Annotated in this window: 29 protein-coding genes; 22 read left to right on the top strand and 7 right to left on the bottom strand. The window is 38.6% G+C overall.

Going from position 1 to position 57,671, the window contains the following annotated elements:
- The first annotated feature begins 22 nt into the window (after positions 1-22).
- The 3 genes from GXX20_06440 to GXX20_06430 are packed head-to-tail and all read left to right on the top strand — an operon-like array spanning position 23 to position 4,051.
- On the top strand, positions 23-532 hold the full coding sequence (locus GXX20_06440; GenBank protein HHW31298.1) for a hypothetical protein: 510 nt from the start codon (positions 23-25) through the stop codon (positions 530-532).
- An 18-nt stretch (positions 533-550) separates the two neighbouring features.
- On the top strand, positions 551-1,585 hold the full coding sequence (locus GXX20_06435) for a protein arginine kinase (GenBank protein ID HHW31297.1): 1,035 nt from the start codon (positions 551-553) through the stop codon (positions 1,583-1,585).
- Positions 1,586-1,591: 6 nt separating this feature from the next.
- Positions 1,592-4,051: an ATP-dependent Clp protease ATP-binding subunit gene (locus GXX20_06430; protein ID HHW31296.1), complete on the top strand. Its 2,460-nt coding sequence runs from the start codon at positions 1,592-1,594 to the stop codon at positions 4,049-4,051.
- 106 nt (positions 4,052-4,157) lie between these two features.
- On the opposite strand, the gene GXX20_06425 is transcribed toward GXX20_06430, so the two are convergent.
- Positions 4,158-5,417, bottom strand: coding sequence for a glycosyltransferase family 2 protein (locus tag GXX20_06425; protein HHW31295.1), 1,260 nt, complete (start codon positions 5,415-5,417; stop codon positions 4,158-4,160).
- Positions 5,418-5,622: 205 nt separating this feature from the next.
- Here GXX20_06425 and GXX20_06420 point away from each other — a divergent pair, with 205 nt between their 5' ends.
- Both GXX20_06420 and radA read left to right on the top strand, forming a co-directional pair.
- On the top strand, positions 5,623-7,569 hold the full coding sequence (locus GXX20_06420) for a glycoside hydrolase (protein HHW31294.1): 1,947 nt from the start codon (positions 5,623-5,625) through the stop codon (positions 7,567-7,569).
- Positions 7,557-8,921 carry a DNA repair protein RadA gene (gene radA, locus GXX20_06415; protein HHW31293.1) on the top strand — a complete coding sequence of 455 codons (1,365 nt, stop codon included), beginning with the start codon at positions 7,557-7,559 and terminating at the stop codon, positions 8,919-8,921. Before GXX20_06420 ends, radA begins: the two co-directional genes overlap by 13 nt.
- Here radA and GXX20_06410 read toward each other — a convergent pair.
- The gene (locus GXX20_06410) at positions 8,913-9,308 is read right to left on the bottom strand and encodes a DUF1573 domain-containing protein (GenBank protein ID HHW31292.1); all 396 of its coding nucleotides are present in this window, start codon (positions 9,306-9,308) and stop codon (positions 8,913-8,915) included. The genes radA and GXX20_06410 overlap by 9 nt on opposite strands.
- Positions 9,309-9,623: 315 nt before the next feature.
- Here GXX20_06410 and GXX20_06405 point away from each other — a divergent pair, with 315 nt between their 5' ends.
- From GXX20_06405 to ispD, 3 genes are all read left to right on the top strand, one after another.
- On the top strand, positions 9,624-10,103 hold the full coding sequence (locus GXX20_06405; protein HHW31291.1) for a CarD family transcriptional regulator: 480 nt from the start codon (positions 9,624-9,626) through the stop codon (positions 10,101-10,103).
- A gap of 108 nt (positions 10,104-10,211) precedes the next feature.
- Positions 10,212-11,285 (top strand): TRAM domain-containing protein, encoded by a 1,074-nt coding sequence (locus tag GXX20_06400; GenBank protein HHW31290.1) that lies wholly within the window; start codon positions 10,212-10,214, stop codon positions 11,283-11,285.
- Positions 11,286-11,293: 8 nt separating this feature from the next.
- Positions 11,294-12,016 (top strand): 2-C-methyl-D-erythritol 4-phosphate cytidylyltransferase, encoded by a 723-nt coding sequence (gene ispD, locus GXX20_06395; protein HHW31289.1) that lies wholly within the window; start codon positions 11,294-11,296, stop codon positions 12,014-12,016.
- 6 nt (positions 12,017-12,022) lie between these two features.
- Here ispD and GXX20_06390 read toward each other — a convergent pair whose 3' ends face one another.
- Complete coding sequence (locus GXX20_06390; protein HHW31288.1) at positions 12,023-12,493, bottom strand: 2-C-methyl-D-erythritol 2,4-cyclodiphosphate synthase; 471 nt, start codon at positions 12,491-12,493, stop codon at positions 12,023-12,025.
- Positions 12,494-12,842: 349 nt separating this feature from the next.
- Here GXX20_06390 and GXX20_06385 point away from each other — a divergent pair, with 349 nt between their 5' ends.
- The 7 genes from GXX20_06385 to tsaD all read left to right on the top strand — a co-directional run bounded on the left by GXX20_06385 (position 12,843) and on the right by tsaD (position 21,815).
- Positions 12,843-14,279: a proline--tRNA ligase gene (locus GXX20_06385; protein ID HHW31287.1), complete on the top strand. Its 1,437-nt coding sequence runs from the start codon at positions 12,843-12,845 to the stop codon at positions 14,277-14,279.
- Between the two features lie 25 nt (positions 14,280-14,304).
- Positions 14,305-15,009 (top strand): serine/threonine protein phosphatase, encoded by a 705-nt coding sequence (locus GXX20_06380; protein HHW31286.1) that lies wholly within the window; start codon positions 14,305-14,307, stop codon positions 15,007-15,009.
- Positions 15,010-15,243: 234 nt separating this feature from the next.
- Positions 15,244-16,530 (top strand): trigger factor, encoded by a 1,287-nt coding sequence (locus GXX20_06375; GenBank protein ID HHW31285.1) that lies wholly within the window; start codon positions 15,244-15,246, stop codon positions 16,528-16,530.
- Between the two features lie 93 nt (positions 16,531-16,623).
- A complete protein-coding gene (gene clpP, locus GXX20_06370) occupies positions 16,624-17,208 on the top strand; it encodes an ATP-dependent Clp endopeptidase proteolytic subunit ClpP (GenBank protein HHW31284.1) in 585 nt (194 codons plus the stop codon).
- 13 nt (positions 17,209-17,221) lie between these two features.
- Complete coding sequence (clpX, locus tag GXX20_06365) at positions 17,222-18,517, top strand: ATP-dependent Clp protease ATP-binding subunit ClpX (GenBank protein HHW31283.1); 1,296 nt, start codon at positions 17,222-17,224, stop codon at positions 18,515-18,517.
- Positions 18,518-18,770: 253 nt separating this feature from the next.
- Positions 18,771-20,447: an ATP-dependent protease LonB gene (lonB, locus tag GXX20_06360; protein ID HHW31282.1), complete on the top strand. Its 1,677-nt coding sequence runs from the start codon at positions 18,771-18,773 to the stop codon at positions 20,445-20,447.
- 348 nt (positions 20,448-20,795) lie between these two features.
- A complete protein-coding gene (tsaD, locus tag GXX20_06355) occupies positions 20,796-21,815 on the top strand; it encodes a tRNA (adenosine(37)-N6)-threonylcarbamoyltransferase complex transferase subunit TsaD (protein HHW31281.1) in 1,020 nt (339 codons plus the stop codon).
- A 249-nt stretch (positions 21,816-22,064) separates the two neighbouring features.
- On the opposite strand, the gene GXX20_06350 is transcribed toward tsaD, so the two are convergent.
- A complete protein-coding gene (locus tag GXX20_06350) occupies positions 22,065-22,721 on the bottom strand; it encodes a lytic transglycosylase domain-containing protein (protein HHW31280.1) in 657 nt (218 codons plus the stop codon).
- Positions 22,722-22,761: 40 nt separating this feature from the next.
- Positions 22,762-23,130 (bottom strand): hypothetical protein, encoded by a 369-nt coding sequence (locus GXX20_06345; protein HHW31279.1) that lies wholly within the window; start codon positions 23,128-23,130, stop codon positions 22,762-22,764.
- 339 nt (positions 23,131-23,469) lie between these two features.
- Between GXX20_06345 and GXX20_06340 the strand changes: the two genes are divergently transcribed.
- Complete coding sequence (locus tag GXX20_06340; protein ID HHW31278.1) at positions 23,470-24,306, top strand: PHP domain-containing protein; 837 nt, start codon at positions 23,470-23,472, stop codon at positions 24,304-24,306.
- Between the two features lie 132 nt (positions 24,307-24,438).
- A complete protein-coding gene (locus GXX20_06335; GenBank protein ID HHW31277.1) occupies positions 24,439-25,053 on the top strand; it encodes a zinc-ribbon domain-containing protein in 615 nt (204 codons plus the stop codon).
- Between the two features lie 71 nt (positions 25,054-25,124).
- Here GXX20_06335 and GXX20_06330 read toward each other — a convergent pair whose 3' ends face one another.
- Positions 25,125-26,015, bottom strand: a complete 891-nt coding sequence (locus tag GXX20_06330) for a helix-turn-helix transcriptional regulator (GenBank protein ID HHW31276.1) — start codon at positions 26,013-26,015, stop codon at positions 25,125-25,127.
- 409 nt (positions 26,016-26,424) lie between these two features.
- On the opposite strand from GXX20_06330, the gene GXX20_06325 reads away from it, so the two are divergent.
- The 5 genes from GXX20_06325 (at position 26,425) to GXX20_06305 (ending at position 56,832) form a co-directional block, all read left to right on the top strand.
- Positions 26,425-53,652 carry a PKD domain-containing protein gene (locus tag GXX20_06325; protein ID HHW31275.1) on the top strand — a complete coding sequence of 9,076 codons (27,228 nt, stop codon included), beginning with the start codon at positions 26,425-26,427 and terminating at the stop codon, positions 53,650-53,652.
- A gap of 204 nt (positions 53,653-53,856) precedes the next feature.
- Complete coding sequence (locus tag GXX20_06320) at positions 53,857-54,069, top strand: hypothetical protein (protein ID HHW31274.1); 213 nt, start codon at positions 53,857-53,859, stop codon at positions 54,067-54,069.
- Positions 54,070-54,085: 16 nt separating this feature from the next.
- Positions 54,086-54,730, top strand: a complete 645-nt coding sequence (locus tag GXX20_06315) for a hypothetical protein (protein HHW31273.1) — start codon at positions 54,086-54,088, stop codon at positions 54,728-54,730.
- 137 nt (positions 54,731-54,867) lie between these two features.
- Complete coding sequence (locus GXX20_06310) at positions 54,868-55,782, top strand: hypothetical protein (protein ID HHW31272.1); 915 nt, start codon at positions 54,868-54,870, stop codon at positions 55,780-55,782.
- Between the two features lie 150 nt (positions 55,783-55,932).
- Positions 55,933-56,832, top strand: a complete 900-nt coding sequence (locus GXX20_06305; GenBank protein HHW31271.1) for a LysM peptidoglycan-binding domain-containing protein — start codon at positions 55,933-55,935, stop codon at positions 56,830-56,832.
- 32 nt (positions 56,833-56,864) lie between these two features.
- On the opposite strand, the gene GXX20_06300 is transcribed toward GXX20_06305, so the two are convergent.
- A complete protein-coding gene (locus GXX20_06300; GenBank protein HHW31270.1) occupies positions 56,865-57,416 on the bottom strand; it encodes a prolyl-tRNA synthetase associated domain-containing protein in 552 nt (183 codons plus the stop codon).
- Positions 57,417-57,671 lie beyond the last annotated feature (255 nt).

Raw genomic sequence — 57,671 nt, 5'->3', positions numbered from 1 at the left:
TATATGAAAGGGTGAGGAATCGGTGCTTTGCCAGAATTGCCAAAAAAGGGCAGCCACGGTACATTTTACAAAGATTATTAATAATACAAAAGTAGAAGCTTTTTTATGTGAACAATGTGCGAAGGAAAAAGGCCAGGTTAATTTTGGTTTCAGCATAAATCCATTTAATATAGGTGAGTTTTTTGCGGGGCTTTTAGGATATCATAACAATGCCCCATTTACTTCTACCATGCCAATGGATGCAGTCTGTGAGAGGTGTGGTTTGAGTTTTCAGCAATTCCAAAAAACAGGCAAGTTTGGATGCAGTAATTGTTACAAGGCATTTGAAGATAATCTGAGACCATTGATGAACAGGCTTCACGGTAATGTCAAGCATAATGGGAAGGTACCTAAGAAATTTGCGAAAGGTATCGAGAAAACTAAAGAAATAGAAAAGCTAAGAGAACAACTGTCAATTGCAATTCAGAATGAGGAATATGAAAAAGCTGCCAGCATCAGGGACAGGATAAAATTTCTGGAGAGCAGCATGTAATACTGAGGAGGCGGGAATATGAGAAGCTGGTATCTTGAAAAAGGACCTGAAAATGATGTAGTAATAAGTAGCAGAGTCAGGCTGGCACGAAATATTAAGGATTACCCTTTCCCGGTAAAAATAACAGCTGAACAAAGCAGGGAAGTTATTGAAAAAGTAAAAAATGCTTTATTATATAATAAATTGTTTGCTGATAAAGGCCTGAAATTTTATGACATGCAACAATTAAATTCTATAGAAAGACAGACTTTGGTGGAAAAACATCTGATAAGTCCTGAAATGGCAGAAAAGCAGGCAGTTTGCGGTGCAATAATAAGCAAAGATGAAATTATAAGTGTAATGATTAATGAAGAGGACCACCTCAGGATTCAAAGTTTGCTTCCGGGTATGCAGATAAATGAGGCAAAAGAAACATGTATGATGATAGATTCAGCCCTTGAGGAAAAAATAGATTTTGCTTTCAATGACAGGTATGGGTACTTAACATGTTGTCCTACAAACATTGGTACCGGAATGAGAGCATCATTTATGCTGCATCTTCCGGCTCTTACCATTTCAGGATATATCAGAAATGTGCTTGAAGCCTGCGGAAAACTTGGAATGGCGGTTAGAGGTTTGTATGGAGAGCACTCGGAGGCTACCGGAAACATATTTCAAATATCAAATCAGGCTACTTTAGGTCTGACTGAAGATGATATAATAGCCGGAATTTCAAATATTATCACTCAGATTATTGAGCAGGAAAGAAACGTGAGAAATGAACTTTATAAACAAAATCCTCTTAAAACAGAAGACAGGGTATTCCGTTCTTTAGGTATTTTAACAAATGCACGGGTAATTTCAGCAGAAGAAAGTCTGAAACTTCTTTCTGATGTTAGACTGGGTGTGAGTTTGGGAATAATTAAAAATATCGATATAAAAACATTAAATGAGGTAATGGTAATAATTCAGCCGGCTATTCTGCAGAAAGGTGTTGGAAGTGCGCTAGGCCCTGATGAAAGAGATGTTAAGCGGGCAGAAATAATTAGAAATAAACTGGCAGGATTGGAGTGATGAATAATGTACGGAAGATTTACAGAGAAGGCCGAAAGGGCTATTAATATTTCGCAGGAAAGTGCAGCAGCATTAGGCCATAATTATGTAGGAACAGAACATTTATTACTAGGGCTTGTAAAAGAAGGTACGGGAATAGCAGCAAGAGTATTAGCAAGTCAAGGAGTAAATGAAGAAAAAATAATAAAAGAAATTGAAGAATTGATTGGAAGAGGGACAGAGAAAGTTGAACAGCCCCTTGGTTTTACACCAAGAACAAAAAGGGTGCTGGAATTAAGTCTCCTTGAAGCCAGGAGATTAGGGCATAGTTTTATCGGAACAGAACATCTTCTCATTGGAATAATGAGAGAAGGAGAAAGTGTTGCAGTAAGAATTCTGATGGATCTGGGAGTAGACCCTCAGAAACTGATAAATGAGATAATGAAGCTGTTAAATAATAGCTTTGGTCCTTCTGCATCAGAGGGATTATCAAGACAATATAAGGGAAGTTCAAGCACACCCACTCTTATGCAGTTTGGCAGAGATTTAACTGAAATGGCCAGGGATGGCAAATTTGATCCGATTATCGGGCGTGATAAAGAAATAGAGAGAGTTATTCAGATATTGAGCAGAAGAACAAAGAATAACCCGTGTCTCATAGGAGAGCCAGGTGTAGGAAAAACCGCAATAGTAGAAGGCTTGGCCCAAAAAATTATTGAAGGTAATGTGCCTGAAACTATAAAAGACAAGAGAGTGGTAACTCTTGACCTTTCCGCAATGGTGGCAGGTGCCAAATACAGGGGAGAGTTTGAAGAACGGCTTAAAAAAGCTATGGATGAGATAAGAAAAGCAGGAAATGTAATATTATTTATAGACGAAATGCATACTATCATAGGAGCGGGAGCAGCTGAAGGAGCTATAGATGCAGCAAATATATTAAAACCCGCGCTTGCCAGGGGAGAGATTCAGGTTATAGGTGCAACTACTCTGGATGAATACAGAAAGCATGTGGAAAAAGATGCTGCCCTGGAAAGAAGGTTCCAGCCCATTACAGTAGGCGAACCTACAAAGGAAGAAACTATTGAGATACTCAAAGGAATCAGAGATAAATATGAAGCTCACCACAGAGTAAAAATATCCGATAGTGCTATTGAAGCTGCTGTTAGGCTTTCAGACAGATATATAACAGACAGGTTTCTCCCTGATAAAGCTATTGACTTAATTGATGAAGCAGCTTCAAGGTTAAGGCTTAAATCTTTTACAGCTCCTCCGGATTTAAAAGACCTGGAAGAGAGGGTTGAAAAATGCAGCAAGGAAAAAGAAGAAGCAGTAAGATGTCAGGAGTTTGAAAAGGCTGCCAGATTAAGAGATCAGGAGAAGGCTCTAAGAGAGGAACTTGAAAGAAAGAGGAATAGCTGGAGTCAGAGAAACCAGACCACAACAAACACTGTAACTGAGGAAGAAATAGCTGAAGTGGTATCAAGTTGGACGGGTATTCCCGTAAAGAAACTGGCACAGGAAGAAGCTGAGCGCCTTGTAAACATGGAGGAAGTTCTTCATAAAAGAGTGGTAGGCCAGGACGAGGCGGTTAAAGCTGTAGCAAGAGCAATAAGAAGAGGACGGGTAGGATTAAAAGATCCTAAGCGCCCGGTTGGATCTTTTATTTTCCTTGGGCCTACAGGGGTAGGAAAGACAGAATTAAGCAAAGCACTGGCAGAAGCCATGTTTGGCGACGAAAAAGCCATGATAAGAATTGATATGTCTGAGTATATGGAAAAGCATACCGTTTCAAGGCTTATAGGATCACCACCGGGATATGTAGGATATGAAGAAGGAGGCCAGCTTACTGAGAAAGTAAGAAGAAAGCCTTATTCTGTAGTGCTGTTTGATGAAATAGAGAAAGCCCATCCGGATGTATTCAATATTCTACTTCAGATATTGGAAGACGGAAGACTAACAGATTCTCAAGGAAGAACGGTGGACTTTAGGAATACCATATTAATAATGACTTCCAATGTGGGTGCCAGATTGATTACTGAGCCCAAACGCCTCGGTTTTTCTCCTGTAGGAGATACAAGAGCGAAAGACTATGAGGAAATGAAAGCAAATGTAACAAGTGAACTGAAAAAAACTTTTAGACCTGAGTTTCTTAACAGAGTTGATGAAATAATTGTATTCCATCCGCTTGAAGAAGAACATGTCAGAAAAATAGCAGATATTATGATTGACAACCTGATTAAGAGACTTCAGCAAAACGCTATTTCTCTTGAAGTTACAGAAAAAGCAAAATTATTTGTCGCTTCCAAAGGTTTCGATCAAATATATGGTGCAAGGCCTTTGAGACGTGCAATTCAAACAATGATAGAGGACCGGCTTGCAGAAGAAATGCTCGAAGGTAAAATCAAGACCGGAGACCATGCAGTAATTGATTTACAGGATGATAATTTGGTAGTAAAAAAGAAGGAAACTGCTGTAAAAAGGTTTTAAGGTATGGTGACACCCCTCGGAAGCACAGGGACGGTTCTTTTGCTTCCAAAGGCTTGCCTTGGAAGCAAAAGAACCGTCCCTGTGCTTCCCCTGTGCTTCCTTTTCCTCACCTTGCTTCCTCCAGCTCACTTATCCTGATTGTTCTGGTATGCATGGTATGAGTCCATATTTTATTGTCCTTGCTTAAAAAGCCTTGTATGGTGATGGGTAACCAAGTAAGGCAATAAAAAGGATATATGATAAACCCGATCATTGTTTCCATTTTAAATTTCTTTTCTAAAAGAATAATAAAAGGGCCATAAAAAAATTGCAGAATAACATATATTTGCCATATAAAATCAGGGAAAAAGCTTTTTATATTAAAGAAGGGAGAATTAACATATATTGTTTGAACCCACATCATAACAGTCATAATTCCGATCAGCAGGAACCTTATAGGCTGAAATAAGTATAACGCGCAATCAAAGGAAGTAAGATCTCCTTTTGTAAAAGCTCTTTTTAAAAGAGGAGCTACAAAGCGAATGGCACAATCTGCGTGTCCCTGCATCCAGCGTTTTCTTTGTTTCCATGACTGTTTAAGAGTTAAAGGTTTTTCATCATAAACAACAGCATTATGTGCCCAGGCTATTTTAATTCCACTTAATGCAAGCTTCATAGTAAATTCTAAATCTTCTGTCAGGCAGGTGGAACCCCAACCTATCTTTCGAAGAACTTCTGTGTCCACACAAAAACCCGTTCCGCATAAACTGCAGCTAAGACCAAGATTATACCTGGGAAGCTGGAATATTCGATTTGACAGCCAGAAAGCTATGGAATAGGAAATTGTTATCCAGGAGTCGTATGGATTCTTGCTGTCAAGATAACCTTGTATAACTTTATGGCCTTCACATAACAGATTGTTCATTTCAGCAAGAAAATTAGAGGAAACCAGATTATCGGCATCGAAAACGCATATGGCATCGTATTTATTTTCCATAGAAAGCAATTTGCTGAACATCCATTCTAAAGCATAACCTTTTCCTCTTTCCTGGTTATTTATCCTTGTAAAAACTAATGCTCCATGATTCCTGGCAATATTTGCGGTATTGTCAGTACAATTGTCTGCTACTACATATATATCATATAAATTACGAGGATAGTTTTGTCTCAGTAAACTTTCGATGATATGGGCTATAACTAATTCCTCGTTATGTGCTGCAATAACGAGAGCAAACTTTTTTGTTGGTTTGTGTTGAGTTATGCTGTTTTCCCTGTCCATGATTAATCCAAATATAGATATACTAAAAAAATAACAACCTCCTACAAATACAAGAACCTGTATCACTTGAGATATGCTATAAACAGTATTTTCAAATTCCGAAAGCATTTTAATCCTCCGAACATAAAAAGTCTAAAAAAGTCTTATATTATTGTGTGCTTAATACTTAAAAATATTAGCAACCTGGAAATAATGTAACCTTTTTTCTTAAATTCACTTCAAAGTTTTATGATTGAATAATAAATATAAGGAATATGGTATAATATCCTTAATAATTATTCCTTAACTATTAAGGACACAGGAGTAATGTTTAATGGCGAAATCCTATCTTAATAACGCTATAATTGGCAATTCACGGTTATTGGCATGTTTGACAGACAAGGGTGAATTAATAAGATTTTTTTGGCCTAATATTGATTATCAACAGCATATAGAAAATATGTATACCGGGATTTTTTTTATTGACCGGCAAAGTACCACATGGCTTCACGAAACAAACTGGGATCACAGCCAGAGCTATGTGGAAGACACTAATATTGTACGTACTTTGCATAAGGACGGCCGGAATAATCTCAAAGTGCTTCAATATGACTATGCACTAATTAACAGAGATATTATAATCAGAGAATATGAGATAGAAAATACCGGAATACATGAAGTCAATCTGGCGTTTATCCTTTATTCTTCTGCCACAAGCACTGTTTATGACTTGAGGAGTACACTGTTTGATTTTGATTGCGATGCTCTGATTCATTATAATCATGGACATTATATATCTATTTCTGCAGATCGGATTGTCTGGCAATTCCAATTAGGGAATAATGCTTATGAAAATGCCGGGAATGGGGTGCTGAAAGGTTATGACAGCATAGGAATGGTGCCGGAAGGAGCCATGATGTGGGAACTTGGTAAATTTAAACCAAGAGAAAAAAAGAAGATTATTATTTTTATATGTGCTGCAAGCACACTTAAAAGTGTTAAAACTATTACAAGACATATAAAAAGTTCCAATATAAATCATGAATATAATGATACTGTAAGATACTGGCATGACTATCTGAAAAGTGCAAGGCAAATCTGTACCGGTATAGAAAGTATAGACCGGTTATATAAACGATCTCTTCTGGTTTTCAGGCTTATGGCTGACAGCAGGACAGGTGGAATTTTAGCTTCTGCAGAAATTGATGAGCATTTTACCAAATGTGGGAGGTATGCATACTGTTGGGGAAGAGATGCAGGCTTTATCGCCAGCGCCCTGGATAAATGCGGATTAAAAGAAATGGTGGACAAATTCTATGAATGGACTGCAAATACACAGGAAGATGACGGATCATGGAGCCAAAGGTATTTTATGGATGGTAATCTGGCACCCTCATGGGGATTGCAAATAGATGAAACAGGCACTATTATTTGGGGCATATTACAGCATTATTTACAGACTGGTGACGCAGCTTTTCTAACAAATATGTGGAATAACGTAAAAAAAGGTGTTGAATTCTTAATTAAATTTTTAGATAAAAGCACAGGTCTTCCAGGACCCAGCTATGATCTGTGGGAAGAAAGGTTTGGTGTCCACGCATACTCTTCTGCGGCAGTATATGCAGGTATTTGTGCAGGGGCTGAGGTTGCAGAGATTCTTAGTATCCCGGGAAATAATATAGAAAAATGGAAAAAGGCGGCTGAAGAGTTAAGGAATTCTATTGATAAAAATCTATGGAGCGAAGATAAAGGTATATTTCTAAGAAGTATATTAACAAAGCTAAATCCCTGGGGATATGAGCCCGGAAACGAAACAAAGGTGATTCAGGTTAATCAAAAAGGATATAAAAGAGATGTAACCCTGACGGATAACAAAGCTGATATAAGCCTCATTGGGTTGGCAGTACCTTTTGGGGTATATGATGTAAATGATCTCAAAATTAAGAGCACTGTCAGGAGAATAGAAGAGAGACTTACTTCGTATCCCACAAAAGGAATCAAAAGATATGAAGAAGACAATTATATTGGAGGAAATCCATGGGTAATTGCAACTTTATGGATTGCTCTTTATTATGCAAAAATAAAACAATACAAAAAGGCGAAGTACTACTTCGATTGGGCGGTGAAATCCTGTACTGAAATGGGCTTTCTGCCTGAGCAGGTTGACAGGGAAAGTGGAAGGCCTTCCTGGGTTATTCCGCTGACATGGTCTCATGCTATGTTTATACTGGTGCTTATGGAACTTATAGATGGAGAGGAGTTAAAGTTGTGGCAAAGTTAAAATCTGTTTATGTCTGCCATGAGTGTGGATATGAGACATCCGGGTGGCTTGGGAAATGTCCTTCTTGTAACCAATGGAATACTTTGATTGAGGAGGTCAGGTCAGATGCTGCAAAAAGCTTGCAGACATTTGTCAGTGATGCAAAACCTGTCAGAATAAATGATGTCCGGATAGTCAATGAAGAACGTTTTTCCACAGGAATAAAAGAAATGGACCGGGTACTGGGCGGAGGTATTGTGAAAGGTTCTCTGATACTTGTGGGAGGAGATCCGGGAATAGGGAAATCCACTCTTATGCTCCAGATTTGCCAAAGCATAGACTTTGATAAAGATATTATATATATTTCTGGTGAAGAATCTATCAAACAGATAAAAATCAGAGCTGACAGATTGGGTATCAATAGATCTCAACTTCTGCTTATTTCAGAAACAGGATTCCATTCTATAGAAAAGTTGGTAGAAAGTCATAAGCCCGGACTTGTAATAATAGATTCAATTCAAACAATATACAATGAACAGCTTACCTCGGCTCCTGGGAGCATAAGCCAGGTAAGAGAAGCAACCTCAGGTCTCATGAGACTTGCCAAAAGCACCGGAACTACTATTATTATTATAGGTCATGTGACTAAGGAAGGAGCGATAGCCGGCCCCAGGGTACTTGAGCATATGGTGGATACAGTTCTGTACTTTGAAGGTGAGAGGCATATGAGTTATAGGCTGCTTAGAGCTGTAAAAAACAGATTTGGCTCTACCAATGAAATCGGCCTGTTTGAAATGAGAGATTCTGGCCTGGCAGAGATAGAAAACCCTTCATTGGCTATGCTTTCCGGAAAACAGGAAGATGTTCCGGGATCTGTTGTTGTATCAAGCCTTGAAGGCACAAGACCTATGCTTATAGAGATTCAGGCACTTGTATGTGAAAGCAATTTCGGAATGCCCAGAAGAATGGCTACCGGCCTTGATCAGAACAGAATAAATATGTTAATGGCGGTTCTTGAAAAAAGAGTAGGATTTCAGTTATATAATCATGATGCCTACGTAAATGTGGTAGGAGGAATAAGACTGGACGAGCCTGCCTGTGATCTCGGAATAATATGTGCTATTGCTTCCAGTTTCAGAAATGTGTCGGTTGAAAGTTCTACTGTAATAATGGGTGAAGTAGGACTAACTGGTGAAGTACGCGCAATAAGCCAGATAGATAAAAGAATTCTTGAGGCTCTTCGTTTAGGGTTTAGGAACTGCGTTGTTCCCTTGGGGAACTTTAACTCTGCAAATCAAATCAAGAAAGAGCCCGGCACTAATATTTATTACGTAAAAAATGTCCAGGAAGCTCTGGAACTGGTTTTACCTTAGATTGTACTTACCAAGCAGTTTTAGGTTTTCATGTTCTTTTATAAGAATATCATACAGATTAAGATCAAGAGTATTGCATATGGAAGCAAGATAAAACATGCTTCTCCCAATTTCTTTTTCTATAAAATCACGGCAGTTTTCGCAAAGACTACCTTCAAGGTGGGTAGATAAAAGGTTTTTCATTTCTTCAAGACTGGCATTTTCGGAAAACTCTTGTTTTTTTGCGTTTATTTTTAAACAGCCGCAATGAGTGACTGCTTTGATGATGGAACGGTTAATTCTGGAATTAGAATCTTGAAATTTGGTAATCAGATCCAAAATACTTTTGTTGCGGTTAAGAAGTTCGGAAATTGAATACTGGAACTCATCCATTATCATGTCCTTCAATGTTTTCACTCCTCAGCAAGATATATTGGATACCATGTATTAGTAAGTTTATTATAAGTCTTTTTTATGGCCTTTGTCAAATGAAATACGGCATAATTAGCGAGTTAAAAAGCTAAAGGCAGAATTAAAAGGGCAAAAATTAAGGAAAAAATAATCATTGACATATGCGTTTGTTAAGTGGTAGAATATTTAATTTTGACAATTATGCATATTTATAGTATACTTAGACATGCAGTCCTTATTCAAGTATATTATATTTTAATTTTTTTGTACACTTATTTTGCCTGGGCTATTTGATTTACCGCGGAGGATAGTATGTTTCATATAGGAGATAAAATTGTATATCCTATGCACGGAGCAGGGATTATTGAGTCAATTGAAGAAAAAGAGATACTTGGGCAAAAACAAAGTTATTATGTTGTAAGAATGCCCATAGGTGAAATGAAAGTACTGATACCAATTCAGAATAGCCGGGAGATAGGTATCAGAGAAGTTATAAGCAATCAGGATGCGGATAAGGTATTTGATATTTTGCTTGACCAGCAAAAAAATTGTACAAGCAATTGGAATAAAAGGTACCGGGAAAATATGCTGAAAATTAAAAGCGGTAATATATTTGAAGTTGCAGATGTAGTCAGAACACTAATACTTAGGGAGAAAGAAAAAGGGTTATCTACCGGGGAAAAGAAAATGTTAAATAGTGCAAAACAGATTCTTATTAGTGAACTGGTTCTAGCAAAAGGCCTTGATCAGGATACCATTGAGGTGAAAATCAATCAATGTTTTGAAGGATAGTCTTGAATATTTGATCTTAATGATGTGTAAAGTATCACGAAATCTTAAACACAAAAGATCTTAAACGCAAAAGTCTGTTATAAATCTTGTTATAAGGGAGTAGATACCGTGTTAAACAAGGTTATGAAAATTTCCTTTACCCTTGTAGGCGCTATTACAGGATTTACTATAAGCAAGACAATTTTTGATAATCTGAATCTGGCTTTGGCAGACAGTTTGGAATTATTTTTATTTATTATTATTTCAGTTTTAGCGGGTATTTTATTTTATACTGCTGCCAATAAGATAATATGTACACTTATTGAAATCCTGGACAAACTGGAGGATTCTATACAGAATATTACCCTGTATGAACTGATTATTGGAGTAATAGGACTTATAATTGGTTTGATAGTAGCGAATCTGATCACTATACCATTCAATAGAATTGAAATAATAGGACTTCCCATATCAATTTCAGTCAACGTTATTTTTGGATGCCTTGGTATCGCAATAGTATTCTCAAAGAAACATGAAATTCAAAATGGAATATTTTTTTCAAAGTTTAATAATAAATTATCGAAAACATCTTCAGATGCTAAAATTTTAGATACTAGTGTGATAATTGACGGAAGGATAGTAGATATTCTAAGGAGCGGCTTTATTGAAGGAGAGCTTATAGTTCCGAGCTTTGTATTGGAGGAATTGAGACATATAGCTGATTCTTCGGACACATTGAAGAGAAACCGGGGCAGAAGAGGGCTTGACGTCTTGAATATGATACAGAAAGAGTTGAAACATCCGGTCAGGATAGAGGATGTTGGAGTTCCTGAAGGAGGAGAGGTAGACAGTGAATTGTTAAACCTGGCGAAAAAAGTAGGCGGCAAGGTGGTCACAATAGACTACAATCTTAATAAAGTAGCCAGTTTCAAAGGAGTTCAGGTCCTCAATATTAATGAGCTTTCAAATGCAGTTAAACCTATTGCACTTCCGGGTGAAGAAATGACAATCCAGGTTATTAAGGATGGAAAAGAAAACGGGCAAGGAATAGGCTATCTGGATGATGGAACAATGATTGTTATTGATGGAGGAAGAAGGTTTATAGGAGAAAATGTAAATGTTACTGTAACAAGTGTTCTCCAGACTGCTGCAGGAAGAATGATTTTTGCAAAACCTAAATTAAGTGATGAAAGGGCAATGTAGGCATAAAGATGGCTATTTGGTCTAAGAAAACAAGAAATTTCTTTGTTAGCTCAATAATAGCGGCTGCCGGAAAAGGAACCCGCATGAATTTGGATATTAATAAGCAATATGTGGAAATATGCCAGATTCCTCTTTTGGCACGTACATTAAGCGTGTTTCAGGACTGCAATCTTATTGATGAAATAATATTAGTTGTTAATAAGGACGATTTTATATATTGCAAGCAGGAAATTGTGGACAGGTATGATTTTACAAAGGTCAAATCAATGGTTACAGGTGGAAACACCCGCCAGGACTCGGTTAGAAACGGCCTTAAAGAAGTCTATAACCGGGCTGAAATAGTATTAATACATGATGGAGCCAGGCCTTTTATCAGAGAAAGCAGTATAGCTGAATGTATAAACGCTGCCTGTGAATATGGGGCTGCTTGTGTAGCTGTACCGGTAAAGGATACTATCAAGAGGGCGGATTCTTCAGGATTTGTGGTAGAAACTCCTGACAGAAGCCAGTTGTGGCAGATACAGACACCACAGGCTTTTAAATATGACTTAATTCTGGATGCGCATAAAAAGGCTTTTGAAGATGGTTTCTACGGAACAGATGATGCAGTGTTGGTGGAAAGACTTGGATATAGGTTAAAACTTGTAAGAGGTAGCTATAACAACATTAAAATAACAACTGCGGAGGACCTGTTGTTAGCGGAAGCTATTATTGAAAATAAGCTGATATAATCTTAATTATTCTACAGTAATACAGCTAAAAACCTGTATACCTTCACCTCTGCCAAAAGGAGTCAGACCTTCACCTGTAGTTGCTGTTATCCCTATGCTTTCAGGAGAAATACCCATTATTCTGGAAATGCTTTCTCTGATTTCAGATATTTTGGGGCTTATCTTAGGAGTCAGGCACTCTATGGCAATAGACACATGAACAATCTTGCTATTTCCAAGATATTTAATTGCTTCCTTTAAATATACTTTACTGTCTGTTATTCCTTTTACCAGACACATATCATCACTAATCTTGCCTAAAATATTCACACAGGTTACTCCTGACACAGCATTAGTAAGTGAGTGGAGAATAACATCCGCATCGCTGTTTCCTAACAAGGGAGGATGACCTGGGAATTCTACTCCTCCAAGTATAAGTACTTTTTCTTTATTATTAAAATCAAATCTATGGCTGTCCTGGCCTATTCCCACTTTCATGTCCTATGCCTCCTAATCATGTTGCTAAAGTATTGACACACCCGATTGAAATATATATTATATTAAAATAAGTGTAATATCAAGCCGATATAGGGGACTGCGAAAAGTCCGGGTTCGAAGAGAATGGAACTTGAAGCTGCGAGGTTCCTGAACCAAAGCTTTTCTTCCCACCCCCGTTGGAGCAGCTGAGGAGGCTGCCGTTTGAGCTTCGTTATAAGCTTAGAAAGCCGGGTTTAAAACCAATTTGGGTGGTACCGCGGATAACTCCGTCCCATGTTTTTGTGGGACGGTTTTTTTGATGGATAGTAAATTAATTAATATTTAAATATAAATAATAGGAGTTGAGAAAATGGGTAAGGATAAGAAATTAGTTGAAGAAATAACTTCCATGGATGTTGATTTTGCCCAATGGTATACGGATGTAGTAAAGAAAGCAGATTTAGCTGACTATTCAAGTGTAAGAGGCTGTATGATAATACGTCCATATGGATATGCTATCTGGGAAAATATTCAGAAGAACCTTGATGCAAGATTTAAGGCAACAGGACATGAAAATGTATATATGCCAATGTTTATTCCGGAAAGTCTTCTTGAAAAAGAGAAGGATCATGTTGAAGGTTTTGCACCGGAAGTTGCCTGGGTTACCCATGGCGGACAGGAAAAACTGACTGAAAGATTGTGTGTGCGTCCCACATCAGAAACCTTATTTTGTGATCATTATGCAAATATTATACATTCATACAGGGATCTGCCAAAGCTGTACAATCAATGGTGTTCAGTAGTCCGTTGGGAGAAGACAACTCGTCCTTTCTTAAGAACCCTCGAATTTTTATGGCAGGAAGGACATACAGCACATGCAACCGCAGAAGAAGCCCAGGAAGAAACTATTAGAATGCTTAATGTGTATGCAGATTTTTGTGAAGAAATACTGGCTATACCAGTGATTAAAGGACAGAAAACAGAGAAGGAAAAATTTGCAGGTGCAAAAGAAACCTATACAATAGAAAGTCTGATGCATGACGGTAAAGCTTTACAAACAGGGACCTCTCATAATTTTGGAGACGGATTTGCAAGAGTTTTCAATATCCAGTATACTGATGCTGATAACCAGCTTAAGTATGTCCATCAAACTTCCTGGGGAATGACTACAAGATTGATTGGTGCAATAATTATGGTACATGGTGATGACAGAGGTTTGGTTCTTCCTCCTGAAGTTGCCCCGATTCAGTTAATTATTGTGCCCATATCCCAACATAAAGAAGGTGTGCTGGAAAAAGCAAATGAAATAAAAGACAGGCTTTCAAAAGTAGTTAGAGTAAAACTTGATGACAGTGACAAGATGCCGGGCTGGAAGTTTAGTGAATATGAGATGAAAGGCGTACCGGTGCGGCTTGAAGTGGGTCCGAAAGATATAGAAAAGAATCAGGTAGTTTTGGTAAGAAGAGATACCCATGAAAAAATCTTTGTTACAATGGATAAACTTGAGGAGAGTGTAGCTGGTTTATTAAAAGATATACAAAAAAATCTTCTTGAAAAAGCAAGGGAAAGAAGAGATAAGAAAACTTATACAGCAGTTAATATTGAAGAGCTGAAAAATATACTTGATAGCACACCAGGGTTTGTAAAAGCTATGTGGTGCGGGGACAGAGCCTGTGAGGATGAAGTAAAAGAAAAAACGGGTGCTACTGCCAGGTGCATACCTTTTGTTCAAGAAAAAATCTCAGATACATGCCTGTGCTGTAATAAACCAGCAAAGCATATGGTTTACTGGGGTAAGGCCTATTAAAGAGTATTAAGGAGGCTTTTTTCAGGTGGCTGTTTATGCTATTTCAGATCTTCATCTTGCCTTGAGTATCCACAAACCTATGGATATATTCGGGCCAAGATGGGAAGATTACATGGAAAAATTAAAGATGTTCTGGGAAGAGACAGTTGCAAATGATGATTATGTCATTATAGCAGGGGATGTTTCCTGGGCAACATACCTGAAAGAAGCCTATGAAGATTTTAAGTTTATAAATTCCCTTCCCGGTAATAAGATTATTACTAAAGGAAATCATGATTATTGGTGGACTACTCAGAAAAAACTGTGTGAGTTTTTAGATGAGAATGATTTTAATACAATCAAGTTTTTACAGAACAGCAGTATAAAGGTTGAAGATATTATTATTTGCGGCACCAGAGGATGGAATTGCCCTGGTGATGAAGAATTCGGACCTCAGGACAGAAAAATATATGAAAGGGAACTCAACAGGTTGAAACTTTCACTTGCCAGCATAAAAAAAGAAGATAATGAAAAAATAATGGTTGTATTGCATTTTCCTCCCTTTAACAGTAAGGGAGAACCATCTGATTTTATAGATATTATGAAGAAAAATAATGTAGAAATATGTGTTTATGGACATTTGCACGGGGCAAGCTGTCTGAAGGCCGTTGAAGGAACGATAGAAGGTATATCCTATAGTCTTATTTCTGCGGATTATTTGGGATTTAAGCCAATAGAAATAAGCAGGTAGTGTATTTAGCTAACCATGTATTGAAAATTCGGGAAAAGAATATTTTCTTATTCTTTTGTGCATTTATTGCATTTTTATTTGGTTATTTATTGGATTTTTATATATGTTATGCTATAATTAATTGATTATTATACATGAATAGAAATTTTTCTGTTTAAGAAGAATCAGTTTACATTCTAATTTATAATAATTTTATTTAGGATGCAATAGGATATGGATGGAGGATTGTAAAAAATGAACGTTAAAGTTGAAGATCTTGAAAAGAATGTGAAACAATTAGAAATAGAAGTGGATGAAGAAACATTTAATGACGGGATGCAAAAATCTTACATTAAAAATGCCAAAAAATTTAATGTTCCTGGATTTAGAAGAGGAAAAGCACCAAGAGCTATTGTTGAAAGATATTATGGGGAAGAAGTTTTGTATGAAGATGCTATTAATATAGTTTGCCCTAAAGCATATGAACAGGCAATAAAGGATTATGATATACATCCTGTGGACAGGCCTGAAATTGATATAAAGCAGATTGGAAAAGGAAAGAGCCTTATATTTACTGCCAAAGTAGTTGTGAAACCGGAAGTGGAACTTGGCATTTATAAAGGGGTAGAAGTTGAAAAACCAGAAGTTGTAGTAACTGATGAGGATGTAGAAAAAGAACTTAATATGGTTGCTGAAAAAAATGCCAGAATAATAACTGTTGATGACAGGGGAATTGAAAAGGGCGATATTGCAGTAATTTATTTTGAAGGTTTTATTGACGGCAAAGCTTTTGAAGGAGGAAAAGGAACAGATTTCAACCTTACTATCGGTTCAGGCCAATTTATACCCGGTTTTGAGGACCAGCTTATCGGTGCCAAAACAGGTGATGAAGTTGATGTTAATGTTTCATTCCCTGAGGATTATGGACATAAAGAACTGGCTGGAAAACCAGCTCTATTTAAAGTAAAGATAAAAGAGGTAAAAGTGAAGGAATTACCTGAAATAGATGATGAATTTGCAAAGGATATAAGTGAGTTTGATACTCTTGCTGAATACAAAGAGGATTTGAGAAAGAAGCTTATTGAAGCAGCAAATCATAGAGCAGAACATGAGATTAGAGATAAAGTTGTTTCTAAGGTTGTTGACAATGCCACAGTAGATATACCACAGGTTATGCTTGATAAGCATATTGACTACCTTATTTATGATTTTTCTCTCAGGTTGCGCTATCAGGGACTTGATTTAGGGAAATACCTGGAAATAATGGGCCTTGACGAGAAAAGCTTCAGGGATCAGTTCCTTAAAAGAGCAGAAAAAGAAGTCAAGACACAGTTAGTTTTGGAAAAAATAGAAAAAACTGAGGAAATAAATGTTTCTGAGGAAGAAGTTGAAGAAGAAATCAAGCAGCTTTCAGAAAATTACAAGCAAAGTGTTGAAGATTTTAAGAAACATTTAAGTCCTGATGATATAGAATATATAAAGAGCGAATTAATTACAAGGAAGACAATTGACTTACTAGTGAGTAGCGCAAAATTGATTTAGGAAAAGGTTTATTTTCCATGGTACTTGGGTAAGAATATTATACACTGGTTAATTTATTATAAGTTATAAGCAAATGGCAAGGAGGTAGATTATATGAGTCTTGTGCCAATAGTTGTTGAACAGACTAATCGTGGTGAACGTTCTTATGACATTTACTCAAGATTACTCAAGGATAGAATAATAGTTCTAAGCGATGAAATAAATGATGTTACAGCAAGTTTAGTGGTTGCTCAAATGTTATTCTTAGAAGCTGAAGATCCTGAAAAGGATATCCAGCTATATATTAATAGCCCAGGTGGTTCAATTACAGCAGGTTTTGCTATATATGACACTATGCAGTATGTAAAGCCTGATGTTTCAACTATATGTGTTGGTATGGCTGCAAGTATGGGAGCTTTCTTACTTGCTGCAGGGGCGAAAGGAAAAAGATTTGCCCTCCCTAACAGTGAAGTAATGATACATCAGCCATTAGGAGGAGTCAGAGGTCAGGCTACAGATATAAAAATTCATACTGAATGGCTGATTAGAATAAAGGATAAACTGAACAAGATCTTAAGCGAGAATACAGGCCAACCACTGGAGAGAATAGCAAGGGATGTTGAAAGAGATTTCTTTATGACTGCAGAAGAAGCAAAAAGATATGGTATTGTTGATGAGGTAATGACAAGAAGAAGATAGACGAGGTGGAAAAATGTCCAGATATGATGAAAAGAAGCAGGTGAAATGCTCCTTTTGCGGCAAAAACCAAGAACAGGTAAAGAGGCTTGTGGCTGGACCTGGCGTGTATATCTGTGATGAGTGTATTGAACTTTGCTCTGAAATAATAGAAGAGGAATTTGAAGATGCAAAGACAGATACTACTTTTAGCGAGATACCAAAACCAAAGGATATAAGGAATATATTGGATCAGTATGTTATTGGACAGGATACTGCAAAGAAAATTTTATCGGTGGCTGTATATAACCACTATAAGAGGATAAATTCTAAAGTTAGAGCTGGAGATGTAGAGCTTCAGAAAAGCAATATTGTTATGCTGGGACCTACAGGAAGCGGTAAAACTCTTCTAGCTCAAACTTTGGCCAGAATACTGAATGTTCCTTTTGCAATCGCTGATGCTACAGCTTTGACTGAAGCAGGTTATGTGGGTGAGGATGTTGAAAATATACTTCTTAAACTCATCCAAGCCGCAGATTATGATATTGAAAGAGCAGAAAGAGGTATCATCTATATAGATGAAATTGATAAAATTGCAAGAAAGTCAGAGAATCCGTCTATAACAAGAGATGTTAGCGGAGAAGGTGTACAACAGGCTCTCTTAAAGATTTTGGAGGGTACAATAGCATCTGTGCCTCCTCAGGGTGGAAGAAAACATCCTCACCAGGAGTTCATACAGATAGACACCACAAATATTCTGTTTATTTGTGGTGGAGCTTTTGATGGAATTGATAAAATTATTCAGAATAGAATCGGAAAAAAATCCATGGGGTTTGGAGCTGTAATTGAGAATAATAAAGAAAAAGACATGGGAGAAATATTAAAGCATATACTTCCTCAGGATTTGTTAAAATACGGTTTGATTCCGGAATTTGTAGGTAGACTTCCTGTGATTGTTACGCTCCACTCTTTAGATAAGAATGCTCTTAAACAAATATTGACTGAGCCTAAGAATGCATTAATAAAGCAGTATCAGAAACTTTTCGAAATGGATGATACTATACTTGAGGTTACTGATGATGCTTTAGATGCCATAGCGGATAAAGCTATTCAAAGAAATACTGGCGCAAGAGGACTAAGAGCGATTTTAGAGGAAACTTTGCTTGATGTTATGTATGATATTCCTTCTGCGACCAATGTTGAAAAGTGTATTATAACTAGAGAGACCATAGAAAAAAATATGCCTCCGGAACTAATTATTAATGAAAATAAAAAACCTTTAAAAAAGACAGCAAATAAAAGGTCAAAATTAAAAAGAGAGTCAGTTTCATAAAATAAGGCAGACTTGAATGCAAAATATGATAAGATGGCGGATAATTACAAAATTATCCGCTATTTATTTTGCTATTTCTATGCACTCTCTTTAATAAAAATGGTTAGTAATAATTTTTATATAGAATTCATCCAGAATGGGATAAAAATACGAGCATTACAAATAATAATAGTAATTTCTAGTGACTAATTACAAATTTAAAGGGACTAATTATGGGACTAATTATTTATGAAGTGATTGGAGAGGGAATAAAATGCTAGCGAGTACCTTTTTTATTATACAATTTTTTTTCTCACTGGTAATTGGCATTTATTTTCTTAATTTGCTTAAATCACAGCAAGGAAATAAAAGTGCAGTTGAAAAAGAATCAAAAAAGGAGCTTGAAAAACTTAGAAAACTAAAAGAAATAAAGCTTACAGAGCCTCTTGCTGAAAAAACAAGACCTACTTCCCTTGAGGATATAGTAGGCCAGGAACAGGGTTTAAGAGCCCTAAGAGCAGCCTTGTGCGGCCCAAATCCACAGCATGTTATAATTTATGGTCCTCCGGGAGTGGGAAAAACTGCTGCAGCAAGAGTTGTTCTGGAGGAAGCAAAACGTACAAGTACTTCGCCTTTTAGAACTGAATCAAAATTTGTAGAAGTGGACGCCACAACCTTAAGGTTTGATGAGAGAGGTATAGCAGATCCTCTCATCGGTTCTGTCCATGATCCGATATACCAGGGAGCAGGTGCATACGGAGTTGCAGGAATACCGCAGCCCAAGCCGGGAGCTGTTACAAAGGCCCACGGAGGGATATTGTTTATAGACGAAATCGGAGAACTTCACCCGGTTCAGATGAACAAACTTCTAAAAGTATTAGAAGACAGAAAAGTATTTTTGGAAAGTGCATATTATAGCTCAGAAGATACAAATATTCCTCCACATATACATGAAATATTCCAGAAAGGACTTCCTGCGGATTTCAGGCTGGTTGGAGCCACAACAAGAAGTTCAGATGAGATACCTCCGGCTCTGAGGTCCAGGTGTGTGGAAATATATTTTAAACCCTTGCGTCCTGATGAGATTGCACTGATAGCCAAAAAAGCTATAAAGAAGGGCGGATTCAAGGTTGAGGATGGTGTAGAGGAGCTTATTGCCCGTTATGCCCAGAATGGAAGGGATGCTGTAAATATAGTACAGATAGCGGGAGGAATTGCTCAGGTAGAACAAAGAGATACCGTATACCGGAAAGATATTGAATGGGTTATAGAATTTGGACATTATAGCCCAAGAATTGAAAAGAAAATTAGTGCAGGTGAACAGGTAGGATGCATGAACGGACTGGCTGTATTAGGCGGATGCACCGGTATGGTTATTGATATAGAGGTATCTGCCATAGAATCTTCTGATAAAAAAGGCACCATTAAGGTTACTGGTATGGTTGAAGAAGAGGAGATGGACGGAAAAGGGTATAAATTTAAAAGAACAAGTTCTGCCAAGGCATCTGTTGAAAATGTTCTAACGGTATTAAAGAAATATCTTAATGTAGATACCGAGAAATATGATATTCACCTTAACTTTCCAGGTGGTGTGCCTATAGACGGACCTTCGGCAGGAGTAGCAATTGCTGTTGCAGTTTATTCAGCTATCAAAAATAAAGCTGTCAGAAGCGATATAGCCATGACCGGAGAGCTATCTATACGTGGAAAAGTAAAACCAGTGGGAGGAGTTGCCGCAAAGATAGAAGCTGCCAAGAATGCCGGTATAAAGAAAGTTATCATTCCAAAGGAGAATTGGCAGGAATTGTTTGAGGACGCGGGAATAGAGGTAATTCCAGTTGAAGATATTCAGGAGATTTTGGAAATAGTGTTTAATGAAAAATTTGACAAAACAGGCAATATTACCGTGCAAAGCAGTCCTGTAAGCATGTTAACTGCATCAGGAGTATAAAAAGACAAATAAATACAAAAATTAACATAAACAAATATAAATTAACAAATTTCTTCGATAAAAATAGGACTATGGACCTATTTATAGGACTAAAATCCCCGAATATTTTTGCACTAATTGCCTATTTTTATTTAAAATTGTATTTGTTAATATAAAAGTACATTAGCATTTCTCTTATTTGGGCATGGGGACAGAAATTATTACTCCATGCTTTTTTATTTCGTGTTTTCTTGCACTTTCTCTTGAAAGATGTAAATAATAAGTCTATTATAGACATGTTAAGTTTTTAGTCCATGAAATTTAGTGTTTAGAAGATAACAGCATATTTATCAAGGGAAGGTAGATATAATGGAAAATATTTGCATATTAGGAATTGAAACCAGCTGCGATGAAACATCTGCCTCGGTTGTTGTAAGCGGAAGGAAGATTCTTTCAAATATAATATCGTCACAAATAAGCTTACATAAGATATATGGAGGAGTTGTTCCGGAAATTGCCTCAAGAAAGCATGTTGAAACTATAATTCCTGTCATTGATCAGGCTATTGGTGAAGCAGGTGTTAGTTTAAAGGATATTGATGCAATCGGAGTAACCTATGGCCCCGGACTGGTAGGTGCTCTTCTGGTGGGCCTGTCAGCTGCAAAGGGGCTTGCTTTTTCATTAAATAAACCTCTTATAGGGGTCCATCATATCGAAGGGCATATTGCTGCCAATTATATTCAGTACCCCGAGTTGGAACCTCCTTTTATTTGCCTTGTAGTTTCAGGAGGACACAGCCATATTGTACATGTAAAGGATTATTATAATTATGAGATACTGGGACAGACCAGAGATGATGCTGCCGGAGAGGCTTTTGACAAGGTTGCAAGGGCGATTGGTCTTGGATATCCAGGTGGGCCTTTGATTGATAATGCTGCAAAAAACGGAAACAGTAAAGCCATTAATTTCCCGAGAGTGTATTTTCATGATGGCAGCCTGGACTTTAGTTTCAGCGGAATTAAGACAGCAGTATTAAACTATATAAACAGCTTAGAACAAAGAGGTGAGAGCTACTCTGTTGAAGATGTTTCTGCCAGCTTTCAGGAAGCTGTTACCGAGGTGTTGGTAAATAATACAATTACTGCAGCAAAATCAAAAAAGTTAAAAAAAGTGGCTCTTGCCGGAGGAGTAGCGTCAAATTCTGTCTTAAGAAAACGAATGAAGGAAGCTGCTGAGATACATGGGTTTAGCCTGTATTATCCTGATAAGATATTATGTACAGACAATGCAGCAATGATAGCCTGTTCAGCATACTATCAGTACAGGAGAGGAAACTGGTCAGGTTTGGATTTAAATGCTGTTCCCAATTTAAGACTGGGGAATAATTGAGCTGGAAAAATAAACTGTGGATAATTATCTTGTTTTTTAAATAAAATACTTCCACTAAAATCTACATTTAATGGCTTTTGAAACTATTATTTTTATGAAGAATACTGTTGGAAAATGTTGAAATATATTCTGTGTATTTTGTGGAAATAAGATGCAAAAGGCTTGTTTTAAACATTGCAGGCTGTGGATAAGTGTGTGAATAATGTGGATTGTTTGATGTGCATTGTGTTAAAAAATATGCTGTGAAACTTATTTTGTGTACTTTTCATAGTATTCTAATACTTTTTCAACATAATTCTTTGTTTCTTCATAGGGAGGGATTCCATTATATTTTTTCACAGCATTTGGACCAGCGTTATATGCAGCCAAAGCCAGCTTTAAATCGCCATTAAATGTTTTAAGCATGTCTTTTAGATATCTGGTTCCTCCGTCAATATTGGCTTCAATATTCCAGGGATCGTAAACCCCAAGATACATTGAAGTTTCAGGCATAAGCTGCATTAAACCTTGGGCTCCGGCTTTTGAAACTGCATATGGATTGAAATTAGATTCCTGTTTTATAACAGCTCTTATTAAGTTCGGATTTATATTGTATTTTTCTGCCGAATTAATTATGCTCCTATTTACTATTCTCATTAAAGTGTCATTGTATTCAAAGTTATCATAACTACCATCATGATTACCGGAACGTATGGAACCATAATTACTGGAACGTGGTGAATTTACTGAGGTACTATCACCACTGGTATTAATACTTTTAGTAGTATTAGCATCAGTATTATTTAAAGTGGAATTAAGCACCTGATCAAAGGATAGCTTAGTTTCCTGCTTTTTGATTTTAACAGGCAGCCTGCTCTGGATTTCGCTGATTTTTTGTTCCAGTATATCATTAACTTTATAGTACATATGTCCACCTTAAAACTTTTGATATACATCATATTATATATCATATATCGGCGATTTTACCAATTGGATTAACTTTAGTTTTTACTTCGCCGAGAGGCTTTTTGACAAACTTAGAACATGCATTTTTTTCGGAACCATTGAATTCTCTCACGGAAAACAGTTGGCATAAGCCTATTTCATGGTTTCCATTCACATCCTTTTCATAATTAATAATGAAGTGTTTACATTCTATACATTTATTACTTTTATTTCTATATGAAATAATTTCCGGAGAGAATCTATGTTTTCCACAGCTATAATCCGGAGTAACGATGCCATTTATTGAACATAAGATATCATTATTTACAGCAACAACAGAACCTTTCACACAATTTGCACATATTCTTGCTGGATCTTTCTTTTGAATCATTAGTTTTTCCTCCTAATTTTCATTTGTATATTATAACTTTGTGAGAATAGAGTACTTACAGATATAACTAAGCTTAATTTCCACGGTAGCAAGGCTTAACGTCCCCGTTTGAACAGGTATCTACTAAATTATAGCATAGGGAACCTGTAAATGGTAATTAATGGGAAATACTATCAGCTATTGCCTATATTAATCACTGTTTTCCTGTTGTATAATATTAATCAGTAGTACCTGTAAAGATGTTAATATATACAAGATATAAAATAATAGGTTTTTTAGAAATTATAATAACAGGTATATTATTGAAAAAAATTAAATATTAAATACTAAGGAGACAAAATGAGTAAATACATTGATTTACATGTTCATACAAAGGCATCTGACGGTACCCTGAGTCCTTCAGAAGTGGTCAACCGTGCAAAAAAAATGGACCTTGCTGTAATAGCGATAACAGACCACGACACAATGGCAGGGATTCCTGAAGCGCTTAAAGAAGCAGACAAGGTTGGTATTGAGGTTTTACCCGGCATAGAGATTAGCGTGGAATACGAACCGGAATTACATATATTGGGGTATTTCCCGGGAAATAGTTATTTGAATCTGCAAAACAGCCTTTTGAAAAAATTACAAAAAGCAAGGGAGATAAGGAATAATAAGGTTATAAACAGACTGAATGAGTTGGGAATTGACATAAGCATGGATGAATTGGAGGAAGAAGCTTCCGGGGATATTATCGGAAGGCCGCATATTGCTACGGTACTAAAAAAGAAAGGATATGTAAACAGTGTAAGGGATGCTTTTGACAAATATCTTTCAGTAGGTGCTCCTGCATATTTTAGTAAAGCGAAATTAACTCCCCAGGAAGGAATCATGCAAATTGCCGATGCAGGAGGAATACCTGTGATGGCTCATCCTCTAACTTTGGGGTATAGCTATGAAGAGCTAAATGAACTTCTTGCAGAACTAAAAAAGATTGGTTTAAAGGGGATAGAAGCCTATTACACAGAACATACAATAAATGATACCATAGCTCTTCTTGAACTGGCTAAAAAAAATGAATTGTTGGTGACAGGAGGATCTGACTTTCACGGGGAAGTAAAACCTGAAATTGAAATAGGAAGAGGATATGGAAACCTTTTTATACCCTTCGAATTGTTTGAAGCATTATTAAGATAGATTCAGTTGAGTTTTTCCGATATTTCTTAAGATACTGTTTCTTATTTTTACCTTATAATTTGATAGGAATTTTTATGAAATTGTCGAATATTTTATTAATATATAACTTTTTTAAGATAGGAGATATAAGAAATGGATGTAAATAATTCAGAAAAGGTTATTTACTGTAGTAAATGCGGAAAACCAAATTATCCTGAGGCAAATTTTTGCAGCAGGTGCGGAAATAATCTAAATGCAAATTTTAACAGCGAAGAGCAATCATTCAATTCGTCATACCAAGCACAACAGAGAATGTACGATAATTATTACGATAATTACTATGGTAATAAAAATTACTATGATAACGCACCTAATGGGTATTATAGGATTTATGCAGGCTTTTGGAAAAGGTTTGCGGCATCTTTAATAGACGGCATTATTTTAGGACTGGCTGATGCATTAATAGGTTTTGTTTTTGGAAAATCATCCGGAAGAATAGATTATATTATATCAACTATAATAGGGTGGCTGTATTTTAGCCTTATGGAGTCCTCTGAGAAACAAGCTACTTTGGGTAAGATGGCTTTAGGGATATATGTAACAGATAATTACGGCAACCGTATTACATTTGGCAGGGCTACAGGAAGGTATTTCGGGAAAATAGTATCTGCACTTACTTTGTGTATCGGATATATAATGGCAGCCTTTACTGAGAAGAAACAGGCCCTTCATGATATGATGGCGGGATGTGTTGTTTTATCAAGATAAGATTTACAGCTTTTCCATCGTACCTGTTCTGCTCTCGCTTTCATTGAATCTTCAGTGAAAGCGAGTTATAATTATTTTTTACTCATGATTTTACGGTATTCAGAAGGAGTAACTCCTATATTTTTCTTAAAAAAGGAAATGAAATTGCTTAAATTGTTAAATCCGCACATGTAACAAATTTCTGTTATAGAATACTTATGCATACTTAATAGTTCTTTTGCCTTATTTAATTTGATAAGCAGCAAATATTCATAAGGAGTCTTGCCGGTGTATTCTTTAAAGACCCTGATAAAATGAAAAGGAGATAAATGTGCCACCCGTGCGGCTTCTTCCAGGGAATAATCCTTGTCATACTGATATCGCAAATATTCAATGGCATTATCAATATATTTTTTATCAGTTTTATAGCTTGATAATGAAAGAGAAGAAAAATTATTCTCAATCTGTTTTAATAATTGTTCCATTATCTGTATACTAAGGTTTTTAAGTATAAATCCGCGACTGGAATGATTGTTTCTATATTCTTCAATGAATAATTCTATCAGGGATTTCAATTCATTGGTCACAGGGTAATTGCCATGTTTAAAGCAAGGATTAAGTTTCTTGAAAATTGAATAGGAAATATCATTTAAAGAATTATTGTCAACCTGCAATACAGTCATACTTCTATTAATCATGCGATCATGAGGACCGTGAGCCTGTCCTGAGTTTATAGGAAATATACTGGCTTCATTAGCTGAAAAACATTTATTTTCTATACTTAAATAGGGTATTGGTGAATGTGGTATAATAAATTCATAACTGTAATGAGTGTGGGAATCTTTTACAGGAAAATCAATAGTGGGTTTTGTAGCAATGATACAAAGGTCTGAATTTACAAATGTATCCACACTTTTGAAAAATTGATCTATTGGTAAAGGGTAGGGACCATTGCCAAGCATTTTAAGTTTATTAATACTCATGATTTATTCTCACCCTTCTTAAAATACACAACATGATAATAACAGGGTATGAAGCCAAAGGTCAGAACTATTAATATATCAGACTATTTTAACAATATGGAAATATTTTACATCAAATATAATTATAGCATATAATTATTCTAATATAAATTATATTATTTAACTACAGAAAAATTTTACAAGATATAAGGAATTATTAATCACTAAAATATAGCAATATTTCGCAAGTAAAATACCAAAATTTTCTATATAATTTCTCTTTAGGGATATTTACACTCTAGAATAATATCATGTTGGAATGTACAAGTATAAGCAACTTATTATAAGACTAATATTTCTACTGCTCTGGTTATAAAGATTAAATAATAAATTAACTATTTCATTTATTATATATAAGGAGAGGTCAATTATGAAGAGGTCATATCCACGTAGATTCCTGTATAGGGCAATCAGCTGCTTGATGATACTGTTTTTCCTATTTAATATGCTGGGAGATTATATTCCTTTTGCCTTAGCTGCAGAGAGTAATGAAGTTCTTTATAATATTGAATCTTATACAGGTAATTCGTCTAATGCCGCAGAAGATATTTCCAAGCAGGAAGATACATCTAGGCAGGAACATACTTCTTCACAGGAGAATAATGGAGATGACACTATTGATCCTGGAGAAAATGATGCAGGAACTTTTGGAGATAATAAAATAGAAAAAAATGACAATGACACGAATAGTAATGATGATAATAGTAACAATATTGTTTTAGCCAATGATAATGATGGTATTACGGATAATTATACAATTGATAATAACAACGGAAATGAAACAGAAAATGATATTGATGATATTAAGAGCGGTGAGAGCGAAGATAGTAATATAGGTAATAACAATGATGTAATTGAAGATGATTCAGAAAATAAAGAAGATACAGAGGACACAGATAATGCAGCGGATACAGAAAATAATGAATATACAGAGGATAAAGAAGATACAGGGGACACAGATAATACAGATAATGCAGATAATGCCAGTGATAATGACCAGCGTGATATACATAATAATTTAATTGAAAGTGAAAATGACCAGGAGCAGCTTCAATCAATTGATGTTCTAAGTACAGAAAATCCAATAACTTTATCTGAGTGGTACCTGGAAAATGAGGGCATAATAAATTCCTATTATATTGAAAATGGTTGGACTTTTGAAGCTTTCTTTAATTCATTGCATACAATAACATCAATAGAATACAGTTATTCCCTGGATGGTTCCAACTGGGTGGATATAGACAGTTCTATAATTATAGATGATTATGGAATAGAATTCTTTTATGGATCATGGGCAAGAGGGTTAATGGTTGACTTCTCTGAACTTCCCAACGGCCGGATTTTTCTTAAGGCTGTTGCCACGGATGAATTTGAAAATACCTTGACTGTCGAACTGCCTGATGAACAAACAGTCATAAAGTATGTAGCGGTTGTTGAAAATGTCCAGAATCTGACCATTGAATCTAATGAAGAAGGCTACGGCCTGGTATTGAGCTGGACCAATCCTGAGGAATTTGATTATGTGGATATTTACAGATATGAGGATCACGGAGACGGTTATGGTGATTGGTATTACCTGGGCAGCACAGATGGTACATCTTATATAGATTATGATGTATATCCCAATCAGGAATATTTATATAAGGTTGTGGCTTGTGACAGCTATGGAAATGAAGCAGAGAACCCTCCGACAGCAACAGGAATTATACAGGGTGATCCAATTTATCTGCTAGAATGGTACTTGAGCGATTATGGAATTGTCACTTCAGGCAACAGGTATTATTACTATATTTATTCAGAATTTGCAGCTGAAAATGACATAATATCCATAGATTATATGTATTCCTCTGATCAGAGCGATTGGCATTCGATTGATGATTTATTGGTTTGGGATACAGAAGTAAAATATGAAAGTTATGACAACTACTGGTACCGGGCAATCGAAGCAAATATGACATCCTTTAAAGACGGAACCTATTATTTAAAACTAACGGCTGTAGATTCGGAGGGAAATACTTTTTCAAAAGAAACTGAATTGATTGTTAAAACTGTGGCGGAAAATGTAAAAAACCTTACCGTAATGCCAAATGAGGAAAATAATGCATTGATAATCAGCTGGGAGCATCCAGATGATATATATTATGCACAAATCTATAAATGCGTTTATGACAGCGAGTCATCAGAACAATACTGGAGCCACATAAGAACTGTATATTACGATGAGGATAGTTCATATACAGACTATGATGTATATCCCTATAAAACATACCTATATAAAATAGTTGTACGTGACAATTATTGGAACGAGAGTAAAAATGAACCTGTAGCCACAGGAAAACTAAATGTGGAAGACATTTTTACTTTTCTGGACTGGTATCTTACAGACTATGATTTCATCAATGTATACAATGTAGACAATTTTTGGGTTGAAGCAGTTTTTGCTGCTCAAAACAGGATGACGGATATCCTGTTCAATTATTCAACTGACGGAGAGAACTGGCAGTCCCTGGAACCGTTAGTAACATATGATTATAATTTTTATTGGTATGAATATTATAATGAAGGTTACCGGGAAGTCAGGTTTAATCTGAGCAGCTTACCGGATGGAGATATATGGATACAAGCGGTGGGATATGATGAGTTAGGCAATAATAGTTCACAGAGTATAAAATTGCTTAAGGATACAATACCTCCGGAAAATGTAACAGACTTTTCAGTACAGGCTGACATTGAAAATTCAGTGCTGGTTTTAAGCTGGGTTAATCCTCCTGAGGATTTTGACTATGCTTATATACAGTGCCGCATGTACAGGGATGAGTCCTGGACTACTATTGCTAACTACATTAATGATAATACATACACCGACACCTTGGTGACACCCGGATTAGAATATGAATACAGAATTTTGACCGTTGATGGAGCAGGAAATGTTTCATCAGGTTCTGAATCAAAGTTTGGAGTAATTCCCGTTGAAGGACCAATATGTTACAGTTTTGTACCTGCAGATGGAACCGAAACCAGTCACTATACCATATATTATTCAGCCACCTTTATTGACAGCCAGGAAATCAAATATATTAAGATAGAGATATCCACTGACGGGGAAAACTGGACACTGCTGAATGAGGGAAATACTGTACCTAAAAAGAGTAATAATTATTATAGTGTCAGCGGAAATTGGGAACTGCCTTCTGATGTGGAAGTAGTATATCAGGTAAGGGCAACGGCTTGCAATATTTCGGATATAACCAGCTATGTGCTCCATACAGTAACCGTTGACCGGAAAGCCCCAGATGCTCCCACGAACTTTAAGGCAGAAAATGTCCCTGGGGGAATATATTTATCCTGGGACAGTATGCCCGGAACCTATCGATATTATCTTGTGAGGGAATATTTCAGTGATGATGACTGGTATCACTCTGATTCCTGGTATATATATGAACCTGAATGTAGCTTCCTTGATGCAAACGCAGTTAAAGACACGGTATACAGATACTCTGTACAAGCAATTGACAGTATAGGCAACCAGGGCGATAAGTCATATACCTATGGGGAGCACTACCAGGGACCTGACCTGGAGCTTGAGGGAGGCCCCTATGTTGCCACAAACAACAGTGTATATACCTTAAGAGGTCAGACAGAACCCGATGCGGAAGTTACAATAAACGGAGAAAGCGTATCAGTAGACGATGAAGGATTTTTCAGCCAGGTTATTAACCTTTCAGAGGGAACAAATACAATAACGGTTATTGCTTCCAATACAAGCGGAACTCATAAAAAAATTCAGACAGTAATTCTGGATACCCAGATTCCCACCATTTACAGTTTCACACCGAATGAAAATACCACTATTGGCGGTAAAAGAGTGTCAATTTATGTACAGGCAAGTGATGGATACTACTCAAAGATAGAACATATAGAAATACAAGCATCACCTGATGATGGAAATACCTGGTATACTATAGGCTCAATTATTAAAGATGAGATGACCCATTATTCTAGTTATTCCTACGGCTACTATTATTGGGATACCACTGCAGATATTGAGGGCCTGGGGAAACTTGAAGACGGAGCATATAAATTCAGGGCTATTGCTTATGACCGGGCAGGCAATGCATCTAACGGAACCCCTGTAAGGATATGGGTACTTGATAATACTCCACCGGCGGCACCTGTTAATTTAACAGCCACTCCATCAGAAGACAGAATAATTCTGAACTGGTCTGCAAACACTGAAACAGACCTTGCAAGCAGCCCTTACAATATTTACAGGTCAACCGTTCCCGGAGAGGGGTATGAGTACATTACATATACATCTTACACAAGTTATACAGATAATAAAGTCCAGGCTGGAGTTACCTATTATTATGTAATTACCGCGGAAGATAGAATTGGTAATGAAAGCGGCTTTTCCAACGAAGCTTCAGCTTCTCCACTGCCAGATGTAACACCTCCTGAAATTAGAAGTTTGAATGCATATATTGGTTCAACCAATGTGATTCTTACTAACGGTTTGACCTTAGGAGGTCCAACCGTCAGGTTATCATTCAGGGCAACTGATAATTCCCCCAAAGGATTTAAGAAATTACAGTTTGAATACTCCGTTGATGGCGGAGAGTCCTGGACAATTGTATTATCGTCAACCTCCCAGAGCAGCGATTATACCCAGACCATTTACTGGTATACTGACGGGCTTGTTTCAGGAGAGTATTTATTGAAGTTTACAGCTGAAGATAATTCAGGAAACAGCACCTATGCTGTTCGTAATATAAACCTTGATGTTAATGTTTCCACCCCGGCAAATTTAAATGCTGTCCCTGGAGAAGGGAAGGTAATCCTGACCTGGGATGCAGTACCGGATACTGATTTCGACAGGTATGAGATATACCGGTCGGATCGCATTGACGGCAGTTATTCGTGGCTGACAACAATTAGAACCAGGACTAGTACTACTTATGAAGATAAAACAGGAACAATAGGTACCACCTATTATTATAAAATCATAACATATGACAGCTGGGGAAATAGCAGCGAATCTGGAATAGTTTCTGCAAAGCCTATGGATGACATGACTCCCCCTGAGGTAACTGAAATCGAATTATATAGCCCAGGGAGTGGAACATCCACAGGAGGACCAGGTATATACTTTAATGCCTATGCCACCGATAACAAGGAAGTTGTGTCAATGGACGCAGAATATTCTTATGATGAAGGTGCCACATGGTCCTCACAGGGCATATCAAAATTATACTTTGGCAGGAGCGGAGCCTCATTCTACACCAATTTTTATTGGAATACCGAAGGCTTAAATTCAGGTTCATATCTAATAAAAGTGAAGGCGGTGGACGGGGCAGGCAATGTAGGCGAACTAATAACAGAAACACCCTGGACTCTGGATCTTGAAGTAAGTGCCGTAACCAATCTGAGACTTGTATCAGCCGGAGAAAGCAGTATTACGATAGAATGGGATCCTGTAGATGATCCGGATCTTAAATCCACCTATCCATATACCATATATCGCAGTAACAGCCCCGAAGGTCCCTATAACAGCATCGCCAATATTTATAGTAAAAACCAGACATATTATACAGACACTGGCTTGCTTCCCGCCACAACTTATTATTATCTGGTGGAGTCTGTTGACACATTTGGAAATACAGCAAGGTGTGAAGCTGTCGAAGCCACAACATCGGAAGATGAGACACCGCCGAGCATATCCTTTGTCAGTCCGGCAGCCCAGACAACAATTGGAGGAACTTCTTCCAGCTTTTCCTTCAGTGTATATTTTACCGATAATTCTGGTAGAACAGGCGCTTCGGCTACAATGGAATATTCTTTAAACGGTTCTGACTGGAATCCTGTAGATTCAGTGGCCGGCCCTTACACCGATTATTATAATAGATATTATTTTACCGGTGAAATACCGGCAGAAAACCTAGCTACGGGTTCATTAAGTGTGCGTTACAAGGTGTACGACAAATGGGGGAATTGGTCCGAAATAACAGCGGAATACCAGGTTGACCTGACACCTCCTGGACCTCCGGAAAATCTCATAGCCACTTACGGTACCGAAAGAATTGATCTGTCCTGGGAGCCACCGCAGGATACAGATGTTTCCCATTACTATATCTATCGTGCCAACAGTGTTGAAGGCCCATATAATTTAATAAGAACCAACTACGGCCGTACCAATACCAGCTGGCAGGACACCAATGTTCAGGTCGGTCTGACATATTATTATAAAGTCACTGCAACTGATGCCGTAGGATTAACCAGTATGGATTCTAACATTGCTTATGCAGCTGCAGTATCAGATACAGTGCCGCCGGCTATTGTTGCTATGCAGCCTGAAGAGGGCACTTTATTCGGAAAAACATCCAATATAACGGTTACAGCTACTGATAATCTTGCCTTATCCAGCATTACCCTGTCCTATTCTATAGATGGTTCTGAATGGATTAAAATTGCTACCAATGCAACCATGGGAACAACTACCTTCATATGGGATTCTTCAAATTTAAATGGAGAGATACAGGTACGGGCTGTTGCCAGGGACTCTGTGGGCAATGAAAGTGAACCTTTAATTAAAACATATAGATTTGATAATGAAGCTCCTCCTGTTCCAACTGGTGTTGAGGCTATAGCAGGAGTGCTTTCTGTGCAGCTTAGTTGGCAGCCGGTTACGGCAGAGGATTTGAAGGGTTATATAGTGTACTATGGTGCCAGTGAAGAGAGCTTAGCCTATTGGACAACAGTTAATAGCGACATAACAACTATAACCAAGTTAGACCTAACTCCCGGTGAAACTGTTTATTTCGCAGTTTCCTCTGTGGATAATCTGGGTAACGAAAGTGCCCTTTCACAAATAGCCAGTGCAGAGCCTATATTTGATACAATCCCTCCGGAAATGTTAAGTATAAGTCCCACAGATGGAACCAGAACCTCCGGAAAGGTTAATTTAACTGCTGAAGCAAGTGATAATTATAAAGTAGAAAAAATTATATTCTCTTATGCACCTCAGAATAGTGATGAATGGACTATTATTAAAGAAGTTACTGCTTTGTTAAGTGGAGATGTTTACAGTGCAAATACCGAGTGGAATACTGCAGGTCTGAACGGGATTTACCGGGTTAAGGCTGAAGTAATTGATAAGGGAGGGAACAGGGACTCCATAATTATCAATCTTATACTGGATAATACTCCGCCACCTGTGCCGGAAGGCTTTTCTGCCTTATCACATTCTGGTATAGTAAATCTTTCCTGGAGTGCTGTAATTTCAGATGACATAGCCGGATATAAGATTTACCGGCGTCACGCAGATAGCAGTCAATGGACCAATATTAAGACTATTGAGAAGAATATATTATCCTATATAGATTCTAATGTAAGTGTTGGAGCCACATATTATTACACTATTACGGCTTTTGATGATTTAGGCAATGAAAGCGAAAAATCCGTGGAAATAGAAGTAACCGTCAAGGATTACGAGGTTGTTTTGACATTGTCACCTGAGACAGCTGGTCCCGAGGAGACATTAATCTTTACAGGTTCAGGATATAAACCAGGAGAGAGCACTGAACTCGTTATGGACGGAGATACTTTTATAGCCCGCAAGGCGGCAGATATGAACGGCAACGTCATTATTAGCTGGCGTTTTGTAAAAAATGTCCATCCTGGTTCACATACATTTACCCTTACCGGATTGTCAAGCCATGCATCCGCCCAGGTTGAATTTACAGCCAATGTGGTCATACCGGCTGCACCAGCTGAAGTTGCGGCAGAACCTGCTGAGGTGGAAGTGAATATAAGTTGGAAGCCGGTTACCGGAACTAATATAAAATATTACCGTATCTACCGTAGTACTTATGTGGGAGATCAATGGGGAGAATATGTACTTATAGCTGACAATATTAAAAATACTGTTACAACATATAAAGATATTAATGTAGAAGCAGGAATACCATACCGTTACCAGATTTTAGCCGTGGACATTTACGGAAATGAAGGTGAACGTTCGGATTCTGCCGAAGCTACTCCTTTTTCCGATATTACTCCACCGGTTGCATCCAATTTTAAGACTTCCCGAACCGGAGACATATTAAAGCTTAGTGCTGAAGTAATTGATAATATAGGAGTAAAAACAGTATCCTTTGCGTATAACGAAAACAATATCTGGTATGAACTTGAACCAGTTTTGGTTGACAGCGGAAGAAATGTAAAAACTACTGTTTCTTATTTCTGGGATACGTCAGGCTTGTCTGACGGATATTATGAAGTAAGGATCCGTGCTTTTGACCAGGCTGGCAATGTCAGTATTCCATTATCTACTATTATATATATCAGAACCAGTCCCCCCGAGGCTCCGGAGTATATCAATGCCGTAGCAGGAGAAATGAGGATAGATTTATCCTGGAAAAATGTTAATGATGCCGATCTGGACTTTTACAGGCTTTACCGGAGTACAGAAGGAGGAGAATATGTACTTGTTAAGGAAACTAATCTTCTGTCCTTTATCGATACTAATGTAGAAGCAGGAAGAAACTATTCATATAAGGTAACTGCCGTTGATACCTATGGACATGAAAGTATGCCTGTTATCTCAGATACAGTAATTGTCCTGCCAGATGAAACTCCTCCTGTAATTTCAGGATTTATACCGGCAGAGGGCAGCAAAGTTAACGGAAACGTAAGCATAGCTGTAGTAGCATCGGATAATGTAGGTATTGCAGCTGTAGATTTTGCCTACTCAGATGATGGAGAATCATGGACTGATATACAGAGGGATACTTCCGGAAGCACCATATGGTATACCTTAGATCAAATACCTGATGGTATATATTACATTAAAGCCACTGCCAGGGATGGAGCCGGTAATGAAGCTGTTCTTACCGGAACATATACCGTTGACAATAAAGCACCCATAGCTCCGGTACTTGCCGGAAGTCCGTCAGAGCTGAAAGTCATTCTTACCTGGCAGCCTGGAAGTCTATTGGACGATATTGACCATTACAATATATATAGAGCCTTTTCCAGCGAAGGGGACTTTCAACTTATCGGACAGACAAAAGATACTGTCTATACCGATACCACCATGCCCGCCAATGAAGACAGTTTTTATGCAGTTTCTGCTGCAGATGAATTGGGTAATGAAAGTGCCAGGTCGAATATTGTGCAGCTTCGTCCCGGCAAAGATATTACTCCTCCGGAGATTGATAAATTTGAACCTCTCAGCAGCACACCCCTAAGAGGAGAGGTACTGTTGACTGTTCATGCAGTTGATAATGTAGGAGTGGAAAAATATATATTCTATTATTCTTTTACAGGTACCGGTATGGATAGTAATGGGGATATAGATACAGATACAGATACAGATGCCGGTTCAGGCACTGGTGAAGTAGTCTGGACTGTTTTGGGTGAGATAGAGTCAACCGGCGAAGAGGATGTAGTTCTACTCTGGAATACTCTGGCTGCAGGAACTGAAGGAGAGCCTCTCTATCCTGACGGAAATTACCAAGTGAAAGTTATTGCTGTCGACGTAAATGAAAACAGATCTGAAAGGATACATGAGTATACCCTGGCAAATAATCCTCCTGCACCTCCTCAGGATCTGAGAGTGGATGCAGCAGAGTGGAAACTGGTGGTAAGCTGGGCACCTATCAACAGGGCTGATGTAGACCACTATAAGGTCTACCGTATGGAAGAAGGAGGCTCATGGGAATTAATAGTCAATTACACCACTTCAACTGTTTATGTTGATAAGAAATGTGACCCCGCCAAAACATACTATTATAGAGTTTCTGTGGTAAATGACCTTGACCGTGAAAGTGAATTATCTGATATTGTATCCGGCAGATCATTGCATCAAACCACCCTGCCTGTTATTACTGAGTTAAATCCGGCTGAATTCAGCAGGTTTAACAGCAATGCTGTCATAACTGTAAAGGTAAGCGATTTGGTAGGAATTGCAAGTATAAAGTATGAATTTGCTATTCTTGGAGATTCCACTTTTATTCCCGACGATCTGGTCTGGCATGAAATAGCTGATGTAATTCCGACATTAGAAGGCAATTCCTATATGTCCACTCTTAACTGGGATGTATCCTCACTTCCTCCGGGTTACTTCGCACTTAAGGCTACGGCAATAAACTATGGTAATATAGAAAATACCTTAATAAAAAGATATTTGATTGACAGGATTCCTCCTGATGCACCTACAGAAGTTACTGTTACAGACCCACAAAGCGGAGGAGAACTTGCTATTTCCTGGAATCGCAGCATAGCTGAGGATACTGACCACTATGAAATATATAGAAGTGAAGACCCTAATGGTACTTTTGAAAAGATCGGTGAAACCAGGAGTTTGGTATACAGGGACATAGGGTTGATCAATGGAAAAACTTACTACTATATTATAAAAGCTATTGATGGAGCAGGTAATGCCAGTGATTTTACTCAATGGGTGGGAGCTATTCCTACAGCCAAAAGTGATCTGGCGATGCTTGAAGTGACAGCTGATCCCATTGCACCTGCCTATGGCAGGAGTGCAAAATTAGCAGCAATTGTTACAAACTTTGGTTTTGCCAGGGCAAAAGGTATAGTAATTTTTACACTTGGAGAAGGAGAAAACAGTGAGGAAATCGGCAGGACTGAAATCGTCCTGGGTCAGGGTGAAAGAGGAGAAGCTGTAATTAATTGGACTGTTCCTCAGGGGATTTCTTCTCCGGCTCGAATATATGCTCAGGTCAATACTGATACTGACACAGTAGATATTGATGAAAATAACAATCAGGCGGTGCAGACCTTCAGGCTGAATAAGCCGCCAGTTGCAGAAATTATTGTGCCTGATTCGGTAAAATCAGGAGAAATGGTAACTCTTGATGGCAGCTCCTCAAAGGATGATGACGGAAGTATTGTATCCTACATGTGGAGTACAGGGGATGGAAATATTGAGAAAAAAGGTTCCATATCAACTCACATGTATCAAATTCCAGGAGAATACACCATAGAACTTACCGTCCGCGATAACGATAATTGTGAATCAAAAGCTACCGCCACAATCAATGTCAGTGAAAACCGCCCTGACCTGATTGTCACAGATATTTCCTGGATGCCCCTGGATCCACTGGAAGGAGATACGGTGCAAATTAACGTTACTATTGGAAATCAGGGTTACGGAACTGCCAATATGGGTTTCCTGGTAGGTTTCTATATTGACGGCAAATATATGGGATACCGAAAAGTAGAGCAGCATCTTGAAGTGGGGCAAACAATCAATGTACCCTTTAGCTGGGTTGCAACACCAGGTATTCATGTTTTGAAGGTTGTAGCCAACGACCTATTAGATAATTTAAAGGAAACTACTCTTGAAAACAACTCAAAAACCTGTGCTTTGAGTTCTCAGGCAGTGAATTTTCCTGATGTGGAAGTAGTTTCTGTAACCTGGTCTCCTGATGACAAGCTAGAGCTTTCAAGTGAGGAACCATTTGTATATCGTGTAAGGATTGCAAATAAAGGAAGCAGTGCTGCAGAAAGATTCTTTGTTTCATTATATATAGATGGACAGTGGCAGGCTAAACAGCACGTTAATTACCTGTCACCTGGAAGCACTCTTGATCTCAGTTTTGTTCTGAAGCCTCTTTCCGGAAGCCACACAATTACTGCAAAAGCAGATGATCCAGTTCCTGTTTTAGTTGAACTGGAAACCAATAATAATTCCATGTCTGTTAAAACACCTGAATTTTCTGTAACCTATCCGAAACTTGCCATAGGAGATATTACCTGGAGGCCGGTGGAAACCGTGCTTACTGACGGAACTTCCCTGACAATTGAGACAAAAGTTGCAAATATCAGCGCTTTAGATATAACTCACCGTTTCTGGGTAGATTTCCTGGTAGACGGAATCCTGATAAAGAGCTTGCCTGTGGATAGACTGGCTGCAGGAGAAGAAAAGGAACTCTGGGTACGCTGGCCAGTTACCCCGGGTGTGCATACAATACAGGTAATTGCCGATTCTCAGAGCACTGTTTGTGAAGGGGACTACGGAACAATAAAAGAAGCGGAAACTCCCGAACTTGAACTGATTTATCCAGATCTTACAATAACGGATATTACCTGGTCGCCATTAACGTTAAAATATGGCAGAATGGTAAGTTTTGTGGTCCGGGTAAGCAATCAGAGTGTAGCCACAGTTTTTGACAGCTTTTATGTTTCCCTCTATGTGGATGGTGAAAGAGTAACAGGCAGACGTGTAGATGGATTAAGAGGACACAGCACTGCCATTGTGGGACTAACCTGGGGGTCAAACCTGGTCGGCACTCACAATGTGAAAGTTGTCATTGACGATGAAAACAAGCTGACCTTAAGTCCTCCCGGACCGGACACAAGAAGAGTCTGGGAGAGAACTTTTGAAATAGAAGACGCTTTAATGATGAAAGTAAAATCTCCAAAGGAAGATCCTGATCTGAGATATGCCATTTACACTACCGGAAGCGATTATATTCCTGTATCAGCTGAGTTGTATCTTGGCAGCAACACTGCGAATAAACTGGGACCGCAAGAGGGTATTAGTGTTTCGTATATCCTGGACCCTGCTGATGAAAATGCAGAAGTGATTACAGGTTACTTAGGATTTGATTCCAATAAAAGGGAATTTAAAGGAGAAATACCTATTTTACGCTTAGAAACCGGTATGTACACCCTTATATTGGAAGGTACCGACGGAATTGAAACAGTTACCCAGGATGTTGATATAATGATTATCCGGGAGTTGATTGGCTTAATAGATACTGATAAAGATGAATATCAACGTGAAGAAATTGTTACATTTAGCGGTGTATTGCGCTATAAGGACGGTACACCGGCAGCAAATATAGCCACTGCAGCCATAAAAATTGATAACACCTATTATCCTGTTCAGGTGGATGAAGAGGGAAGATTTGAATATTCAAAAGTATTTGCACCAGGAGATTTTTTTGCACAGATAACGGTAGATCAAATGTCTTGTGGTTACACCGATTTTACTGTTTGGGGTTTGTACACTAAACCTTCCAACCTCACTTTTGTAGCATCAAAGAATTCACAATTTCCGGTAGTAATTGAAGTGTTTAATCCTACCACCGGCAGAGCTGTTACAGGGCTTACGGCTCAGCTCATAGATCTTACTCCGGGAAGTAATGTGCGTGTAACCCTGGATACTTCAACACTGGGCACAGTTATTCCTTCTGAAGAATCTGCCAGTGTTATTATGAACGTAAATGCACCTCTTGATGTAAGTGATACGGCGGAATATAAAATTATATTCTCTACCGCAGAAGGCGCAACAGCCACTACAAATATAAAATTACTTCTGCGGCCTGCAGTTCCTTTCCCTGTATTGGATACCTATTCATTTTTCCTGGCTTCCAATCCGGGCAAGAGTCTTGCACGCACCGTTAAACTTACCAATAAAGGTCTGGGCAGGATGACTGATATTAGAATAGTACCTCCTGCCACATTACCCTGGGTAATACCACAAGGTTTAGGAGATACAGAATTAGAGCCGGGTGAATGGACTACCTTTGATATTCTGGTTTCACCTCCGGAAAACACACCTCTTGGATACTACCAGGATAAGATAACCCTTACAGACGGGAAATACAGTGTATCATTGGATATTGGAGTGGAAGTGACAACCGCCAACACCGGTTCCGTGAGTTTCCTGGTACAGGATGAAGGCGGAGTCAGAGTATCCAATGCAGAAGTGACCCTGATAAGCAAAGAACCCTATGTCAAGATTGTGGGCGGCAAGGAATCATATTACTATCAGAATTATTTGGCCCGGACAGATGAAAACGGAATTGCCACCTTTGATGATAAACCTATCGGAGATTACAGATATATTGTACGATCCCTTGGTACCAGGACCTTAGATGGCGAGACTCAGATTATGCCTGCTTCAGAAGCAACCCTGGTTACAGTTACAGTAGAAAATGAACCGGTTAAAATAGAATGGACTGTAACACCCACCACTATTGCAGATGAGTATGATATTCAGTTAAAGATGGTATTTGGAGCAAACCTGCCTAAACCTAAGCTTGGGATAATGCCTCCCTGGATTAATATACCAACCCAGGTTGAAGAACCGATGATTTTTGAGGCAACAGTAGTCAATCTCAGCCTTATTGCCATTACTGATGTAGTGGCTGAGGTAGTACGGGAAAACTTCACTGATACAGGTATCAGTATTGTGGGTGGAGGTTATATAGGAGAGCTGGCAGCCCACGAGAGCGCCAAAATAAAAATCAGGGTGGCGCCGGGACGCTATATTATGAACAGTGACAACGAAAAAGGTCCATTGAATTTCATAAGATTCCATGGCAATTATGTAAGTTTTGATCCTGATACCGGCCTGCCAATGTATCCGCCGGAGGGAATAGAGGCAAAGATACCCCTTTGCAATCCTACACCGCAAAAAGTAGAGATAGAAATCAGAAGAGATGAAGAAGAGGAATCCATAAAAATGGAGATGAATATGGGAAGCGGATTGAAAATGACCGGCGGAGGCCCGCCTGCTGTTGGTAGCGGCAGCGGAGACGGCAGCGGAACCGGTGCCGGAGTATACGAGATAATGACATTGACTCTGGACCAGAAAGCCAATCTGGAAAGGCAGGCCTTTAATGCCACTTTGAAAATTACAAACGGTTATGGCAGCAAAGCGCTGGAGAATTTATCTGTACGGGTGGTTATTACCGATCTGGACGGCAATGAAGTAACAGGAAATATGTTTATTATACCTACCGGACTTTCAGGCATGGCTGCTTTGGACGGTTCAGATTCCTTAAGTCCGGCCAAAACCATGGTGGCTGACTGGCAGCTGATTCCCGGGGAAGGTTTGGGAGGTACCGATCCTGATGGTCAGGTCTATCTTGCAAAAGCTATTATTTCATATTATATAGATGGACGTTATGTAGAAACTCAGACACAGTCAGAAGAGATTACAATTGTTCCACAACCAAAGATTATACTTCATTACTATCTGCCGAAGGAAGTTACTGCCGGAGAACCATTCAGACTTGGAGTAATTGCAGAAAATATCGGAGATGGCTGGGGCAGAAATTTGACCATCGATTCCGGACAGATTAAAATTGAATCCAACCAGGCAGGTGTCCTGGCGGATATAAGAATAATTGGCACTTCTTTTGGATCTTATGGTGGAGGCGGATTTAGGCTTACCCTGGGTGATATTCCTCCACACGGCCAGGTAGGAGGATATTGGATTGTAAAGTGGACTTCTTACGAAGATACCCAGGATTACAGTAGACCACCCAAGGGAGAATTCAGAGAATTTACAGCTACATTAAGCCACAGGGATTATAAGGGTGTGCAGCTAAATCCCCTTATAGTGGGCGTAACCACCGAGATAATAGGTAGAGATAACCTCTTTGCCGATGCCGTGGATCCTGATATGGCACTGACACTGATTGATGAAGGATATACAGGATTCCCGAGCCACTTGATTAATATGAAGTATGGTATAAGACTGCCTGTATATGTACCGGAGTCTCTGGAGGTTACCAAGCAGCCCGAGCCTCTGGACAGAACTCTCATGTTCAGGGTTCCTGCTCCGGAAGGAGATCCCATGGCGCCGGATACTCCACATTACCAGGTGCTGCTTTTGAAGGATCCTCTCCCTGGAGTTTCTATCCGTTCGGTACAGAGAATTGTAGAGGGCAATGAGAGCTTAAATGCAACTCTCAGCTACAACAATGTTTGGAAGGCCAACGGAAACATTTATATCGTAGATGAAATACCCAGGGATAATGAACAGTATTATCAATGTTCATATTTGGTAGACTTTAGAAGCGGTGCCCAGATTACAGCAGTGGAATATGCACAGTGGGCTTTTGAAGGTCTTGCCAGTGATTGGGAAAAAGACAGGTACCTGGTCTGGTATGATATAGGTCATCTACCTGATGAAGGTGATAAAGTGTCTATAAGGGCATGTGTATATAATACCGGCAGCGACAGTGAAAGCGGCATAGTAGAGTTTTTCATTGTAAAAGAGGATTCAGACCAGGAGATAAAGATAGGGCAGGGAAGCTTCAGTCTGGAACCTTTGTATAATCAATATGTTTATACGGAATGGACCTCGGAAGAAGGAGGCAATTACAAGATAATTGCACGGATTAAAAATAACGATTCTCCGGAGGCAACCGGCGAAACGCTAATGCAGGTGAACTACCGTCCCTATGCCGATGCTGGGGTGGACTTCTTTACAGATGTATTAACACCTACCCGTTTTGACGGTACCCGTTCTTTTGATAAAGATGGATTTATAGTGAGTGCAATCTGGGATTTCGGAGACGGAGAATCAGCAGGAGGGTTGACACCTACTCACAAGTATCTGAACTCAGGAACATATAAAGTAAAGGTAACTGTAACGGATAATAACTGGGCTTCAAGTACAGCAGAAATGCAAATTACTGTAAGGGAAACAAGGGCAGATTTAAGAGTGACAGATATCCGGATTTCACCAGATAGTCCGGAAGAAGGAGAAATTGTTACTGTTACAGGTACAGTTTATAACGGTGGATATGCCGTTACTGATAAGCCCTTCCTGGTAAGCTTCTATGTAGATTATAAATATCAGAATTATGTGCGTATAATGGATCCTATTGCTCCCGGCGAATCCAGAAATGTTGCCTTTACCTGGGTGAATACTCCCGGCAATCACATGTTTACCATTAAAGCCAACGACTTTGGCCATCCGGTGGATGAAGCAGATTTTGAGAACAACCAGAGGAGTATTCCACTTGATACAGATCATGCCTATTTCCCCAATGTAAAGGTAAATAGTATCAGTTGGGGTGGACCAATAAACGGAAGATGCGGTTGGAATGATACTGTTACCATTACCGCAGAAATAGAGAATGACGGTACGGCAGATGCCGAAAGCTTTAACGTTGCTTTCTTAATAGACGATGAAATGGTATGGACTCAAAGAGTTCCCGGACTGTCCTCCAGCCCCGGTTCAAACAAAGTGATTGTTGGTATGGACTGGAAGGTAACCAAGCCTGGAATCCATACAATAAGAGTAGTTGCCGATTCTCCCATTCCGCATCTGGTTGAACTTTCCCAGGAGGACAATGCCTTAGAAATTGAAACTCCGGATATAAGACTTATTTATCCGGATATAACCATCAAAAACATGGATTTCAGCCCCAATAACGGAGTTCTAAGACCGGGGCAGCCGCTGGTAATACTTGCGACCGTGGTAAATAACGGAGAAACTTCTACAAATAGCCCCTTCACTGTAACATTCTATGCCGGAGGACAATATTTAGGCATTAAAGAGATAGGAGAACTGGGAGGGAAACAGGAGGCAAATATTGCCTTTGTATGGAACAGACCACAACCGGGAATTAATGTAGTCAGGGCGATTATAGATGAACGGGATGATATTAAGGAAACTGACGAAGAAAATAACACATTTGAAGCAGTAACACCTGAGATGTATGTTAAACTGCCGGAATTGACAGTTGAGAGTGTGGAAACATTACCGCCTACCGGTACAGCTAAGTTTGGAGATACATTGATTACGTCCGTGCAGTTGAAAAATACCGGTGAGGCACCAATTAATATAGGATTTACAACTGCACTGTTTGTAAATAACAAACAGGTGGGATCCTTTATAACATCAAACGGACTGCAGCCCGGAGAGACTACCGTTGGCACAATTGAGTGGAAAGCTGAAACAGTACCCACAAGTCCCTATTACAAGCTGGCGGTATTTGCCGATGTAAGTGGCGCGGTGAATCTTGCTAATCGTGAAAAGGCCACCTTTAACACAGTATATACTGTGACAGGTGCTCTTGAAATAGATGGATGGAGCGAAAGAGAAACCTGGACTGTGGCTGAGAAACCGGTATTTAAGCTGCTTGCCAGGTCAACGGATGAACCCTGGAGGCTTTTAGGACCCGAAAACGGTGTTTCAGCAACAATATATGTATATGATTTTGAAAACGTAGTCGAGGGTATTACCGAGGGTGAACCACTGTGGAATGGCAATATGACTTATGACATCCTCGAAGGGGCATTCGTAGGAGAAATCGAGCCATCACTAATTGGAGAAGGGCTAGACCCTGGAAATTACTGGGCATACGTGGTTGCACAGAGAGGTGAAGAAGAGGCAGCCTCAGCTATACCTTTCAAGCTGGTACAGGATTATTCAGTAACTGTCAACATAGAAAAAACAACCTATAACGTGGATGAACCAATTTTGATGAACGGGCAGGTATTGGACACCGAAGGAAATCCCTTGCCGGGAATACCCGTTATGCTGAGAGTAGTGGGTGAAGAGGAATTTATATGCGATAGCGAATATAATGAAGAAGAAGGAAAGCTTGTACCTCTTGTATCGGATGAGGAAGGAAAGTTTACTTCAAGCCTGCTCCTTCCCTATGGATATGGAGGGACCTATTCTCTTACCGCATTCGCCAATTTTGGAGGAGCAGAAAAGGCAAGCAACTCCAGGGTCTTCTATGTTGAGGGGCCTTACCTTGCCATGCCCCAAGAAATAAAGATTACCCAGGGCTATTCAGTCAAACAGGAAGTATCTATTACTAATGTGGGAACAATTAATCTTACAGGTTTTGAGTTTAGTTCACAATTCCCTGAGGGTGCGGACTTAAGCGCAGCATTAACCGGAAATATTCCAGAGCTTCTGGGACCTGCCCGCCAGGAAACATTTACTCTGGAAATAAGTGCAGCTTCAGATGCTGAACCTGGTGAGTACGAGACAATATTCACTGTTCAGACCCGGGAAGGATATTTTACCAGTATGTCAGTAAAGATCATTGTTGAAGAAGCTGTACCAAAGTACAGTATTGATGTAAACGGAGAACAGGCCAGAAAGATTGTTGCTGCAGCATTAAAGCCGGGCGAAACTTCCACTCAGATTGTTCATGTGGCAAATATAGGTACTGCACCAATCGTGGATATCCATGTGACACCACCTGCTAAATTACCATGGGTTACAATAAGTGCAAGCGGTACAGAATTAGTTTTACCCATTAAAGGCAGAACCATCAGGGATGAAAATACTATTGCAAGCATTCTTGTGACCATTACCCCGGAGATACAGGTGCCGCCGGGAACATATAATGATGAAATAATAATTACCTCCAACGCAGGAGATGCTAAGGTACCACTGACGATATATGTAGGTCCGGACAAGGTAGGTACAATTGTACTACAGATTGTGGATCAGGACTATATTCCTGTTCCTGAAGCGGTTGTAACTCTCTATGGACCTCACTCCACACCGGGTGAGCAACCTGCTACTCCTGTAGTCCACAGGGGAACAACCTACTATGACGGTACAGTTACATTTATGAATATACAGGCAGGAACCTATACATTAACAGCCAGAGCTGCATATCACAATGATGTGCAAATGACCTTGGAAGTTCCGGCGCTTATTGATCTCGAACCCTTGCCTGTGCAAATGGAAAAAATACCATTTACTTTGAGTTATGATTATAGAACATTGATTGAAACTCAATCAGCCATAGTTACCGGAGGGAATTATGAAGACGCCGTGCTCAGGGCAACTATGCCTCCGGCTGCGGCTATACCCAGCCTGGAAGCAAACTTCCCAGGTTCGGAATTCTGGTATACCTATCAACTGTCTGAAGCGGGCAACAATTTTGCAGTAAGAAATCCTTCTACTGAAGGAAGTGTCTATGATGTTGAGGCAAGAATAGCTGATCAGGATGAAGCCCTTCCCGAAGGTTCAATCAGGTTGAGGTTTAAGAATCAGGTTGGCGGAACCTCTGTGCTAAGCCTTGGGGAATTTGGCCCTGAAGCTGTTGAAGAGATATACTGGGATGTAGATTTGGAAAAATTCTATGATCCAGCGGATATTCTGCCTATGGAAGCAGAATGGGATTATCAGGTTATATTCCCTGAAGGAACTACTCCTGAGCGGATTGCTGCATGGGAGAAAATACTTGGATACAACCATACTGTACTAAAGCTGGATTATAATGAAGAAACGGGAGTCTACCAATATCATATAGTACCAAAGAATACCGTAGCACAACCTTATATTCCTGACAACAGGATACCTAAGTTCTATGGAGACAACTACATCTTTGATTTTAATATACAGTTTACAGGTAACCGCTTTACTACCAGCGGCGAATGGGAAAGCATCTCTTATAAAGTACCCGTACGTCTCCATTATCAGCCATATGATGCCATATCGGTACCTGTACCTGCTGACGACAAGCAGGAGACAAAAGTTATGGCAGCTTTTACTAAACAATCAAAGACTCCGCCGGCGCAGAAGAAGAGGACTTATCCCTGGTATCCTCCTACAAAAGCTCAACTAAGGGCATGGCAGATGTATGAACAGGGCGAAGGAGACAGCAGGTATTTCAGTAAAAACTTCCTTGAGTTCATAACTTCGGTACCTAAAGAAAAACCTGAACAAATAGGACCAGCTATAGGAGATCTTTCATTCTCTCAGGAAGTAGTCACCGAGCAGGAAGTATTTACTGCCAAATTTAACCTGTTCAATCCTTCTAAATATAAGTTGTTGGAAAATGTCAAATTAGAAGTGATTGTAACTGATGGGACCATCGATGAGAATGGCAGATTGTCAGAGGGAGCAAGGATATATAACAACAGGTTTAACATTAGACCTTTGATAGCAATAAATGGAAAGTCCATCAGTTCGGAACCTGGCGAACCGGGTGAACCGGATGTTGAGGATGGAGATTATGATGACTCATTAGGAAATGGAATTTATAACTGGGTAGTCATGCCGGAAAGCGAGCTTTCTGTGCTCTGGCAGCTTAATGCCGACCCGGGCCTTGCCGAAACCAGAATGTTTAATGATGAACTGGACAGCAAGCTGCTGGATCTTGCTGAGTATATACAAAACGCAGGCACTTATACTGCATATATACGCTACAGCTTTATCCTTGAGGGTCAATTGTATGAAGGTTATACAAAGGGACAGCGCATAAAGATTGAACCCCAGCCTAAACTCTTTGTCAGCTATGCACTGGAGAAACAAGAAGGAGAGATATATGACCTGATAATAAAAGCTACCAATGCCGGTGAAGGGACAGCCCGTAATGTAACCTTTGGAATGCCCTCCATACCGGGGATGATCGAAGGGCAGATAATCCAGGTGCTTTCCTCTTATTCAGATTATGCAGGTGAAAGGCAGGGAGGAGGATCCCTGAATGTGGGTAATATTCAGCCGGGTGAAACAGCGGCAGGAAAATTCACAATTATGGGTGCCGGCCTTGAAAATATAGCGAAATTGCCTACTATTACTGTGGAAACAAAGAGGAGTCCATTCAATCCTAATATTATTACAGTGCCTCTTACCATGCAACGGGCTTACTACAGTGACTTTGACGAATTAAGAAATGAAATTGACAGGCTGGAAGAGAACCTCCATAAAATAATGGAGAGAGCAGGAAGTGACCTGGGCGGAGTTGTGGTAGATGCTTTTGATTTCGCCCGGCAGCAGCAGGCAGTAGTTTCCTGGAGCAGCATGATAAACCACACCAAAGCCTTTATCAATTTAATTAATTTTGCTAATTCTTTCAAACCCAAAACAGGAAGTCTCATCGATTTCTTCAAGGAGGACGACGGCGAAACAAATTATGACTTACCCATTGAGTTTTATGACAATCCTATGGAGGCTGATTCTCAGAAGAGTCTGCTGAATAGCCCCATATACTTTAATACAAAGAGTGTTTATTGGGATAGTTTAAAGGATGCTCTTAAATCCAACATGAATTCGTTGCTAAAATCAGCTCCTGAAAAATCATCAAGGATATTATCGACGATTGAATCTTTGAACCGCATGACTGAGGATGATATTGCGTTAATGGCCTATTACCTGACTAAGAGAAAGGAAATATTACAAGAAATTGATCAGATAGAGGAAGAATTGGAAAAAATCAAAAAAGAAAGGCCTTCAGCAATCAATAAGTCTATTGCAGCAGTAAGAACATTGCAAAAAGAAGAAGACAGCCTTATTGAGCATTTAAACGATAGCATCTTTATTTACTGGGAGGTAAAGGGAGAAGAATTTACCTCGTACAAGGAAGAAGCTGATTATTATCTGGAGCAGGCGGGAGTTGCTTTCAGTTCTGCCGAGATGCATACAGGTGAACAAAAGACAGTATGGATTAATATGGGTAAGGATTTCTTCAGAGCGGCAAAGGAGAACCAAATCCTGGCGGAAAGTGCCCTGAGCAGTTTAATCCTTGAAGCACACGATCAAGTGAAAGCTCTTCTGGAAAAGCTTAGGCAAGTATATCTTGAAAAGGTCCTGCTTGCCAATGAACCTCTGAAGCTGGTTCAGGCTCAGTATGAACGTGAGCTGGAACTTGAGGAACTGAAAGGTCGTAAGGCAAAGATAGAAGGGCATCTGTTTGAAAATCATATTGATGTGGAGATAATTGACCTTGGAGCTCCGAATTTGGGCAAGATAACTGATATATATAACGCTCTTACGGATCTGAAGGAATTAACAGCTGTTTTTGATATTCTGCCTGAATGGGCAGAGTCCCTGGGAAATCTTGCATATAATGCCCGTATGGAAGGATATGCTCCTGATAAGATGGGGCAGCTCTTGCAGAATTATGTGAATGAAATATATGCCTTAACCGGTGGCAGGGAAATTCCTGAAGATCAAATGAATGAATTCATCAGTGAACTGCAGCAAATTAACATAGATAGTGAGAGAACCAAGCGGCTGCTTACCGAAGCAATCATGTACCTACCCTTCTATGCGGACGTAAGCAGGAATTCTCTTGCCGGAGATGACGGAAACTTCATACCTGAGTCCACGGAAAGAATGGTACTGGAAATAAGAAATGAAATTGAAGGAGCTGAAAAATTTGATATTTTTGAGATGCAGGAAAAGGTCACTGAGTTGCTTGACCAGGCAAGGGCAATTCTTGAAGTTTATGAACATCCTGCTGATACTCCTTCATATTATCCCACTGAAGTATTGATAAATTACCTAAAGAGTGTCAATACAAAACTGGAGAACGGGTGGGAACTGGGTAATTATCCCAACCTCTGGCTCTATGACGGATATGATGACCAGATAGTACCTTTGAACTACAATCTTGGAGAAACTTACCGCGCTCAGAACGAATTTTACATGACCCTGGCAAGCGGCAGCAGCCTGCTTGAAGAGCGCTACATGATAGAAACCTATAAGACTATGGGTATGATAGTTAACCTGACGATGGGAATGATGGGTGGCTTAAGCGGAGGTATAGCAGGTACTGCGGTAAGCATGGGAATAGATACCATAACCGGCTACTACGATGATGCTCTTGGAATGTGGGAGAGCACTCTTGCTCAGCGGCAAGGTTCGCTAAATTCTATCGTAGGAGAGCAACTGGCCAATAACTATATGGTAATTGCCAACACTCTCAACCGTGAAGTGGGCGTGGCACAGTCAGTTCTGAATGTACTGGAAGCTGTGGATAAATGGCGTAAGATTGACCCGCCTCTGCCCTTGACGGCGAGGAGTTTCCAGATTCCGGATGTAGTAATGGAAAGAGGTAATACATCCGAAAGCAGTGCGATACTTGTTATCAGGAATGACCATAGCGGAACTTTGGATATTGCTCCCTATTTGCTAATATTCGATGATAAAGGGCTGATCAGCGTAAATGACGGAGATTCTGTTTCAATACTGCCCGGTGAAACAACAGTCCTCAACATTCCTTTCTATATTCCTAGGTCGACATTGGTTGACGCAGGTGGATTTTTTGGAGCCGTGATGTTCGATGTTTCCGAACCAGGGACAATGTCTATCGGAGGAACGCAAGGACCTTACCTGAGTTACTTCTTTGTAGGTTCCAGAGCAGAAATAGATGCTGTACGCGCAAATTATAAGACTTCACAGCCTTTGGGCAGGGAGATAGGCGCAGGTGAACAGGATAGGCAGGAATTCAATGTATCTGGAACCACCGGAGAGCTGCGGCTCTTCCTGGCAGCACAACCAGGTGCCGGATTAGAATGGAGCCTTACTGATCCCAATGGCAATATTATATCTGTAACACTTAATACAGAAAATGGAACGATAATTAATAATATAAGCAATGCTGAGGTAGGCAAACTGTATAATAACGGTGATTATATCAGGATAACAAATCCTTCAGGAGGAAAATATACAGTAAGTGTATCAGTACCGGAAGATAGCCTTGATACCTGTTATACAGTGGGTGTTCTGGAGATCCCGGATTTAGGCGTTGTACCTGAAATTATTGTGCAGAGAGAGGTTTATAGCGGAGACAGGGAAGCTGCATTTAAAGTCCAGATTTTTGAAACCGGAATGAAATACGATATTGATACTATCAGTTACTCAATCACTGATCTTACAGACGAAAACGGAAATATCATACCTGTTGAAGTTATAACCTTCACGGGCAGGGACGGAACCGATTTACCCGTATATCTGCCGGCAGGAGGAGGAACTAGAGTAATTGGGCAGATAGATGTACCGGAAAATATACCTGACGGCAAATACCAGGGAACTGTTTCCATAACAATAGAAGGAACTAATCTCAATCCGGGATTGTATAGTATTACAGGGAAATTCCCTGATAATGTTCCCGGAGCTTCATGGAAAATTGAAAGCTGGACTGAAGTAGAATCCGGAAAACCAATCTATAATAAGTTGACCTATTCTTGCCCGATTTCCTTTGTTCTGGATACTTCAATTCCAGAAGCACCATATGAATTTATTGTACATGATCCGGAGACTTCCACTCCTAATATTGTTAAAGTTGAAGGAACGGTTAACGGCAAACCATTAGTTTGCATACTGATAGATGAAGCACCGGCTGCATTATTGCCGGTTGACGAAGACGGAAAATTCAGTGCAAGCTTGTTATTGTACCAGCCTGGTACTTACCAGATATCAGCCAGATCGGTAAATCTTTTGGGAGTATACAGTGAGCCGACGACAGCACAGCAGGTAGTAATAACCGGTACAGGTCCTGTATATAGCAAAGACGCTTCGTTAGCTGCCCTGATGGTTGATGGCCAGTTGATAGCAGGATTTGCACCGAATGTGTTTGAGTATTATGTAACTCTTCCTTCAGGAACGACAGAAGTGCCTGAGGTAAGTGCAATTGCCAGCGACAGTAAGGCGGATGTGAAGATAACACAGGCTGCAACAGCAAAAGGTGTGGCTGTGGTAGCTGTTACAGCTGAAGACGGAATAACCAGGAATACTTATGCTGTATACTTTAATGTAGCAAGCAGCAATGATGCTACATTAAAGGAGATAAAAGTAAATGGAGCAGATATAAGCGGATTTGATCCGGGAGTTTATGCATATACAGTGAAACTTCCTTTTGGAACGACAGTAGTTCCTGTGGTTTCAGCGGCAGCAAATGATATCAATGCAATTATAACTGTAACTCAGGCAGGAAGTGTAACCGGTACAGCAACGATTAGAGTTGTAGCTGCTGATGGAATTACTGAGCAGATATATATTGTTAAGTTTATAGTAGCACCTAATACCGATGCAAACTTGAGTGACCTGAAGATAGATGGAGTGACTATAGATGGGTTTGATCCTTCTATCACAAATTATAATAAAGTTCTTCCTTATGGAACTACAGTGGTACCTGTGATTACTGCAACAGCGACAGATGCTAACGCCACTGTAACCGTAACCCAGGCGGCAAGCTTGCCAGGTACAGCAATAATTCAAGTAACAGCAGCTGACAGAGTAACAACCAAGACTTATACAATCAGATTCACCGTGGCAGCTAACACCGATGCAAGCCTGAGAGAGTTGAAGGTGGATGGAGAGACTGTGGAAGGATTTGATCCTTTGATCACAGATTATGATATAGTTCTGCCATATGGAACAACAGAAGTACCCGAAGTAACAGCAACAGCAACAGATGCTAACGCCGCTGTAACCGTAACCCAGGCAGCAAGCTTGCCAGGTACAGCAACAATCCAAGTAACGGCAGCTGATGGAGCAACAACCAAGACTTATACAATTAACTTCACAGTAGTAGTATTAGAAAGAATAGAAATAACTTCTCCTGCACGCAAGTTGACCTACTATGTAGGAGAAGCACTTGATATAAGTGGTTTAGTTGTAACAGGAACATTCAGCGACGGTACAACCGCAGTACTTCAAATAACAGTCAATAACATAAGTGGCTTCGATAGCAGCAGACCTGTAGTATCTCAAACATTGACTATAACAATAGATGGGAAAACTGCAACCTATAACATTATGATAATGCAGACTCCTGGAGGTGGAGGAGGTATAATTATAATACCGCCTGATCCTGATAAGGATAAAACCGGTCCTGACAAAGAAAAACCAGATACAGGCAAAGAAGAATCTGACTTAAATGCAGTAGTGAGCAACGGTGATATTAATATTAATATTGAACTGGAGATTGACAGTGATACAAATATCGCCGAAGCGAAAATTGATGAAGCTACTCTAGGGGATATATTAGAGAATACAGAAACTGATGAAACAGGACTTAAGACAGTTACCATTGATATACCGGTTGTTGAGGATGCTGTGGCATATAAGCTTACTATGCCCTCAGGCGCCATTAATTCCACAGAACTAAGTAATGCAACTGTAATAAAAACTGAAATTGCTACTATTATCTTACCGTCCAACATGCTTTCACCGGGAACAAGGATCAAGGATAAAAAGGTATCTTTAATAGTAGCTCCAGGAGATAAGTCAGGTTTGTCAGAAGAATTACAGGCAGAAATAGGCAATAGACCACTTATTAAGTTAGAATTAGAAATAGATGGCAAAAAGATAGATTGGGAGAATAAAAACGCTCCGGTACAAGTGTCTATTCCTTATAAGCCTACCAAAGAAGAGTTGGCTGACCCTGAGCATATCACTGTATGGTATATTGACGGAGCAGGAAATGTCATACCCATAAGTAATGGACGTTATGATCCCGAAACAGGTATGGTAACGTTCAGTGTTACACATTTCAGCCAGTTTGCAGTAGTATATGTTAAGAAAACCTTTGAAGATATTGAACAAATAAGCTGGGCTAAGAAACAAATTGAAGTATTGGCTTCGAAAGGAATCATTAAAGGTATCAATGAAAAAGAGTTTGCTCCCAATGCCAACATTACCAGAGCAGATTTTGTACTGCTGTTAGTCAGAACACTTGGCCTGAATGCTGATTTTGAAGAAAACTTTGAAGATGTTAAACAAGGAGACTATTACTATGAAGCTATAGGTATTGCACGGAAATTAGGTATCGCTTTAGGTCAGGGCAATAACTTATTTAATCCAAGAGATACCATCTCAAGACAGGATATGATGGTATTGACAGAAAGAGCGTTAAGAATGCTGAATATGATAGACAAAGTTTCATCTATTACAGAAATTAATAAGTTTAGTGATAATGAACAAATTGCTGCATATGCAAGAGAAAGCATAGAAGCCTTAGTAAGAGAAGGATTAATAAAAGGTGATGGAATCCGGATTAATCCTTTAGGTAAAACCACCAGAGCAGAAGCAGCAGTATTCTTGTACAGAATTTATAATAATTAATTAATAACAAATAGAAGAATATTTGTTCTAACAGTATAATTATTTTAGAAGAATTATATGAAATGAAGCTGTCCAGTAAATATAGAATTTGTTGGACAGCTTTTTATTATAAGGCTATTATCTAACTGAGATGGTAATTTTAGAAAAGAAGTTTTTTGAAACGTTTTCTGTATTAGCGCGTCTATATAATTAAGTACACATTCGATGGCTGCTATTTTCAACAAGAACGAAACAAGTGAAACAGAAAGGATAGCTATATATCTTAAGAGAATAAAATACAGCGAGGATGGAAAAACAGATATCATTGATTTTGTCAATTTCAGAGATATATTGGATAAGAATGCGTTCTGGTCCTGGCTGGCAGGAGAGGAGCATGAGCCAAGAGCCTTAACTCGTAAAGACTGGGAACAAAGATAAAAGGAGATAGATAGTTATGATAAAAAAGACAATTTTAATTGTTCTAACAGTGTCGCTGCTTATACTTTATGGTTGTTCTAAATATGTTGATGAAAAAAATAGAATCGAATATAACAAAAATAAAATATCCGAAAACCAAAATGAAATTGAAAAGGACAAAAACGAGATAAATAGTTCTGATGCTTCAAATCAAGAGACTGCAAATGTTTCAAGCCTTGGAGGAATATCTCTGGGATATTCCCCGGAAATGGTTGTCAATATTCTTGGTGATAATTATATTGAATCTACTGAACCTGATTATTTTGGGATTATGGGTGAGGATATAACTGTTTGGAGTTATGATAATGGTATTGTTATAAGGATAGGGGAAACGACAGGGAAGGTACTGAGTGTTACATCAAAAAATCCGGATTTTCAGACTGACATGGGAATCAAAGTTGGTGATGATGCAGAAACTGTATTTAATGCATATAAACCAAAATTTGAAGAAGCTAAAAGCAGACACAGTGATGAGATACTGGAAGGTTGGTACCTTGTAGGGGATGGAACTGTCATGATTTTTGATTTTGACAAATCAGATAATGCCGTAATAAATAGCAACATTGCCTCGGACTCAAAAGTTGAAGAAATAATACTTGCATATTGGAAACACTTTGATTAATATAATGCATAAGTTTATTACTATAAATTATGCTTATTATCGGTTTATATGCAAGTATAGCTGGCTTTCGTATCATGAGATGTACTATTCTATAAAAGGAATACAATTTAATGAGTGAGTAGAAGAGGAAGTTAAAAATGTCTAGGAAAAGAAAAACATTAGGATATATTGTTATAATATCTCTGATAATCAGTAATATATACCTTTTTCAGAAGGTTAATTATCTTGAATTAAAAGTTCAGGAAAACCGTAGAGAAATTAACAATGAATCCAACAGAATAAGAAGTGAAATAAACAATATTTATGATAATGTAGATAAACAATTAAAAAAGCAGGCCAGTATATTTGACAATATAGCGGTTGAGCTTGGAGATCTGGACAGTCAGAGTTTAAAGGTTCCTCTGCATATTGAGGTTACTCCAAAGATTATGTCAGATACGATTACTGCTGAGCTTATTTGGAATGATAAAATTCTACCAATGACACGAAAAAACGCTTCGTTTGAATTAGATACTCAAATAAGTGTGTTTGAGAATTTTCAGCCTGATGAAGTTAAGATAGTTGTCACAGATGGAGAAAAAAATACTACAGAAACCTTTGATAATTCTTATTACTATAATATGAGAGAAAGGTATTTACTGCATATAGATGGGGGGTTTAATGGACAGACGAAGTATAGCCGTAGCGATGGCAATTACTCCAGAGAAGGAAAAATTAATATTGACATATTTAGCAAAAATGATAATTATACTGAACATATTCAATATATACGTGAAGTTAATGGAAAAATTATCGAGGAAAAGTCCTTAAATGAACTAAGGAATAATTATGGTGTACAATTTGATGTTAAGGATAGTGTTAAACTTATTGCCAAAGATATACATACTGATTATTTGCTTATAACTGACCGCAATGGTTTAGTATATAAGTATGTAATTAGTGCTTTTAGAATAGATGAGAATGGTAATCCTGATAAAGAGTTTGGTGACTTTCAAATTAGAACTCTAACAGAAATAAGCGATAGAGATGGCAAACTGTTGTGGGAAAAGTAGGGGACAGTCCTTCTTTTTTTGCATATTTTGTACTTCTTAATCTGCCCAGTTATAATTTAATAAACATATTAATTAAGCACATTTCATTTAACACAATCTCTAAATTTTCATAGTATATAGTGTATTTGTTATATCGTAAGGAGAGATTGTATGTTATATTTCGTAGGCAACGGGGATACTTTATATAGCATAGCCAGAAGGTTTAATGTGATTGTTCAAGATATTCTGAATGCTAATGTTATCTGCAATCCAAATATTATTTTCCCTGGTCAGCCATTAATAATTCCTGAATCAAACCATTCAAACCATGAATTACTAAAAGCTGGTGGACACCCTTATTATATTGTTTTGCCAGGAGATAGTTTATATTGTATAGCTGCTCAACTTAATACAACTGTTGATAATTTAATAGAGGGAAATGATATAAAAAATCCTGATCTTATCTATCCAGGGACAGAATTGCTGATTACCTATGATATCCCGGTTCCAGAAGAATTATTTAATACTTGGAAATCAACAGGAGACAAGTACTGTGGCCAAATGTCTTCTCTGCAAATACATGGAATATACTATATTGGCACATTTTTATGGCAGGCTCTGGGGTATAAGGGGATGACCTATTTAACTAAATTACTTAATCATCCCTGCCCGGAAGTACGATTTTTCACAGTTTTAAGCCTGGGAAGAATAGCTGATGGAGATAAAGTTATATGGAGCCTAACTCAAATGCTAAAGGATCCTGATGAAAGTGTAGTAAACATTGCAACTTTAGCATTAAAAAGGATAAGATTGGTAAAGGATATCGGGAAAAGAGTCCATGTAACTATTGGGGAAAATAACAGATTATTTGTGAATCCGGTATATACGTCACCATTTGTACTATTACATGAAGGCACACCTGTAATAGTAATGAAGTGGAGAATTCCAAGCCCCACTGGTGAAGAAGGACCTGTAGGAGGTATACAAATCTACGATTATGTCCAAGTCCTTTCTACAGGTCAAGTTGGATTCCTGCCCAGGTTGGGATATGATGAAATAGTAATGATTTAGCTGATAATTTTGCTAGCTATAGCCTTCTGCCTTTATAATTCAACTATAAATGGCTGGTGTCCGGTATAAGGCAGAAATTTCTGTAAAATATCAGAAGTTTTGATTTTAAGGCTGGATGTATTTACGCAGGGGTGGCAACCAATATATTCAGACTCATAAATATCCTTATCCATAAGCAAACGAACACAATACTCTTTGTCATTCATTAATCCTAAAATACTGACAGCACCAGGGGTAATATTCAGGTATTTTTCCATATATTCTGCTTCGGCAAAGGATAACCTTGAGCTACCAATTTGTTTTGATACATTCTTTGTAATGAACTTTTTATTGCCAGACATCAGTAATAGATAAAATTCAGTTTTTGGTCCATTGCGTAAGAATAGGTTTTTACATATTTCAGTGCCTAACACTGCTTCTATTTTTAGACAGTCTTCGATAGTATATGCCGGATCATGATCAACTCCGATATACGGTATTTCCAACTTTTCTAAAATATCATATACGGCTATTTCCTTATCCAATCTGTTGCCTTCAGCAGGCTTATTATAAAATAATGTTTCATCAATTCTTATTGTACTCATTTATGCACCTATACTCCTGTTCACCTATACTCCTGTTTTTTTAACGTAATTATTGTCTATGAATTTGACAAATCTATTATAGAATTATAGCATATTTAATTAATTTTGACTTACTTAACCTTACAAAAAGATAGCGTTAATTTACTGTAGGGAAAAGAAGCAAAGAATCATCCTGATATCGCGTATTTCCGGAATGCCCTTGACAACAAGCATCTCCCATATGGTTTGTCAGCCTGGGCGGCACCCCACCACTGT

It is taken from the genome of Clostridiaceae bacterium (genome assembly GCA_012840395.1).
Classification (GTDB): domain Bacteria; phylum Bacillota; class Clostridia; order Acetivibrionales; family DULL01; genus DULL01.
Note: the sequence above shows the minus strand (reverse complement) of the source record. Positions and strands in the feature narration are given on the sequence as shown.

Coding starts and splice junctions, on each gene's coding strand:
- GXX20_06435 (HHW31297.1), top strand. CDS start 551: ATGAGAAGCTGGTATCTTGAAAAAGGACCTGAAAATGATGTAGTAATA.
- GXX20_06430 (HHW31296.1), top strand. CDS start 1,592: ATGTACGGAAGATTTACAGAGAAGGCCGAAAGGGCTATTAATATTTCG.
- GXX20_06425 (HHW31295.1), bottom strand. CDS start 5,417: ATGCTTTCGGAATTTGAAAATACTGTTTATAGCATATCTCAAGTGATA.
- GXX20_06420 (HHW31294.1), top strand. CDS start 5,623: ATGGCGAAATCCTATCTTAATAACGCTATAATTGGCAATTCACGGTTA.
- GXX20_06405 (HHW31291.1), top strand. CDS start 9,624: ATGTTTCATATAGGAGATAAAATTGTATATCCTATGCACGGAGCAGGG.
- ispD (HHW31289.1), top strand. CDS start 11,294: ATGGCTATTTGGTCTAAGAAAACAAGAAATTTCTTTGTTAGCTCAATA.
- GXX20_06390 (HHW31288.1), bottom strand. CDS start 12,493: ATGAAAGTGGGAATAGGCCAGGACAGCCATAGATTTGATTTTAATAAT.
- GXX20_06385 (HHW31287.1), top strand. CDS start 12,843: ATGGGTAAGGATAAGAAATTAGTTGAAGAAATAACTTCCATGGATGTT.
- GXX20_06375 (HHW31285.1), top strand. CDS start 15,244: ATGAACGTTAAAGTTGAAGATCTTGAAAAGAATGTGAAACAATTAGAA.
- clpP (HHW31284.1), top strand. CDS start 16,624: ATGAGTCTTGTGCCAATAGTTGTTGAACAGACTAATCGTGGTGAACGT.
- clpX (HHW31283.1), top strand. CDS start 17,222: ATGTCCAGATATGATGAAAAGAAGCAGGTGAAATGCTCCTTTTGCGGC.
- lonB (HHW31282.1), top strand. CDS start 18,771: ATGCTAGCGAGTACCTTTTTTATTATACAATTTTTTTTCTCACTGGTA.
- tsaD (HHW31281.1), top strand. CDS start 20,796: ATGGAAAATATTTGCATATTAGGAATTGAAACCAGCTGCGATGAAACA.
- GXX20_06350 (HHW31280.1), bottom strand. CDS start 22,721: ATGTACTATAAAGTTAATGATATACTGGAACAAAAAATCAGCGAAATC.
- GXX20_06345 (HHW31279.1), bottom strand. CDS start 23,130: ATGATTCAAAAGAAAGATCCAGCAAGAATATGTGCAAATTGTGTGAAA.
- GXX20_06340 (HHW31278.1), top strand. CDS start 23,470: ATGAGTAAATACATTGATTTACATGTTCATACAAAGGCATCTGACGGT.
- GXX20_06335 (HHW31277.1), top strand. CDS start 24,439: ATGGATGTAAATAATTCAGAAAAGGTTATTTACTGTAGTAAATGCGGA.
- GXX20_06330 (HHW31276.1), bottom strand. CDS start 26,015: ATGAGTATTAATAAACTTAAAATGCTTGGCAATGGTCCCTACCCTTTA.
- GXX20_06325 (HHW31275.1), top strand. CDS start 26,425: ATGAAGAGGTCATATCCACGTAGATTCCTGTATAGGGCAATCAGCTGC.
- GXX20_06320 (HHW31274.1), top strand. CDS start 53,857: ATGGCTGCTATTTTCAACAAGAACGAAACAAGTGAAACAGAAAGGATA.
- GXX20_06315 (HHW31273.1), top strand. CDS start 54,086: ATGATAAAAAAGACAATTTTAATTGTTCTAACAGTGTCGCTGCTTATA.
- GXX20_06310 (HHW31272.1), top strand. CDS start 54,868: ATGTCTAGGAAAAGAAAAACATTAGGATATATTGTTATAATATCTCTG.
- GXX20_06305 (HHW31271.1), top strand. CDS start 55,933: ATGTTATATTTCGTAGGCAACGGGGATACTTTATATAGCATAGCCAGA.
- GXX20_06300 (HHW31270.1), bottom strand. CDS start 57,416: ATGAGTACAATAAGAATTGATGAAACATTATTTTATAATAAGCCTGCT.